Annotated in this window: 55 protein-coding genes and 1 pseudogene (1 of these 56 running past the window's edge); 22 read left to right on the top strand and 34 right to left on the bottom strand. The window is 59.2% G+C overall.

What is annotated here, in order from left to right:
* Positions 1–1,957, bottom strand: partial view of a hypothetical protein gene (locus HQL98_00280; GenBank protein MBF0270496.1) — the 5' portion only. 701 nt of this gene lie to the left of the window's left edge; only the first 1,957 of its 2,658 coding nucleotides appear in the window; it begins with the start codon at positions 1,955–1,957; its stop codon lies off the left edge, out of view.
* 58 nt (positions 1,958–2,015) lie between these two features.
* Positions 2,016–2,993 (bottom strand): SUMF1/EgtB/PvdO family nonheme iron enzyme, encoded by a 978-nt coding sequence (locus tag HQL98_00275; GenBank protein ID MBF0270495.1) that lies wholly within the window; start codon positions 2,991–2,993, stop codon positions 2,016–2,018.
* A 220-nt stretch (positions 2,994–3,213) separates the two neighbouring features.
* On the opposite strand from HQL98_00275, the gene HQL98_00270 reads away from it, so the two are divergent.
* Positions 3,214–3,963: an RNA methyltransferase gene (locus tag HQL98_00270; protein MBF0270494.1), complete on the top strand. Its 750-nt coding sequence runs from the start codon at positions 3,214–3,216 to the stop codon at positions 3,961–3,963.
* Between the two features lie 27 nt (positions 3,964–3,990).
* Here HQL98_00270 and HQL98_00265 read toward each other — a convergent pair whose 3' ends face one another.
* The 21 genes from HQL98_00265 to HQL98_00165 form a co-directional block, all read right to left on the bottom strand.
* Positions 3,991–6,621, bottom strand: a complete 2,631-nt coding sequence (locus HQL98_00265; GenBank protein ID MBF0270493.1) for an AsmA family protein — start codon at positions 6,619–6,621, stop codon at positions 3,991–3,993.
* 90 nt (positions 6,622–6,711) lie between these two features.
* On the bottom strand, positions 6,712–7,425 hold the full coding sequence (secG, locus tag HQL98_00260) for a preprotein translocase subunit SecG (protein ID MBF0270492.1): 714 nt from the start codon (positions 7,423–7,425) through the stop codon (positions 6,712–6,714).
* Between the two features lie 31 nt (positions 7,426–7,456).
* Positions 7,457–8,239, bottom strand: a complete 783-nt coding sequence (locus HQL98_00255) for a triose-phosphate isomerase (protein ID MBF0270491.1) — start codon at positions 8,237–8,239, stop codon at positions 7,457–7,459.
* A 127-nt stretch (positions 8,240–8,366) separates the two neighbouring features.
* The gene (gene trxA / locus HQL98_00250; GenBank protein ID MBF0270490.1) at positions 8,367–8,747 is read right to left on the bottom strand and encodes a thioredoxin; all 381 of its coding nucleotides are present in this window, start codon (positions 8,745–8,747) and stop codon (positions 8,367–8,369) included.
* 93 nt (positions 8,748–8,840) lie between these two features.
* Complete coding sequence (gene lpxB / locus HQL98_00245) at positions 8,841–10,025, bottom strand: lipid-A-disaccharide synthase (protein MBF0270489.1); 1,185 nt, start codon at positions 10,023–10,025, stop codon at positions 8,841–8,843.
* Positions 10,026–11,006 carry a Gfo/Idh/MocA family oxidoreductase gene (locus HQL98_00240; GenBank protein ID MBF0270488.1) on the bottom strand — a complete coding sequence of 327 codons (981 nt, stop codon included), beginning with the start codon at positions 11,004–11,006 and terminating at the stop codon, positions 10,026–10,028.
* A 74-nt stretch (positions 11,007–11,080) separates the two neighbouring features.
* Positions 11,081–11,887 (bottom strand): UDP-2,3-diacylglucosamine diphosphatase LpxI, encoded by an 807-nt coding sequence (gene lpxI / locus HQL98_00235; protein ID MBF0270487.1) that lies wholly within the window; start codon positions 11,885–11,887, stop codon positions 11,081–11,083.
* Between the two features lie 108 nt (positions 11,888–11,995).
* Positions 11,996–12,787 carry an acyl-ACP--UDP-N-acetylglucosamine O-acyltransferase gene (gene lpxA / locus HQL98_00230; protein ID MBF0270486.1) on the bottom strand — a complete coding sequence of 264 codons (792 nt, stop codon included), beginning with the start codon at positions 12,785–12,787 and terminating at the stop codon, positions 11,996–11,998.
* Positions 12,774–13,241, bottom strand: a complete 468-nt coding sequence (gene fabZ / locus HQL98_00225; GenBank protein MBF0270485.1) for a 3-hydroxyacyl-ACP dehydratase FabZ — start codon at positions 13,239–13,241, stop codon at positions 12,774–12,776. Before fabZ ends, lpxA begins: the two co-directional genes overlap by 14 nt.
* 16 nt (positions 13,242–13,257) lie before the next feature.
* Complete coding sequence (locus HQL98_00220) at positions 13,258–13,704, bottom strand: OmpH family outer membrane protein (protein MBF0270484.1); 447 nt, start codon at positions 13,702–13,704, stop codon at positions 13,258–13,260.
* A 143-nt stretch (positions 13,705–13,847) separates the two neighbouring features.
* The gene (gene bamA, locus HQL98_00215; GenBank protein ID MBF0270483.1) at positions 13,848–16,127 is read right to left on the bottom strand and encodes an outer membrane protein assembly factor BamA; all 2,280 of its coding nucleotides are present in this window, start codon (positions 16,125–16,127) and stop codon (positions 13,848–13,850) included.
* Positions 16,128–16,239: 112 nt separating this feature from the next.
* The gene (rseP, locus tag HQL98_00210) at positions 16,240–17,322 is read right to left on the bottom strand and encodes an RIP metalloprotease RseP (protein MBF0270482.1); all 1,083 of its coding nucleotides are present in this window, start codon (positions 17,320–17,322) and stop codon (positions 16,240–16,242) included.
* The gene (locus tag HQL98_00205) at positions 17,319–18,590 is read right to left on the bottom strand and encodes a 1-deoxy-D-xylulose-5-phosphate reductoisomerase (protein MBF0270481.1); all 1,272 of its coding nucleotides are present in this window, start codon (positions 18,588–18,590) and stop codon (positions 17,319–17,321) included. Before HQL98_00205 ends, rseP begins: the two co-directional genes overlap by 4 nt.
* Positions 18,529–19,356, bottom strand: a complete 828-nt coding sequence (locus tag HQL98_00200; GenBank protein MBF0270480.1) for a phosphatidate cytidylyltransferase — start codon at positions 19,354–19,356, stop codon at positions 18,529–18,531. The genes HQL98_00205 and HQL98_00200 overlap by 62 nt, the downstream gene beginning before the upstream one ends.
* Positions 19,357–19,396: 40 nt before the next feature.
* Complete coding sequence (gene uppS / locus HQL98_00195) at positions 19,397–20,116, bottom strand: di-trans,poly-cis-decaprenylcistransferase (protein ID MBF0270479.1); 720 nt, start codon at positions 20,114–20,116, stop codon at positions 19,397–19,399.
* Between the two features lie 33 nt (positions 20,117–20,149).
* Complete coding sequence (gene frr / locus HQL98_00190; GenBank protein ID MBF0270478.1) at positions 20,150–20,713, bottom strand: ribosome recycling factor; 564 nt, start codon at positions 20,711–20,713, stop codon at positions 20,150–20,152.
* 49 nt (positions 20,714–20,762) lie between these two features.
* Entirely contained in the window at positions 20,763–21,518 is a 756-nt protein-coding gene (locus HQL98_00185; GenBank protein ID MBF0270477.1) for a UMP kinase, read from the bottom strand.
* A complete protein-coding gene (locus HQL98_00180) occupies positions 21,475–22,392 on the bottom strand; it encodes an elongation factor Ts (protein MBF0270476.1) in 918 nt (305 codons plus the stop codon). The genes HQL98_00185 and HQL98_00180 overlap by 44 nt, the downstream gene beginning before the upstream one ends.
* A gap of 28 nt (positions 22,393–22,420) precedes the next feature.
* A complete protein-coding gene (gene rpsB, locus HQL98_00175; protein MBF0270475.1) occupies positions 22,421–23,188 on the bottom strand; it encodes a 30S ribosomal protein S2 in 768 nt (255 codons plus the stop codon).
* 239 nt (positions 23,189–23,427) lie between these two features.
* Complete coding sequence (locus HQL98_00170) at positions 23,428–24,084, bottom strand: response regulator (protein MBF0270474.1); 657 nt, start codon at positions 24,082–24,084, stop codon at positions 23,428–23,430.
* Positions 24,059–25,651: a HAMP domain-containing protein gene (locus HQL98_00165; GenBank protein ID MBF0270473.1), complete on the bottom strand. Its 1,593-nt coding sequence runs from the start codon at positions 25,649–25,651 to the stop codon at positions 24,059–24,061. The genes HQL98_00170 and HQL98_00165 overlap by 26 nt, the downstream gene beginning before the upstream one ends.
* 421 nt (positions 25,652–26,072) lie before the next feature.
* Here HQL98_00165 and HQL98_00160 point away from each other — a divergent pair, with 421 nt between their 5' ends.
* The 6 genes from HQL98_00160 (at position 26,073) to HQL98_00135 (ending at position 32,488) form a co-directional block, all read left to right on the top strand.
* On the top strand, positions 26,073–26,276 hold the full coding sequence (locus HQL98_00160) for a hypothetical protein (protein ID MBF0270472.1): 204 nt from the start codon (positions 26,073–26,075) through the stop codon (positions 26,274–26,276).
* 132 nt (positions 26,277–26,408) lie between these two features.
* Complete coding sequence (mgtE, locus tag HQL98_00155) at positions 26,409–27,797, top strand: magnesium transporter (protein ID MBF0270471.1); 1,389 nt, start codon at positions 26,409–26,411, stop codon at positions 27,795–27,797.
* 69 nt (positions 27,798–27,866) lie between these two features.
* The gene (mgtE, locus tag HQL98_00150; protein ID MBF0270470.1) at positions 27,867–29,255 is read left to right on the top strand and encodes a magnesium transporter; all 1,389 of its coding nucleotides are present in this window, start codon (positions 27,867–27,869) and stop codon (positions 29,253–29,255) included.
* A gap of 52 nt (positions 29,256–29,307) precedes the next feature.
* The gene (locus HQL98_00145) at positions 29,308–30,108 is read left to right on the top strand and encodes a formylglycine-generating enzyme family protein (GenBank protein ID MBF0270469.1); all 801 of its coding nucleotides are present in this window, start codon (positions 29,308–29,310) and stop codon (positions 30,106–30,108) included.
* A 350-nt stretch (positions 30,109–30,458) separates the two neighbouring features.
* Positions 30,459–31,133, top strand: a complete 675-nt coding sequence (locus tag HQL98_00140) for a response regulator transcription factor (GenBank protein ID MBF0270468.1) — start codon at positions 30,459–30,461, stop codon at positions 31,131–31,133.
* A complete protein-coding gene (locus tag HQL98_00135; protein ID MBF0270467.1) occupies positions 31,130–32,488 on the top strand; it encodes a sensor histidine kinase in 1,359 nt (452 codons plus the stop codon). The genes HQL98_00140 and HQL98_00135 overlap by 4 nt, the downstream gene beginning before the upstream one ends.
* Positions 32,489–32,510: 22 nt before the next feature.
* On the opposite strand, the gene crcB is transcribed toward HQL98_00135, so the two are convergent.
* Entirely contained in the window at positions 32,511–32,894 is a 384-nt protein-coding gene (gene crcB, locus HQL98_00130; GenBank protein MBF0270466.1) for a fluoride efflux transporter CrcB, read from the bottom strand.
* Between the two features lie 202 nt (positions 32,895–33,096).
* Here crcB and miaA point away from each other — a divergent pair, with 202 nt between their 5' ends.
* The 3 genes from miaA (at position 33,097) to kdsA (ending at position 37,368) form a co-directional block, all read left to right on the top strand.
* Entirely contained in the window at positions 33,097–34,113 is a 1,017-nt protein-coding gene (miaA, locus tag HQL98_00125) for a tRNA (adenosine(37)-N6)-dimethylallyltransferase MiaA (protein MBF0270465.1), read from the top strand.
* Positions 34,114–34,884: 771 nt separating this feature from the next.
* Positions 34,885–36,510 (top strand): CTP synthase, encoded by a 1,626-nt coding sequence (locus HQL98_00120; GenBank protein ID MBF0270464.1) that lies wholly within the window; start codon positions 34,885–34,887, stop codon positions 36,508–36,510.
* 3 nt (positions 36,511–36,513) lie between these two features.
* Positions 36,514–37,368, top strand: a complete 855-nt coding sequence (gene kdsA, locus HQL98_00115; protein MBF0270463.1) for a 3-deoxy-8-phosphooctulonate synthase — start codon at positions 36,514–36,516, stop codon at positions 37,366–37,368.
* 76 nt (positions 37,369–37,444) lie between these two features.
* Here the strand turns inward: kdsA and HQL98_00110 are convergent, their stop codons facing one another.
* Entirely contained in the window at positions 37,445–37,891 is a 447-nt protein-coding gene (locus HQL98_00110) for a hypothetical protein (GenBank protein MBF0270462.1), read from the bottom strand.
* 334 nt (positions 37,892–38,225) lie between these two features.
* Between HQL98_00110 and gcvT the strand changes: the two genes are divergently transcribed.
* The 6 genes from gcvT to sppA all read left to right on the top strand — a co-directional run bounded on the left by gcvT (position 38,226) and on the right by sppA (position 45,313).
* Entirely contained in the window at positions 38,226–39,317 is a 1,092-nt protein-coding gene (gene gcvT / locus HQL98_00105; GenBank protein ID MBF0270461.1) for a glycine cleavage system aminomethyltransferase GcvT, read from the top strand.
* A gap of 270 nt (positions 39,318–39,587) precedes the next feature.
* The gene (gene gcvPA, locus HQL98_00100; GenBank protein ID MBF0270460.1) at positions 39,588–40,952 is read left to right on the top strand and encodes an aminomethyl-transferring glycine dehydrogenase subunit GcvPA; all 1,365 of its coding nucleotides are present in this window, start codon (positions 39,588–39,590) and stop codon (positions 40,950–40,952) included.
* Positions 40,953–40,956: 4 nt separating this feature from the next.
* A complete protein-coding gene (gcvPB, locus tag HQL98_00095) occupies positions 40,957–42,450 on the top strand; it encodes an aminomethyl-transferring glycine dehydrogenase subunit GcvPB (GenBank protein MBF0270459.1) in 1,494 nt (497 codons plus the stop codon).
* A complete protein-coding gene (gene eno / locus HQL98_00090; GenBank protein MBF0270458.1) occupies positions 42,447–43,754 on the top strand; it encodes a phosphopyruvate hydratase in 1,308 nt (435 codons plus the stop codon). The genes gcvPB and eno overlap by 4 nt, the downstream gene beginning before the upstream one ends.
* A 28-nt stretch (positions 43,755–43,782) precedes the next feature.
* Complete coding sequence (locus tag HQL98_00085; protein ID MBF0270457.1) at positions 43,783–44,256, top strand: MerR family transcriptional regulator; 474 nt, start codon at positions 43,783–43,785, stop codon at positions 44,254–44,256.
* A 97-nt stretch (positions 44,257–44,353) separates the two neighbouring features.
* Positions 44,354–45,313, top strand: coding sequence for a signal peptide peptidase SppA (gene sppA, locus HQL98_00080; GenBank protein ID MBF0270456.1), 960 nt, complete (start codon positions 44,354–44,356; stop codon positions 45,311–45,313).
* Between the two features lie 149 nt (positions 45,314–45,462).
* On the opposite strand, the gene HQL98_00075 is transcribed toward sppA, so the two are convergent.
* Positions 45,463–45,921, bottom strand: a complete 459-nt coding sequence (locus HQL98_00075; GenBank protein MBF0270455.1) for a thermonuclease family protein — start codon at positions 45,919–45,921, stop codon at positions 45,463–45,465.
* Between the two features lie 137 nt (positions 45,922–46,058).
* On the opposite strand from HQL98_00075, the gene HQL98_00070 reads away from it, so the two are divergent.
* On the top strand, positions 46,059–46,988 hold the full coding sequence (locus tag HQL98_00070) for a chemotaxis protein CheV (protein ID MBF0270454.1): 930 nt from the start codon (positions 46,059–46,061) through the stop codon (positions 46,986–46,988).
* A 21-nt stretch (positions 46,989–47,009) separates the two neighbouring features.
* Here HQL98_00070 and HQL98_00065 read toward each other — a convergent pair whose 3' ends face one another.
* Genes HQL98_00065 through HQL98_00055 form a run of 3 tightly spaced genes read right to left on the bottom strand, consistent with a single transcriptional unit; the run spans position 47,010 to position 48,983 of the window.
* Positions 47,010–47,933 carry a tyrosine-type recombinase/integrase gene (locus HQL98_00065; protein MBF0270453.1) on the bottom strand — a complete coding sequence of 308 codons (924 nt, stop codon included), beginning with the start codon at positions 47,931–47,933 and terminating at the stop codon, positions 47,010–47,012.
* On the bottom strand, positions 47,930–48,541 hold the full coding sequence (locus tag HQL98_00060) for a TetR/AcrR family transcriptional regulator (GenBank protein ID MBF0270452.1): 612 nt from the start codon (positions 48,539–48,541) through the stop codon (positions 47,930–47,932). Before HQL98_00060 ends, HQL98_00065 begins: the two co-directional genes overlap by 4 nt.
* A 37-nt stretch (positions 48,542–48,578) precedes the next feature.
* Entirely contained in the window at positions 48,579–48,983 is a 405-nt protein-coding gene (locus tag HQL98_00055) for a response regulator (protein ID MBF0270451.1), read from the bottom strand.
* A gap of 130 nt (positions 48,984–49,113) precedes the next feature.
* Here HQL98_00055 and HQL98_00050 point away from each other — a divergent pair, with 130 nt between their 5' ends.
* Positions 49,114–50,235 (top strand): M23 family metallopeptidase, encoded by a 1,122-nt coding sequence (locus HQL98_00050; protein ID MBF0270450.1) that lies wholly within the window; start codon positions 49,114–49,116, stop codon positions 50,233–50,235.
* Here HQL98_00050 and HQL98_00045 read toward each other — a convergent pair.
* From HQL98_00045 to uvrB, 5 genes are all read right to left on the bottom strand, one after another.
* A complete protein-coding gene (locus tag HQL98_00045; GenBank protein ID MBF0270449.1) occupies positions 50,195–50,656 on the bottom strand; it encodes a D-tyrosyl-tRNA(Tyr) deacylase in 462 nt (153 codons plus the stop codon). The two genes, HQL98_00050 and HQL98_00045, sit on opposite strands and share 41 nt — an antisense overlap.
* Before the next feature lie 21 nt (positions 50,657–50,677).
* The gene (locus tag HQL98_00040) at positions 50,678–51,097 is read right to left on the bottom strand and encodes a response regulator (GenBank protein ID MBF0270448.1); all 420 of its coding nucleotides are present in this window, start codon (positions 51,095–51,097) and stop codon (positions 50,678–50,680) included.
* Positions 51,066–51,827 (bottom strand): response regulator, encoded by a 762-nt coding sequence (locus HQL98_00035; protein MBF0270447.1) that lies wholly within the window; start codon positions 51,825–51,827, stop codon positions 51,066–51,068. Before HQL98_00035 ends, HQL98_00040 begins: the two co-directional genes overlap by 32 nt.
* 47 nt (positions 51,828–51,874) lie before the next feature.
* Positions 51,875–52,186, bottom strand: a complete 312-nt coding sequence (locus tag HQL98_00030; protein ID MBF0270446.1) for an Hpt domain-containing protein — start codon at positions 52,184–52,186, stop codon at positions 51,875–51,877.
* A gap of 103 nt (positions 52,187–52,289) precedes the next feature.
* Positions 52,290–54,413, bottom strand: coding sequence for an excinuclease ABC subunit UvrB (gene uvrB, locus HQL98_00025; GenBank protein MBF0270445.1), 2,124 nt, complete (start codon positions 54,411–54,413; stop codon positions 52,290–52,292).
* Here uvrB and HQL98_00020 point away from each other — a divergent pair.
* The 4 genes and pseudogenes from HQL98_00020 (at position 54,399) to HQL98_00005 (ending at position 57,671) form a co-directional block, all read left to right on the top strand.
* A complete protein-coding gene (locus tag HQL98_00020) occupies positions 54,399–55,013 on the top strand; it encodes a hypothetical protein (protein ID MBF0270444.1) in 615 nt (204 codons plus the stop codon). The genes uvrB and HQL98_00020 overlap by 15 nt on opposite strands.
* A gap of 207 nt (positions 55,014–55,220) precedes the next feature.
* Positions 55,221–56,183, top strand: coding sequence for a nucleotidyltransferase (locus tag HQL98_00015; GenBank protein MBF0270443.1), 963 nt, complete (start codon positions 55,221–55,223; stop codon positions 56,181–56,183).
* A 3-nt stretch (positions 56,184–56,186) separates the two neighbouring features.
* A complete protein-coding gene (locus HQL98_00010; protein MBF0270442.1) occupies positions 56,187–56,777 on the top strand; it encodes a hypothetical protein in 591 nt (196 codons plus the stop codon).
* Positions 56,778–56,829: 52 nt separating this feature from the next.
* Positions 56,830–57,671: pseudogene (locus HQL98_00005) on the top strand (transcriptional regulator).

Below are 57,671 nucleotides of genomic sequence, written 5' to 3'. Positions count from 1 at the left end.
ACTCCCCGCAGCTTCCCCGTTGCAGAATGTGCCAATAAACGCCGGGGATGTCAATTCTTTCCCTTCTCAACCGCTCGATGACGGCGTTCAAGGCGGCGCCACCCCGCACATCCAGGATGATCTCATCGATCAAGGCGCTGCTGCTCAAGGTTTCCACCTTGGCCACCAGACGGCTGATCAGCTTTTCTTCTTCCAGACGGAACGCATGGTCTTTCACCGCTCCGGCGCTCACGTCGGTAGCCGGCAGGCTTTGTTCCAACAGATATTTGGTCTGCTGCTCGAACTGCTCATACGCGATGCGATAGGACTGGGCATGCTTGACATGCTGTCCCTTGAACGGGGTCTGAATGAAAAACGGAATCACGTTGTTGGTTTTGCTGCCCGCCTCGGCCCCGCCCCGCATCAGCTTGGCCAACACCTCGCGGGTGACCGGATGGGCATATTTGGGCACCGAACGGATGTTGCCCCGCCGGTCCATGTCGCCCCGGTTGGGGGTGTAACCGTTGTCGCCGATCACGAACAGCAATTTCAGATTGTCCGGGCAGGCCACCATGTCCTTTTTGAGGGCCTGTTCCAGACCGCCATACAGGTTCTCCTGATAGTCATCCTCCACATCCCCCTGGGTCACCTTGACCTGAGAGATGGCCTGGGCGAACTTGTCAAACTCCTGCTGTTGCGTGGCGGCATCCATGTCGCACACATCGGACAACGGATACCCCTCGCCCACCCCGTCGCCGGGGGTGTTGGGAAAGAGTTTGTCGGCGTAAGGATCCCGATAGACCCGGAAACCGAAACGGAACTGGGTCTCTTTGAACCCCTGGGTATTCTTGAGGGTGTGAATGATCTCCTGAATCACCCCCCGTTGCTCCGGGGTACCCCGCACCGCGTCGATCACCGGATCCATGCTGGCGGTGGCGTCGAGCAAAAAGAAGATGTCCACCCGTTTCTTGGCGGAAAGATTCTTGTATTCCGGCAGGATCCGACTGGCCAAAGTCGGGGAGATGGCCACTTTCTCCTCGTTCACCCGACGGCCCACCAGACCCGGACGGGCCAAAGCCACCTTGTAGAACAGCCGCTGTCCGGATTCCCCATCCAGGCTTTCCGGGGAGACGTGCTGATTCTTGGCGTTGACCATCTCCAGAACCGGAATGCGCAACGAAGAGCGGAACCACTCCTTGCCCCCCACCACCGGCTGACAGGTCTGCGGATTGCGACTGACCGCATCCTCCAGGTTTTCATAGGTACACAAGGTGCCGGGGCCTTGTTGATCCGGGGAGGTCAAAGTCTCCTTGGGACGCAGGCTGAAGGCGTTGTTCCACAAGAATCCGTTGGCCTTGTCCACCCAACCGAGCAGAATCCCGTCTTCTTCCAGCCGGAAACGGTCTGCCAGCAAAACCGCCTTGTCGGTTTCGTCGAAGACAAAATACATATGAAACCGGGAGGCCCCCTCCCGACAGTGACCCGTTCCCCCCACGCACTCCTTGAGGTCCGGATCCTGGAAGGGTTGCACCTTGGGTTCCTGGCCGGACTCATCCCGGGCCACGGTGGAGGTCTTGATGAAAAACTTCATCTCCAGGCCCGAATCGCTCTTGATGGGCAGATTGCGACACAACAGGTCGTTCTTGGCCACCCAGCCGGTGGTTTCCGGGCGATCCTTGTAGCGAAAGGCCCGAACCTTAACCCGATCCTTTTTCTCTTCTTGGATTTCCGCCTGCTGATTGAACGGCAGGGAGCCGGTTTTCTTGTCTCCGGTGGCGCCGTCGAACAAAGGCGTATCGTTGCGCATCACCCGGGCCACGCCCGCCCACTGCAACTTGTCGTTTTGATAAAACCCGGAAAAATCATAGGTGGCACAACTGCCCGGCTGACTCTCCTTGGCCTGGGCCGGGAGCGGGGAGGCCATCACCAACCAACAAAAGGTCCATGGCAGCAATCGGAAGATGGATCGTATGTTCACGGATTGAAGATCCCCATCAAGTGTCAAAGAGTTGTCACGAGTCGCGCCCTGCCACGAATCAGGGTTTGGCCGCCCCAGGGGCGGTTTTACCTGTTTTCGGGTCTTGCGAAGCCGCAGCCTTGAGCACCACGCGAAATCCGGCCACAGACAACATGGCCGGCATGCACGTTGCGGACCGAACTTCAGGCAAAGGCACGAAATCGTCCTCTCCGACCAGATAGTATCCTCCGGCACACGGGGTGACCGTCCACTCCCGCACCCCCCAGAGCAGGCGTTTCAAGGATTCGCCGCTCAAGATGCCCGCCTTGGAGGCGGTCTCCTTGGCGCCATCCAGCAACAACACCGCCGCGCCCCACTGCTCGCGGCTTGGCAATCCGTAGGCGCACCCGGTCTCCCGACCCAGCCAATCGGTGTAATCCCAGGCCGCTTCCCAGGAGATGCCCTTCACGGGAGTGGTTTCGGACTCGTCTTTGTTCCAGTGCAAACCGATGTGGGCCTTGAGTCGCTCCTTGTCGGCACCGGCGCTCATCTTGTCCACCACCGCCACATAACGACGGAACGCCTTGAGGGTCACTTCGTTTTTCTCGATCAGGAATGGCTCCTTGATCTGGATCTTGTTCAACCCATGGGGCGCGAGAAACGGCTTGATCTCCTGGGAGTTGGCGTGCAAACGGTACTCCCCCGCCGGAACCGGCAACAAATCCGGATACAAGGTGCCATCCGGCCATTTGCTCAGGCAGGGCTGCCACGACAGCGCCTGACTGGTGGGCTTGGCGGGGGCGGCGGACTCTTTTCCAGGAGAGCGTACCATCATCACCACGCCACCGATCACCCCCACCGCCAGCAATCCACCACCGCCCAGCAGCAACGGTTTCTTGAAGCGGGTCCACACAGACATCAGGGCCGACATCAGGGCCGGCAGCAAAGCCGGCAGACGGGAAGACGCCCTGGGCGCGCCGGCAACCGGCTTGCGCACAGCCCCGGAAATGCGGTTGGAACGTTTGCGGGGGGGCAAAAGGGGACGTTTGATATTCAAGGTGGCTCCAGGGTTTCAAGTGTCGGGATCGGGTGCGACGAAACTTGAAAGTTGAACGGTTTCGTGACACTTTGCCGGACGATCATGCCGTGCCTTCAATCGGGCCAGGCATTCAATCCGGCTTTCCAGGCATTCAACTGGAATTTAGCATTAGTCACGATGATTATCGAATGTCAAGATGGAATCCTCAAGCAGACAAGGCGATCACACGATGCGGGAAATGGAACGTCAACGGGCCTCGGATCAACTGGTGGTGATTCTCGACCGTCCCGCCCATGGGGGCAACGTGGGAGCCGTGGCCCGGGCCATGGGCAACACCGGATTTTCCCGTCTGCGACTGGTGGCCCCGCGCCAGTTCCCCCATCCCGACGCCGACGCCTACGCGGTCGGCTGCACCACGATTCTGGAACAGGCGCAAATCTTCGACGATATCCCCTCGGCCCTGGCGGATCTGCATCTGGTGGTGGCCACCACCAACCGCCATCGGGGTCAACGACAGACGGTACTCACCCCGGAGACCCTGGGGGAACGGTTGCGCCACTCCCTGGCCCAGCCCGGACTCCAGGTGGGAATCCTGTTCGGTACCGAGCGCACCGGACTGCTCAGCGAAGACGTGGAACGGGCCGGGGTGGTGTGTCATATCCCCACGAGCGGTGAACAAGGTTCCCTCAATCTTTCCCAGGCGGTGTTGATCGTGCTGTACACCCTCATGCAGGCCCTGGGCAAGGAAGAAGGCATGGCCCATGACCCCTTCCGGGATGATCCCCCCGCCACCGCCGACACCATGGAACGCCTCTTTGAACACCTGGAACAGACCCTGACCACCATCGGTTTTCTCAAGCCGGGTCAAAAACGACACATGATGGGCAGCATCCGAGCCATGCTCCAGCGGGCCGGACTCGACCACCGGGAGGCATCCATCCTGAGAGGCATTCTCCACGAGGTGACCGCCTTCCGTGATCGTCCCTGATCCCGACTCTTCAACGCGCCGACACGCTCACCGGCCAAAGGGCAATATTTTTTTCAATCCCTCTTCCAGGGGAGAACCGCTCCCCCCCAATTTCTCCTGAAGCTTGCCACCCAGTTTTTCCTGGAGCTTGCCACCCAGTTTCTCCTGCACCTTTTCCATGGCCTTGGTCTTGAGGGCCTCTTCCACCAATCCGGCCACATCCACCGTGGTCTGGGGTCGGGACAGGTCGCCATGAATCCGCACCGGAATGGCCATCCCCTTCAGATCATTGAGGGATTTGCTGTCCACATCATCCAGGGCGGAAAGCAGGTTGACCCGGGTGGTCAAATCGAGCTGATTCTGCGGTAGATCCACCTTGCCGCCACCGGTCATCTGGAAGGCCGCCGAGGTGGCTTGCAGATTTTTGCTCTCCAGAACGCCGTTGCGGATCTCCGCCGCCCCTTCCAGAGTCTTGAAGGGGGTACGGCCCGTATCTTGCCCCACGTTCAGACTCCGCCCCTTGGCCGCGGCATAACCGGCGTAGGCATGGCGAATGGTATAGGTCAGATCCTTTTTCAGATAGGCTCCGTCCTGAACCACAAAAGAAAGCTGACCATTCAAAGCCTGCTTGATCGACTGACTCTGTTTGCCCGCAGAGGTCAGATCCACCGTCAGATTGGCCGTTCCCGCCAGACTCTCCTCCCCGGCCCACTCCTTGAGCAACGGTTCCAGTTGCACGCCCTGGAGATTTTGTTTCCAGGCCAGTTTGGGGGTTTCGCCCCGCACATCCAAGGTGGCATCCACCCGGGAGGAACCGGAATACAGTTTCCATGTGAACGGCTCCAGACGCACCATCCCATCCTTGCCCCGGATCACCGCCTGCATCTCCTGGAAACGCACGCCCCGCAGCTTGAGGGTTGCCAGTTTCACCTTGCCATCCAGATCCAGCCGTTTCAACAGAGCCACCGGGATCTCTCCCCCTGTGCCGCTGGACGAAGCGACCGTCTTGCCGCCGTCACCGCCACTCCCCGCCGCATCCCCGGTCTGAGGAGCCGCCGGAGCCGTTGCCGAAGCCGCCGGAGCCGCCTCCCCGCCACTCCCTTTGGCGGGCAGATAACGATCCAGATCCAACCCATCCCCATCCAGATCGAACCGGACCGTGGAAACGGCGTCATAAGGCCAGGAAAAACCACCCCGCAAGGTGGTACTGTCCAGTTTGGCCTCCATGCGGCTCACCTCCAGCCGCTGACGATCCGCACTGAAGGCCCCCTTGAGTTGCAGCGCGCTCAGAGCCTTTTCATCCGCGATGGTCGGAGCCTTCTGCCCCAATTGGGTCAACAGGGTCCGGGGATTGAAGGGTTGAATGGTCCACTCGCCCGACACCACCGGATTGCCCCCCCGTTTGGTCAGATTCATCGACCCTTCGGCCTTGAGTTGCTCCAATCCCTCCAGCTTGCACCCGGCCAAACGCAACGTCTGACCCGGAAGATCCATTTCGCCATTGGCGGTCAGGTGCAGATTGGCCCCGGCAGCGGGCAACGTGCCGCCCACCGCCTTGACCACCAGATCCAATCCCGGCAGCTTGAACAGGCCATGATCCCGTTGTCCGTCGATGTCCCCCTTGTAAACGGCCTCCAGTTGCCCAAAGGCGCCACCGGGTTTGCCTTCGCCCTTCAGGTTCCAGGTCAAATCGGTGATCGCCACCCGGGACGGAGAAAATTCCACATTCCCATGGAGTTTGCTTTCACTTTTGGACAGGGGCGACTCCCCGCCTTCAGCCTTGAGGGTGGCCTCCATGCCGGTCAGTTTGATTCCGGAGCCATCCAGCCCGGCTTCGATCTCCGCGGCCAACTGCACATCCACCGTGCTGGCGGGCATACCTTCCGCCGCTTTCACCTGGAGACCCAGCCGACTCTTTTGCAAGGTCACCCGTTTGCCCTCCGCCCCGGGGACCACCGTGGCGGCAAACAGCAGATGGGCATGGGTCGCGGGATTGATCCGCTCCACATCGGTTTCCAACTCCACGGTCACCGGTTGACCCGGTGTCACCACCCCCGTGGTCAACTTCAACCCCTTGAACGTGTATTGAGCGCCACTGACGGCATTGCTCCAGGTCACCTGGGCGTCGAGGATCTCCACCCCTCCCAGGGTGATGGAGGCCAATCCGCTCCCGCCCCCCGACACCGGAGTGGCGGCAGGTTTGGCTGCCGTCGGGGTCTTGGGGGCACCCTTGGCATCCGCCGGAGAGTCACCCCTGGAGGCTGAAAAATCGACCGGAGCCTTCTCCCCACCCCGCAAACTCTCCCAGTTGCCCTGCCCCTTGGCATCCCGCACCAGTTTGAGCTGCAACCCTTTCACCGCGATCTTGTCCGCCTCCAGCCGCTTGGAAAGCAACGGCATCAACTGGGCCCGCACCTCCAGTTTCGCCATTTTGGCCAAAGGCTCGCTGCCGAAACCCGGCACATCCCCCAGCGTCACATCCCCCAGCGACACCCCGGCCCAGGGGAACACCGACACCGTGATGGGACCGTTCACCGTCACCTCCCGGCCCGTCTTCTCCTTCACCAGCGCCGCGATCTCCTGCTTGTATTGATTCGGATCCACAAACAGAGGAATGGCCACCGCCACCACGATCAACACGATGAAAAAAGCAATCACACCGATCAGAATTTTCTTCATGGCGACTCCTTGGCAACCGGACCGATCAAACAATCAGGCCTGGGGGAAATCCCCAGGCCTGTTTTTTTTGTATCCTCTGCTCCACTCCACTCAGGGAGACGGCTTGGAACCGGCAGCTTCCGGCTCCTTTTTGGCCGCCGGGGCCGGATCCTTCACAGGCTCAGGCTTCTTGGCGGCTTCCCCTTCGGGCTTCTTGGCGGCTTCCCCTTCGGGCTTTTTGGCCGCCGGGGCTGGATCCTTCACAGGCTCGGGTTTCTTGGCGGCTTCCCCTTCGGGCTTTTTGACCGCCGGGGCTGGATCCTTCACAGGCTCGGGCTTCTTGGCGGCAGCCGTATCCTGGCTGGACGCGGGCGGTGGCGGAACCGGTTTGGCCGGGGCAGCCGCTTCCCCCGCAGCCGGGGCGGCCTCGCCCGCGGGTTTCTTGGGAGCGCTCTTGGCGGGGACGGGAGGACCGGATTCAGGCTCGGCCTTCTCCTTGCCCGACTCCTTGGCCTTGGCCGCCGCGCCATCCTTGCCGGCAACCGGTTTGGCCGTCGAAGAGACCGGAGCACCATCCATCACCGAACGCTCGACTCCCGGACGGGTCGAAAAAAAGGCCAAGGTCAGACTGGTGATCATGAACACCGTGGCCAGACCCGCCGTCATCTTGCTTAAGAAATCTCCCGAACCCCGGGCACCGAACAGGCTTTGAGAACTGCCACCGAACGCGGCTCCCATATCCGCACCACTGCCTTTTTGCAACAGCACCACAAAAACCAATGCCATGCAGACCAGTACATGCACCACCGTCAAAATCAGAGTCATTGCGCAACCCTTCTCAATAAAAAACCAACGATCAAAACTTCTCCGGAACCGCATCGATGATGGCGAGAAAATCAACACTCTTGAGCGAAGCCCCGCCGATCAACCCGCCATCCACATCCTCCAACGCGAACACGGATCCCGCGTTGCCCGCCTTGACGGATCCACCATACAAGATACGAATTTTGCGACCATCTCCCCCCAACCGTTCCAGCAGGATGCCACGGATGAAACCATGCACCTCCTGAATCTGTTCGGGCAGGGCATTGCGACCACTCCCGATCGCCCAGACCGGCTCATAAGCCACCACCAGCAACTGCCGCTTGCTGGACTGGACGGGCAAACAGGGAAACAACGCCTCCAACTGCGCCTGCACCACGTCCAAGGTGCGTCCCTGTTCCCGCTCTTCCAGGGTTTCCCCCACACAGACGATGGGCTGAAGACCATCCCGGAACGCCGCCGCCATTTTCCGGGCCACCCGTTGGTTGTCCTCTCCCCAGCCGGAGCGACGCTCCGAATGCCCCACGATCACATACCAGCACCCCACGTTGCGCAGCATCAGCCCGCAGATTTCGCCGGTGCAAGGACCGCTTTCAAACTCGGAAAGATCCTGCCCCCCGAGTTTGATCATGGAGCCTCCCAGGCGTTGATTCACCGCATGCAAAGCCGTTGCCGGAGGACACAACACCACTTCGCAACGCACGGACCGTCCCGCCCGCACGGAAAGCCCGGTCACAATGCCTTCTGCCAGATCCTGGGCGGTTTCGATCAGCCCATTCATCTTCCAGTTGCCGACGATCAGCATCCTGCGCGCCATGTTTTATCAACCGCCATCATGATTTGAAGCCACACAAAAAAAACGGTCTCCCAAGGGATTCCATTCCCGTTTGTCCATCAACTTTTGGATTGTATTCAACCCATTTTCCAAAATCAACTCCAATTGCTCACGCCTGCTCCAACCGGGCCTGATCCGCCGGAACCCGCTGCTTGCGCACCTCTTCCATATCCACCTGTTTGACCCGCTCCACCAGGTCCGTCAAGGCCGTCTCGGGGACCATGCCCGGCTGGACAAACAGAATGGTACTTTCACGAAAAATCATCAACGTCGGAATCGAACGAATCTGAAACGCACCGGCCAGTTCCTGTTCCCGGTCCGTATCCACCTTGGCGAACACCACATCGGCGAACTTCTCCGAGACCCGCTCGAAAATCGGCGCGAAAGCCTTGCACGGGCCACACCAGTCGGCCCAGAAATCGATCACCACGATATCGTTTCCGGTCACGGTCGCTTCAAAGTTGTCCTGGGTCAACGCAATCGTCGCCATCCATCGTCTCCAAAAGGAATTGATCCGTCACACCCGCCAACCGGTCACTCGCACCCCTTCGCGGGGAAAGGGACACCCGTGTTGTTCACGACATCAAAAGCCCAGGGAACGCAACCGATCCCCCACCACATCCGCCGCACGTTGCGTCGGCATGGCCAAGCTCTCCCGCAACGCCTGAAAACCACGCCGCTGACTGGCTCCGCTCTCCCCGTCGAACAGCAAGGCCCGCACATCGTTGGCCAGGATTTCGGCGGTGGCCTGATCCTGAATCCGTTCCGGAACCAAGGAACGACCCGCCACCAAATTGGGCAGGGCGATATGTCCCACCCGGATCACCCGACGTCCGATCTCATAAGTAAACCGGTTGACCCGATACAAGACCGTCATGGGGGTTCCGATCAAAGCCGCTTCCAAGGTGACCGTACCCGAAGCCGCCATGGTCACGTCCGCCACCGCCAACAGCCCTCCGGTCATACCATGCCACAGATCGATCCGGTCGAAAAAAGCGCGGGTCTTGGGATCCGGTTCCAAATCGATCACCCGGTGGAAGTCATCCAGGGTCAGGGTATCGGCCACCGCCAGGACACATCGCACCGCCCTCCCCTCTTCCACCACCCGTCGGGCCGCTTCCACCATCACCCCCAGATGACGCCGGATCTCCCCCAACCGACTCCCCGGCAACAGCAGCAGCACCGATTCCTCCGGCCCGAGACCCAGCTTTTCGCGGATCATGAGCCGTTCGTTCTCATCCGGCAGGGGCCGGGCGGCCAACGGATGGCCCACAAACGTCACCGGCAACCCGGAACCCGCATAGACCGCAGGCTCGAACGGAAACAGCACCAACAGATGATCCAGCAGTCGGGCCAGTTTCCCCACCCGCCCGGAACGCCACGCCCACACCTGGGGGCCCACATAATGAATCCTGGGAATACCCAATCCCATGGCCCGACGGGCCAGCAAAAAATTGAAATCCGGCAGATCGATGGTGATCAGCAGGTCGGGTCGTCGCGCCGCCATCATCGCCACCAGTTGCCGGAAGCGGGTCACCAGTCGGGGCAGACGCCGCAACACCTCCACCAACCCGATCACCGACAATTCGTTCATGTCGCACAAGCTGACCAGACCCTGTCCGCTCATGCGCGTCCCACCCACACCAAAACTTTCCAGATCGGGAAAATCCGCTTTCAGATCCGCCAGCAGTCCACCCCCCAGATTGTCCCCGGACGCCTCGCCGGCCACCAGCATGATGCGGGGCGGTCTTCCTGGCCCCCTGGTCACCTATCGCCCTCCGCTGGACCACTCGGCAATGGAGCGACGAATGGCCATCACCACCTCCAAGGCGCGCCGCCCATCCCGACCACTCACCGATGGAGCCGAACCCGTGGCCACCGCCGTGCAAAAAGCCCGCACCTCGGCCTCCAGGGCATCGGTGGAGGTCAGCGGGAATTCATGCTCCTCGATCACCGGCAGGGTGACCCCATCCAGCAACCACGTTCCTGCGCCCCGCCGCCGCACCGCCAAACCCGGACGCATGAAATCCAGATCGAACAAGGCGTCGTCCTGGAAAATCCGCATACGCCGCGTGGCATCCCGGGCCACCCGGGAGGCGCTGACATTGGCGACACAGCCATTGGCAAAACGGATCCGGGCGTTGGCGATATCCGCCTTCCCGGAAAAAATCCCACTGCCCACCGCATCGACGGACTCCACTTCGGAGTGCACACAATGCAGGATCAGATCCACATCATGAATCATCAGGTCCAGCACCACATCCACATCCAGCGCCCGGTTCTTGAACGGAGCGAAACGTTGCGCCTCGATGAAGCGGGGATTGACGAGCAGACCCGATCCAAACAACGCGCTCACTGCCGGATGAAAGCGTTTGATATGTCCCACCTGCAACACCCGCTGGTGCTGATCCGCCAGGGCGATCAACCGGTCCGCCTCCTCCACGGTGGTGGTGATGGGCTTTTCCACCAACACATGCACACCGGCTTGCAGACAAGCTTCCACCACCCGGAAATGGCTATCGGTGGAAGTCACCACCGAAACCAGATCCACCCGGGACAAAAGCGCGGTGAAATCCTCCACCGCCTCCACGCCCAGTTCTCCGGCCACCTTGGCGGCCCGTTCCGCATGCAAGTCGGATACGGCCACCAGCTTCACCCCATCGATCCGGGCATATTTCTGAGCATGAAACCGTCCCAGATACCCCACCCCGATCACCGCAGCCCGCAGGGGGCGATGCACCCCGGTCATGACTCCCTCGTTCATGAAGCGGCTCCTTTCACGCCATCCGTCTTAAAATCCCCGTCACCCAGCCCCATCAATCTTTAAAGATCCCCGTCACCCAGCCCCATCAATACCAAGTCATGCCGGTCCGCCGCCCGACGGGTGGCCTCCGGATCCAGAATCATCGCCCCTCCGGACTCCACCGCCGCCACGCGAATGCCACAGCGGGCCATGGTTTCCATGGTGGCGGGTCCGATGGTGGGCAGATCCAGGCGTTGATCCTGCATGGGCTTGACCACCTTCACGAAGACCGCGCTGTGCTCTCCGGCCCAACCCCCGCGCCCCTGACCCGCGATCAGACCACCGGCCCGGGCCAGCATGGCGTCGGTCCCCTCCATGGCCTCGGCGGCCACCACCATATGGCGACGCACCACCACTCCTTGACCGATATCCAGCGCACCCAGCCCCTTGGCGGCGCGCCAGCCATAACGGATATCCTCCCACTCCGCGTCCGTGGGATGGCGACGGCTCAAACATCCTCTGGGGGCCAGCAGTTCCGGCAGATATTCGGTCACGGAGCGCAGCCGGAATCCCCGACTCTCCAGTTCGGCGGCCACGGCGCGCAACAACTGGTCATCGTCCATGCCCCGCAATTTCAGGACCATTTTCAAAGCCAGGGCATCCGGGCGCACCCGCCAGATGTTGGGCTTGCGGATGCCCCCCACCAGTACCAAATCCACCGCCCCCTGATCGCGCAGATAGCGCAACGGACGGGTGAACTGTCCCAGCCTGATCCACAGGATGGAGTCGGAATATGCGGCCAGGGAGGGATCGGATTCGCCCTCAAGGGCCACGATCGCGGCCAGACCCGGCCCCCCGGGGCGACGCATGGCGCGTGCGAATATCAAGGGGAGCTGTCCAGAACCCGCGATCAATCCGACACGCGCATTCAAGAAAGGAGTCTCAAGCAAGAAGAGGCAAAAGGTGGCGCATGAACGAAGCCAGGATCCGGGGAATCAGCGGCAGATCCCCCTTTGACCGGTCTGGAGAAATTCCAGAATATACTGCACCTCCACACACTGGGAGAGGTGGCGTTCCAGCTCCTCCACCGCCTGCTCCATGCGCAGATTGGAACGGAACACGATCCGATAGGCCTGACGGATGGCCTTGATGGTCTCTTCGGAAAAGCCGTGACGCCGCAGGCCCACCACGTTGACTCCGGTGATCTTGGCCCGGTTGCCCGCCGCCGAGACAAAGGGAACCACGTCCATGGAGACCGCCGACGCGCCGCCGATGAAGGCGTTGCGACCGATGCGGGCGAATTGATGGATGGCGGTCAGACCGCCGATCACCGCGTAATCCTGGATCTCCACATGACCGGCCAGGGTGGTGCCGTTGGCCATGATCACATGATCCCCCACCCGACAGTCGTGGGCCACGTGGGCATAGGCCATGATCATGCAATCGTTGCCCACCCGGGTCAGACCGCCCCCACCCTCGGTGCCCCGATGGATACTGACATACTCGCGGATGGCGCAACGCATGCCGATCTCCACCCGGGTGGGTTCGCCGGCGTAATGGGTATCCTGGGGAGGCTGACCGATGGAGGCGAAACTGAAGATGCGGCTCCCCTGTCCGATCACCGAATGGCCATCGATCACCGCATGGGCGCCGATTTCCGCCTGATCGTTGACGATCACATGGGGACCGATCACCGCGTAGGGACCGACTTTCACCCCGGAACCCAGTTGGGCCTTGGGATCCACGACCGCGCTGGGATGAATCACACGGGGCTCATCCATGGGCATTCTCCTCGACTGCTTCCTCCTGGGAATCCCGGGTCATGGCCATGAGTTCCGCCTCGGCCACCACGGCCCCGTTGACCCTGGCAATCCCCTGGAAACGCCAGATCTCCCGGCGTCTTTTCAGCAGGGTCAACTCCAGCATCAGTTGATCACCCGGAATCACCGGCTTGCGGAATCGGGCTTTGTCGATGGCCATGAAATAGACCAGCCGCCCCTGCACCGCGCCGGGATCGGTACGCCCCGCCAACAGGGCGCCGGCCTGGGCCATGGCCTCCAGGATCAACACACCCGGCATCACCGGATGCCCCGGAAAATGGCCGTTGAAGAACGGTTCGTTGAAGGTGACATTTTTCAAAGCCACCAACCGCTCTCCGGGTTGCACCTCCTCCACCCGGTCCACCAGCAGAAACGGATAGCGATGCGGAAGGGTCTTGAGAATGTCACGCCACGGTTCCACCTGAACGCTCCTTGAATTAAAACCACTTCTTGGTGTGTTCGTTGAGCCGGCTCAGCACCTGATCGGAGATGTCGATCGAGGCGTTGGCAAACAACACCTGTCCTTTGCCAAACACCGCCGTGAATCCCTTCTCGCGGCCAATCTCCTCGATCACCACCCGCAAAGCCTCGGTGATTTTCTTGGTCCAGACTCCGTTTTCCCGGTCGATGGCGGCCTGATTGTCCTCCACCAGCCGTTGGTACTCCCGGAACTTGCGACGGGTGGTATTTTCCATATCCGCCCGGGCTTCCCGGTTCATCATGTTGCCGCCCTGCTCGACCTTGGCCTTGAGGGATTTGATCTCCGACTCCATGGCATCGACTTCTTTCTGCTTGACGGCCAATTTCTTCTTGAGCATGTCCCGGGCATACTGGGCCGCCGCCGAAGAGGCCATGACACGGGGCACGTCCACATAGGCAAACACCGGCGCTCCTCCACCGGCCGCCTCAACGGGTGCGGATGTCATCAAACCACACGTTGCCAGCAGCAGTGCCGTCAACCATGATACCATTTTCCGGGAGGTCTGCCGGGATTGGGTTGCGACCCGGTTCACGAAAGATAGCGCTTTCACAAGGATGTCCCCATGCTGAAGTCAAAAATCCGAAGTTTATCGTAATCTTCCTTGATCAAAGGCGTGCTCAGGGAGAAACGCAACGGACCAAAGGGTGAATTCCAATGTACACCAAGGCCTGTGGCCACGCGGATCGATCCGGATTCGCGCACATCCGCCGGCAGATTCCCGTCACCCAGGTATCCGGCATCCACGAAGGTCAAGCCCTTCACGCCCTTGTCGCTCAGACCGAACAGGGGGAAGAACAGCTCGGCGTTGATTTGTTCAAAATGCACACCGCCATAGGCGTCCCCATCCACCAGGGTCCGGGGACCGATACCACCCGGCTTGAATCCCCGCAGGGAGGCGCCACCACCCAGATAGAACCGCTCGAAGATGGGCACATCCTTGTCAAGACCGTTGATATAGCCAAAGCGGCCACGGATATGCCCCACCCACTCCTCGTCGTCGGTGAAGGGGTGGTACAACTGGTTGTCCAACACCAGACGGGCGAACGTCAAATCCCCTCCCAAACCCGCCAGATCCGTGGTCAGACGGTGAATGCGGCCCTGGGTGGGGGCCAGGGTATTGTTGACATCGTTCCAGATCAAGGAATTGCTGATCATGGAGCGCCAATAGGGACTGGCGTTCGCCTGAGCCACGATGGAACGGGAGGTGACCAGACCGGTATCTTCGATATCCACCTGGGCGAGGTTGTAGCTGACGTTGTCCCGCATATTTTTGGAGATCGGGAAGCCCAACCGCAACGCGCCGCCGTAGGAACGCTCGGTATAGGCGGAGACATCCCGCCGATCCGACTCCCGGGCGAACAGGTCAACGCCGGCGGACAGATTCTTGTCCATGAAATACGGTTCGGTGAAGGAGAAGTCAAACTGGGTACTCTTGCCAGTCAGGGCGGTGGAGAGTACCAGACGCTGTCCACGACCCAGGAAGTTGTTCTGACTGACACTCGCCGATCCGATAAAGGAGTCGGTACTGGAGTAACCCGCCCCGACGGTAAAGGTACCGGTGGGTTTCTCTTCCACCTTGATGCGCACATCCACCTGATCGGGATTGCCCGACGAAGGGGTGGTGATCTCGATGTTTTCAAAGAAATTCAAATCTCCGATGCTCTTCTTGGAGCGCCGCATCTGGGTGGAGGAGAAACGATCCCCTTCGTTCAGGGACATTTCCCGCCGTACCACATTGTCCCGGGTGCGGGAGTTGCCCACCACCTCGATGCGATTGACATAGACCCGACGACCCTTGGCGATCTCAAAGGTGATGGCCACGGTTTTGGCCTCGTCGTCGTAGACGGTCTGGGGACGGATATCCAGGAAGGCATAACCGAAATCCCCGATCAAATCGGTCAGACGTTCGATGGATTTGCGCAACTGGTCACGGGAGTACCACTCTCCCTGTTTGACCCGCAACTCCTCCATCAGACGCGACTTGGGAAGTTCGTCGAAGTCGCCTTTGACATCGATGGCGCCAAAACGGTAACGAGCCCCCTCGTTGACCGAGTGGGTCACGACAAAAGCCTTGCGATCCGGAGTCAACTCCGCCACCGACGAATCCACATGGACCCGGGCATACCCTTCGTCCAGATAGACATTGCGCAACTGGGACTGATCGAACATCAGTTTGTCACGATCGTAGGCGTCGTCTTCGGTGAACCAGGAGAACATGCCCGAGGCATGGATCATCATTTTGCGGGTCAACTGCTTTTCGGAAAGTTCCTTGTTGCCGATGATCCGCACTTTCTGGACTCTGGATTTTTCGCCTTCCTCGATGTGATAGGTCACCTCCACCAGATTCTGGTCGAGATTTTTGACCGTCATGTCGATCTTGGCCAGGAAAAAGCCCTTGATGCGAAAGGCCTGACGCAACGCCGACAAGTCCCGTTCGGTGGTGCTGCGGTTCAGGAGAGTCTGGGGTTTGATGTGGATGAGTTTTTGCAACTCCTCAGTGGTGAGGGCGTCGTTCCCTTCAAAGGTGACCTTGCTCACGGTGGGGTTTTCCACCACCTGGACCACCAGAACCGAGCCTTGTTGTTCGATGACCACATCTTTGAACAAGCCGGTATCGTGGAGAGCCTTGATGCTCCGTCGCACGGCATCGGGTTCGATGGGCTGGCCGGGTGTGACGGCAACATGACTTTTCACCGTTTCGGCCTCGATCCTTTTTGCTCCTTCCACACGGATGGAGTCGATCGTTTCGATCGACCACGCGTTGGAAGCGAACGCCAAGGTCGCCACACACAAAGGGATCTTCAATAAATGCTGGATGGAGACCATGCTTGAATGTTCTTCCTCATGGCAAGTCTGTGGGCAATGACCGGGAAAACATACTCCACATGCATCAACGGGGCAAGAGACGACATAGCATGGGTAATCATTTATGCCCGAATCATTGACCCAAGGGAAACATTCGGGTCAAGTCATTCTTCATGGCCCAGGCCATGAGCAACACAAGGCTGAACATCCCGATACGATTGGCATGCATGCGCACGGTTTCCGAGACCGGCGAGCCCTTGATCGCCTCGATAAAAAAGAAAAACAGATGCCCCCCGTCAAGAACCGGAATGGGCAACAGATTCAAGATGCCCAGATTGATGGAGATCAGCGCCATGAAAAACAGCATGCTGCTCATGCCTTGTTCGGCGGTCTTGCCGGCCATTTCGGCGATCATCAGGGGACCACCGATCTGGTCCGCGGGGATGGCCCGGATCAGGAGTTTCCACACCCCGGTGACGATCATTTCGCTCATGCGCCAAGTATGCTCCGCCCCCCGGGCCAGAGCCTGCCCCAGGCTGTAGGTGACAAACTCGGTGGTGGAACCGGGACCGATACCGATCAGGGGGGTACGCACCGTTTCGCCGAAGATGTTGTTCATCTCCTGGATCTTGGGCTGAATGGTAAGCATCAACGGCCCTTCGGGGCGCTCGATGGTGAAGCGCAGGGGCAGGCCATCGGATTGCTTGATGGTCTGGCTCAACACCTCCCAGCGGGGCACGGGTTGATCGTTGATGGCCACCACCCGATCCCCGACCCGCATTCCGGCCTGTTCCGCCGGCATGCCCTTGCTCACGGAACCCACCACCGGCAGCACTTCCCCCACTCCCAGCATGAAGGCCAGCACCAGCACCGCGAAAGCAAAAATGAAATTGAAGCCCGGACCCGCGAACACGATGGCGATGCGCGACCACACCGTCTGGGTGGCGAAGGAGTGGCGGGCCTCTTCTGCGGACAAAGGCGCCTCCTCCTCGTCGTCGGACTCCCCCAGCATCTTCACATAACCGCCCAGCGGCACGGCGGAAAGCCGATATTCGGTCTCCCCCTCCCCCCGGCTCCAGCCGGCGATGCGGGGACCGAATCCCAGGGAAAACACCAGCACCCGCACTCCCACCAGACGGGCCACCAGAAAGTGACCCAGTTCATGGACAAAAATCAACACACCCAGCACCACCAGGGCCCACATCACGGTATTCATGCGGTTTGACTCCCACTGCCATGACGGCCAATCCAATCACGCGCACGGACGCGCGCCCACCGATCCGCCTCCAAAAGCTCCTCGACCGTGTTCATGCCTCCCGGCGCGGTCTGTTCCAGGGTCCATTGAATCAGTCGGGGTATATCCAGAAATCCGATCCGATGGTCCAGGAACGCCTCCACGGCCACCTCATTGGCCCCGTTGAGCACGGTCGGGGCCGTGCCCCCCTGTTTCAAGGCCTGATAGGCCAACGGCAGACAGGGAAAAGCCTCCGGATCCGGCGGCCCCGCAAAGGTCAGAACGCCCAAAGCGGGCAGATCCAACGCCGCCACCGGGGCGGTGATCCGTTCCGGCCACGCCAGGGCCACCGCGATGGGGGTGCGCATGTCGGGCAGGCCCATCTGAGCCAACATCGATCCGTCGGGATAGGCCACCAGGGAGTGGACAATGCTTTCCGGGTGGACCACCACGGCGATGCGCTCCGCGGGAACCCCGAACAGGTGATGCGCCTCGATCACTTCCAACCCTTTGTTCATGCAGGTGGCGGAGTCGATGGTGATCTTGCGCCCCATGTTCCAGTTGGGATGGGCCAGGGCCTGTTCCGGCGTGACCCCTGCCAGCCGCTCCCGCCCCCACCCCCGGAACGGTCCCCCCGATGCGGTCAGGATCAGGCGGGTTTCCGGATGGAGATTGCCTTCGTCGGGCCGCAGGGTCAATGGTGCCCGTTGGCCATTGTACAACGCCTGAAAAATGGCGCTGTGTTCCGAGTCCACCGGAATGACCCGGGATCCGGAACGGCGCGCCGCATCCATGAACAGAGCGCCGGAGATCACCAGACACTCCTTGTTGGCCAGGGCCACATCCTTGCCGGCCCGCAGCGCGGCCAGGGTGGGTCGCAACCCCACGGCGCCGACCATGGCCGAAAGCACCATGTCCGCACTCTCCCAGCCCCCGACCCGCTCCACTCCCGTCTCCCCGGAGAGAACCTCCACCGGTTCTCCCGCCAGTGCATGGCGGACCTCCCGGGCGGACGCCTCATCCCCCATGGCCACCACCTCGGGTCGGAAGCGACGGACCTGCTCGATCACGCGCCGCACCTGGGTGCCGGCAGCCAGGGCCACCACCCGGAACCGATCCGGATGGGCGGCCACCACATCCAGAGCGTTGACACCAATGGATCCGGTGGATCCCAGAATTCCGATCCGTTTAACCCCCAAAGAACCACGCTCCCAAGGGGACGCCGCTCCAGCGCAAACGCAGATAGGCATAAAAAACCGGAGTGACGAACAACAGGCTGTCGAGCCGATCCAACAGCCCCCCATGACCCGGAATCAGTTGACCGGTATCCTTGATGCCCGCTTCCCGTTTCAAGACCGACTCCACCAGATCCCCCGCCTGTCCCACCAACGAAAGCACCAGACCCAACACCAGACCCTGGATCCCGGTAAAGGGCAGTCCGAATCCCAAGACGCCCACCCAGCCCACCAGGGTACCCAGGGAAGTTCCCCCCCAGAATCCGGCCCAGGTCTTGTTGGGACTGATGTTCGGAGCGATTCGGCTCCGGCCCCATTTCCGTCCCACCAGATACGCCCCGGTATCCGTGGCCCAGACCACGAACAATAGCAGACAGATCAAGGCGCCCCCGTGCTGCATGGCGCGGATACCATCCAGGAGCATCAACGGCACCCCGCAATAGACCACCCCCATGAAACGGAATCCCGCCCGGGGTGAAACCGCCTCTCCGGGCCGGTACTCCACCAGGGACCAGGCGAACAGGGCCAGCAGGACCAGCATCAATTCCAGCCCGATCCAGCCCGGATAACCCCGATAGCCGGTATACAGCACCATGGATTGGGCCAGCAGCAACGGAACATGGATCACCGGGGAGAAGGGTTCCTTCATGCGAAGCCACTCCCACAGCAACACCCCGCCGGCTACCAGCAACAGCACGAACAAGGCGAAGCGGGATCCCGCCAGAAGCAACAAGATCAGCAACGGCGCCAAGGCAATGGCGGAGAGCGAGCGAGCGATCATCCGGTATCAATCCAGAGAGGTTGACAGGCGAACCAAAACGTTAACGGGCGGCCCCAAAACGACGATCCCGGCTCGCATATTCCTGAATGGCCTGTTCCAGGTGAGCGGCATCGAATTCGGGCCAATAGATCGGAAGAAACACCATTTCGGTATAGGCCATCTGCCACAGCAGAAAATTGCTGATGCGCTGCTCTCCCCCGGTGCGGATCAACAGATCGGGATCCACCTGCCCGGCGGTGGTCAAGCGGGAGGCCAACAACGCCTCGGTGATCGCCTCGGGATCCAGATTTCCGGCAACCGCATCCCTGGCCAGGGACCGGGCCGCGTCCACCAACTCCAGACGCCCCCCGTAGTTGATGGCGATGTTGAAATCCAACGCGGTATTGAAGCGGGTCTTCTCTTCCAGCTCCCGCACCAGGATCTGGATGGTCTCAGGCAGTTCGCCGATGCGTCCCAGCGCACGGAAGCGCACGCCCTCCTTGACCAACTCGTCCATCTCCTTGCGCAGATGGATGGCCAGCAGATTCATCAATGAGGAGACCTCATCCTGAGGACGGTTCCAGTTTTCGGAAGAGAAGGTGTAAAGGGTCAACGTCGGAATCTTAAGATCCAGACAGGCCTCCACGGTACGACGCACGGCTTTGACCCCCCGTCGATGTCCCTCGATCTTGGGAAGGAACCGGGACTTGGCCCAGCGTCGATTGCCATCCATGACGATGGCAACATGCCGGGGCATTTTGTCGGGGGGAATGGTGGTCATTGGGATTCCGGGCCGAAGAAAATGGACATTCGGCTAGACCCGCATGACATCGGCCTCTTTGTGGGCCACGACTTCATCGACTTCCTTGACACGCTGATCGGTGCGCTCCTGCACCACTTTTTCCATCTGACGGAGATCGTCTTGGGAAATTTCCTTGTTCTTTTCCATTTTCTTGAACTGGTCCATGATCTCGCGACGCACGTTGCGCAGGGCGACCTTGGCATGTTCACCGGTCTTTTGGACCATTTTGACCAATTCCTTGCGCCGCTCTTCGTTGAGTTCGGGCAAAGGCACGCGGATCAACACGCCATCGTTGGCCGGATTCAGGCCCAGTTCCGACTCCAGGATGCCCTTTTCGATGGCCTTGATGAGTTTCTTGTCCCAAGGCTGCACGGTGATCAGGCGGGGTTCCGGGACATTCAGGGTGGCCACTTGGTTCAAGGGGGTCTCGGTGCCGTAGGCATTGACCATCACCCGATCCAGAATCGACGTGGAGGCCCGTCCCGTGCGCACGCCGGCCAACTCCTCCTTGAGCGACTGAATGGCTTTGGCCATCCGTTGATCCAGGGATTGAAGAACAGCGGGGTCAGTCATCATGCCACTCCCGTCCGATAAGATGGAAAGTTGCCAAAGAAGCACCGTTTTTTCAAGTCAGGCCGATGGTGGTGCCCCGTGCTTCTCCCTTGAGGATCGCCTCCAGACAGCCCCGCTCCAGGATGGAAAAGACGCACAAGGGGATCCGGTTGTCCCGGCACAAGGTGATGGCGGTCAGGTCCATCACGCCGAGTCCCCGACGCAACACCTCGTCATAGGTCAACGCGGTGAATTTCCTGGCATCGGGATTTTTCACGGGATCGGCGTCGTAGACCCCATCCACCTTGGTGGCCTTGAGCAGCAGATCCGCATGGATTTCGGCGGCCCGGAGGCTTGCCGCCGTATCGGTGGTAAAGTAGGGATTGCCGGTTCCCGCCGCGAAAATCACCACCCGTCCCTCTTCCAGGTGACGCACCGCCTCACGCTGGACAAAGGGTTCGGCCACCTGGGTCATGGGGATGGCGGACTGGACCCGGGTGGGCACGTCACACCCTTCCAGGGCGGCCTGCAAAGCCAGAGAGTTGATCACCGTGGCCAGCATGCCCATCTGGTCAGCGCTGGTGCGCTCCATGCCCAGGGCAGCACCGGTGGCGCCACGAAAAATGTTGCCACCGCCCACCACCACGGCCACCTGCGCCCCCAAAGCCCGGGCGGCGCGTATATCCAGGGCCAGATCCTTCAAAAAAGAGGGGTCGAGGCTTTCGCCTCGTCCCCCCATCAGGGCCTCGCCCGACAATTTCAACAAGATGCGTCGCATGGCGGGTCTATTGACCGATCTGCTTGGCCACCTCGGCGGCAAAGTCGTCATCCCGTTTCTGCAACCCTTCGCCCATCATGAAACGGGCGAAACCGGCCACACGAATCGGAGATCCCAGGCTCTTGGCCGCCGCATCCACCACAGCCTGCACCGACTGCTCCGGATCCATGACAAAGGGCTGTTCCACCAGACAGGTGTCGGCGTAGAACTTGGAAAGACGGCCCTGCACCATCTTTTCGATGATGCTCTCCGGCTTACCGGAAGCCCGGGCCTGATCCGCCAGGACACTTCTTTCCCGCTCCAGGTCGGATTCTGGCACCTGATCCCGGTTGAGATAAAACGGGGTGGAGGCCGCCACGTGCATGGCGATCTTTTTGCCGAGTTCCCGCAGACCATCCTGATCGGAGGCGGCGGAGTCCAACGCGACCAGGGTACCGATCTTGCCACCCATGTGCAGATAACCCACCACCGCGCCCTGGGGCACGTCCACCCGGGCCACGCGACGCAGGTTCATGTTTTCACCCACGCCGGCGATCAGGGCGGTCAACTCCTCGGCCACACTGCGCCCGGTGCCCGGATAGGGCAGACCGGCCAGCAGTTCCACGGTCTGGATTCTGGCATCCAGTCCCACCTGAACCGCCGTGGTGGCGAAGGCCATGAACCGCTCGTTCTTGGCGGCGAAATCGGTTTCGGAGTTGACTTCCAGCAGCAGACCGTGATTGCCGGCGGCAGCCACCACCACCTTGCCCTCCGCAGCCACCCGGCCCGATTTCTTGGAAGCCGAGGCGATGCCTTTCTTGCGCAGCCAATCCACAGCCGCCTCCAGGTCGCCATCGGTTTCGGTGAGGGCCTTTTTGCAATCCATCATTCCGGCTCCGGTCTTTTCCCGAAGCTCTTTCACGAGATTCGCAGTTACAGCAGACATGTCACGTATTCCTTTATATGACTGTATTTCAAGAATGGGTCTGAACCATTTCGTCAGCGCCGTCGGACGAGGAGGCGGCATCGTTGCGGCCTTCGAACATGGCCTCGCTCACCTCGGGACGTTTGCCTTCCATGATGGCTTCGCCCATTTTGTTCATGAACAATTTCAAAGAACGGATGGCGTCGTCGTTGCCCGGCACGACCCAATCGATATGATCCGGATCGCAGTTGGAGTCCACCAGGGCCACCACCGGGATCCCCAGTTTGTTGGCTTCGGCCACGGCGATGGACTCTTTGTTGACATCCACCACGATGATCAGATCCGGAAGACGACTCATGTCCTTGATGCCGCCCAGGGAACGTTCCATTTTTTCTTTCTGGCGTTCCAGACGCAACACTTCTTTTTTGGGGAGAAGCTGCCAGGAGCCGTCATCCCGCATTTTTTCGATATCTTTCAGGCGACGGATGGAGTCTTGAATGGTTTTCCAGTTGGTCAGGGTGCCGCCGAGCCAGCGATGGTTGACATAGTATTGTCCACAGCGGGCCGCCTCTTCGGCGACCAGATCCACCACCTGACGCTTGGTGCCCACGAACAGGACCACGCCTCCGTCGGTGACCCGCTCGGTGACGAAACGGCAGGCATCACGGAGCATATAGATGGTCTTTTGCAGATTGATGATATGGACGCCATTGCGGGCCGAATGGATGTAGCGGCCCATTTTGGGATTCCAGCGTTTGGTCTGGTGACCAAAATGGAAACCCGCGTCCAGGAGTTCACGAATCGAAAACGTTGCCATGATCACAATCCTTAGATGTTTGAGTTCGGCTTTGGCCTCCGCGGATGCCGGTTGGCAAGACGATCCTCACCCCGCAAGGGGAGCCGGGACCGACGGTCATCCGCGTGTGAAATAGGAAATGATGAAAACCCGTGCAGTGTAACCGCACGCGGTTCCCGATTGCAAGGAAATCGCTCAATGTTGCCGATTTCCTGTTTTGTTTTGTCCAAGTGCAGAAGAAGATCGAAGCCCGCGTCAATCTAGCTGTTGACACCCAGGCTCATGGAGAGACGACGCAAACCCGACAACAGCATCCGTCCCCGCTGGGTGAGCAGATAGGAACGGTTGCGGGTTTTGTCGATGATGCCATGCTCGATGAGGTTCTTGAGATGGAAAGTCAGCTTGGTGTGATCGCTGATATCCAGTTGCTGCATCAGATCGGTCAGGCGCAGCACCTGTTGACCGCTCAAGGCTTCCGCGATGCCCCGCCGGATCGGATGGGCCAGACAGACGAGAATCGGATCAAAATTGAGTTCCAACGCCTTCTGCTCGAAACGGATCTCCTCCACGGTACGATGGATCAGAATGATGAAGTCGGTGATCCGGAACGGCTTGGTCAAAAACTCCGTGGCCCCCATCTTGATGCTGCTGACCGCGTTTTCGATGGTGGCGAAGGCGGTGATCAGGATCACCCGGATGTGTTCATCCTGCTGCTGGATGCGTCTGAGCACCTCCAGACCATCCATGCCGGGCAGCACCAGATCCAGCAGCACGATGTCACACTTTTGCTGGGCGAGTACCGCCAAGGCTTCCTGACCATTGTTGGCCCGGCAGGTGACGAAACCGGCCTTGGTGAGAACATCCTCGATCACCTGACAGAAATCGTTGTCATCATCGACGATCAGAATCGGATTCATGCTTCAGGCTCCATTCGGCCCCGACCGGGTCAGAGGCGGCGATACTCTCGGTTTTCGGAAAACGGACGATGGCCCGCAACCCCCCTTCCGGGGCCGGATGGGGATCGAGTTCCAGACGACCGCCATGCTGATCCATGATGCTCTGACACACAGTCAAACCCAGTCCCACGCCTCCCATCTCCATACGGGTGGTAAAAAAGGGTTCCCGCACCTTGCTGCACAAGGCCGGAGGGATGCCGGGTCCGCTGTCGCGCAGTTCGACAAAGACCCATTCCGCCTCTTGTCCCGTGGTGATGACCAGTTCCCCCCCATGGGGCATGGCTTCGATGGTATTTTGGATCAGGTTCATGAACACCTGCTGAATCTTGCCACTCAACCCCAGGATTTCCGGCAGGTCAGGATCATAGTTCAAACGCACCGCAAACGGACGCAAACGCTGTCCCAGCAACATCAACACCCCATCGAGGGCATCATGCAACACCACCGGCGCGAACTCGGGCCGGTCCGGACGGGAAAAACTCAACAACTCCTGGGTGATGGACATGGCCTTCTCGATATTGCGCCGCACCACGGCCAACCGGGCCACCAGTTCCGTCGGATGACAGGTGGGATCCATTTCCAGCACTTCCAGATTGATCGAGGCATTGGCCAAAGGATTGTTGACCTCGTGGGCCAGACCGATGGCCAGACGCCCCAGAGAAGACATCTTCTCCGACTGACGCAGATGATCCTCCACCTTCTGGCGTTCCCGCAAGGCCTGGGCCATGGCGCGCATGGCGTCGAGCAGACGCCCGAGTTCGTCGTGGGAGTTGGATTCAAACTGAATTTCCATCTCTCCAGCGGCAATTTTGCCCACGGCCTTCCGGACCAGATGCAGCGGACGCAAAATACTCACAGCCAGCACCAGAATCAACAGCGAACACAACACCAGACTCACGATCCAGGCGGCGATGAGCAAAAATACCGTATGATCGCTGACCTGCAAGGTGCTGTTCACGGACCGGTCGAGCACCTCCTCGGTCAACTCCAGTACCCGGTCCGACCAGGCCTCCTGATGTTCGGAATCATCCACCAGTTGACGGTTGGCCCCCGGCGTCAGGTGAATCATGCCATCCTCGGCATCCACCGGCGTCTCTTGCAAGGATTTGTTCAATTGGGATTGCATGGCGCTCAAAGCCTCAAGACGCTGCCGAATCTTGAGCAACGACGGATTGTTCTCCTGGATCTGTCCGCTCTTGGCGGCATTCTCGATGGTTTCCAATCCGAACTGGATCTCTTGTTGAATGCGGGTGGTCTGATCGTGAATGATGCGCGGATTGACCATCAGGCGTTCCGGGACGTGTTCGTCGCGGGGCGCCTTTTCAAATTGATGATTCAACTGCACATGCAGGCTCTCCACCCGGGACAGAGCACGGGTCAGGGGCATCAGGAAGTGATCCAGGTATTCAATCCGCTCCCGGACCATGCCGATACCACGCACCCCCACCATCCCTTCGGCGGCGATGACCAGCATGATGATAATGCCCATCCCGACAAAACGACCTTTCAAATCCCATAGATATCCCATTGAAAACGCACTCCTTGCCGGAAACTTGAATCACACTTCCCATCACTGGGGACCACGCGCAGACCGCACATCTTCCCGACCCGGAAAATCAATTTCCCGATTCAAAGACTCCGGCGCAATGAGAAATTTGATTCACATTTATTTGAAAGATGTGAATCAATAATCACAAAGAAACCACAAAAAAAGCATCGATATTCACATTGATCGGCGTTTTGAATCATAAATCTTACAAATAGACAAAAACCGGGATTAAAAATTCTACTATTTTTTTCCAAAAATCGTTTGTACCATAAATAAAAAAGATATTGCCAACCAATCACAAAGAAAATGGCAAAAAGATGATCTTCTTCAGTCGTTGGGGCCGTTTATTTCCCTGTATCACCCCAAACAGCAACCATCCCGACAAAAAGGAACCACGATCATGAATACCCTCAGAGCCGTCATCCGCACTTTGACTCCCCCTGCCATTCCCATGATTCAACCGATTGATTTCACGGCACCCCTCCAAACGCAACATCCGAAAACCCTGGAAGCCTTCACCGATCTGATCACCCGGTCCCCTTTTTTGATCGGTCGCCGGGCACTGGGTATGAACCTGTTTTCCGGCCGGACCGCCAACCGGTAACACAAAAAACAAAAAAGCTTATTTAATAATTATTTACACCGAATCCGGTGTCGGGATGATCCTGCTGTCCAAATCAGCGCACCGCCCAGGCGGCAGGATCATACAAACCATGACCTATCATTCGAGGAGAGCATGAGCGCAATCGTAATTGATGAACCCCACCCATCAACCTCATCCAAGCAGGCCAAATATTCAGAAACGATCCATCGATTATACCGCAAAGGGGCTATTCCCCATCTGGCCAGCATCATCGAAAAACTGCCCGCCATCGACATTGCCCAGGTCATCAACTCTTCCCTAGACCCCAAAGAGGCCATGGATATCTTTGAACTGATCGAGTGTCCCATGCTCGCCAGTGCCACCATCAAAGATCTCAGCGAAGAGTTCCAGAATTACATCTTCTCCCACTGCGATCAGGAACGGGCCATTCAGATTCTGGAACGACTCTCCTGCGAAGTCCGCAACAAAGTCATCAACAATCTGAGTACCACGGTGGGCACCCGCCTGACGGAAGCGCTTCAGCAAGCCACTCAGATCGAAATCAACAACATCAAACGATATCCGTCCAATTCCGCCGGGGCGCTCATGACCGCGCGATTTTTCGCCCTGCCCGACAATACCACCGCAGGCAGCGCCGTTCGCACGGTCCGGGAACTCTCCAAGCAGTCACCCGTTTTCTACGCTTACATGGTGGACAAGGACAACCGTCTCATCGGGGTCAGTTCGTTAAGACAACTTCTCCTTTCCACCCCGGAACGGCCCATCTCGGAAATCGTCAGCACCGATGTCCATTCCGTGCATGTCAACACCCCGCAACGGGAGGTAGCCAAAAAGGTCACCCGCAACCGACTGCTCGCGATCCCGGTGGTCAACGACCAGGGGGTGATGTGCGGCATCATCACCGTCAAGGATCTGATTCATGTCATCCGGGCAGCCGACATGCAATCCTTGCAAAAATTGGCGGATGTCACCGCCAAACTGGACATCATGTCCCAATCTTTTTTGCATGTCGCCAAATCCCGGCTTCCGTGGCTCGTCGCCCCCTTCATGGGTGGCTTGATGGCCGCATGGATCCTCAGCCACTACGAACACACCCTGGCCACCGTGATCCAGTTGAGCTTCTTCATGCCCATGATCTTCGGCATGGCTGGCAATGTCAGCAATCAAACAACCACCGTGGCCATCCGTGGTCTGGCCACCGGCAACATCCGGGTCAGCAACTATTTCAAACTGCTGTTCAAAGAAACCAGTGTCGGCCTGCTGGTGGGAAGCTTTTATGGAATCTGCCTGTCCACCTACGCCCTGGTGGTCTTCAAGAGCAGCATCCTGGCCTTCGTGGTCGGCATTAGCATCCTGAGCAACATCGTCTATGCCGGAGTGATCGCAGCCTCGCTGCCGATCCTGCTTCAGAAAATGGGTCATGACCCGGCGGTTGGGGGCGGTCCTTACGTCCTGACCACCGTGGATGTCCTGGGAGTGATCAACTATCTGCTGATCGCCACCCTCACCTACGGACTATAAGCCCGATTTCCGCTGCCATATCGCCATCGGAACTCCCCTATCCAGTCTACAAAGGACATTGATTCCACCATGAGCATGGTCAATTTCGACGACTCCGAAGCGCAATCTTCGCAGGCCTACGATCCCCAGATTCCGGAGGCCATCGAGCGACTGTATCGCAAGGGCGCCAAATTCCATTTGTCGCAAATGTTGTTCAAACTCAAGCCCGACGACGCCGCCCATGTCTTTTGCGACTTCGCGGAAGAAAAAGCCTGCGAGCTCTTTGAATTCATCACGCCGCCCCAGCACGCCGCGCTGGTCTTCGAAGAGATGCGCGAGACCCACAAGAAATACATCCTCACCCATTGTGAACTCGAACACATCGTGGCCATGTTGGAATGCCTCCCGGACGAGGTGTGTCAACGCAATCTCGACATGCTGCACGAAGAGGCCGCCGAACGCATCAAGAAGGCGTTGAACGAGGATCTCACCCTGGGAGACGATGTTTCCAATTACAAGCACAATACCGCCGGCAGCCTCATGTCTTCCAAGGTTCTCGCCCTGCCGGAGAACACCACCGCGGCTGAAGCCATCCACATCATTCAGAGGCTTTCATCCCACGATTCGGTCTTTTATCTGTACACCACCAACGCCCAGAAACGGCTTGCCGGAGTCTGTTCCCTGCGCCGTCTCATGCTGGCCGAATCCGAAACCCCCCTGGAAGAACTGGAAAATTCCCGATTGGTCCGGGTCCACGTCAACACCCCCCTCGACGAGGTGGCCCGACAGATCTCCCATTACCGCCTGCTGGCCATTCCGGTGGTGGACGATCGGGGATCGCTGGTGGGACAGATCACCATCGACAACCTCGTGGACGTGATCCAGGACGAAAACAACCGCGCCATGCTCAAACGCGCCGGAATCGGCTCTCAGAACAACGATATCCTGGCTCAATCCCCGTTTCACATCTTCCGGGTCCGGGTTCCCTGGCTGATCAGCGCCTTCATCGGCTATCTGGTGATCTCCGCCATTCTCGATGGCTTTGAAGAGACGCTTTCTTCCATCGTGCAGTTGGCCTTTTTCTTTCCCGTGGTCATCGGCATGTCGGGCAACGCCGGCAGTCAGACCGGCTCGGTGGCGGTCCGGGGACTGGCGCTGGGATTGCTCAACAACTCCCATTTTTTCCGTCTGATGCTCAAGGAACTGGCCGCCAACCTGATCCAGGGAGCGGTCTACGGGCTTTTCCTGGCCCTGGCCGCCTATCTTTTGTTCCAGAATCCGCTGCTCTCCCTCACCGTGGGACTGGCGATGATGCTCAACATTCCCGCGGCCTCCACCATCGCCATGTCGTTGCCGTTTTTCTTCAAGAAAATCGGTACCGACCCGGCCATCGCCTCCGGTCCGCTGGCGCTGACGTTCATCGATCTGGTTGGTTCCACCAACTATCTGATCATTGCATTCTTGACCTTTCGCCCCTAAATGGAGTGCAATAGTGCCATACCATCCCATTCGACCATGGAGCGCAACCGCTATGATTCGACTCCTCGCCATTGTGACGATTCCCTGGCTCGTTGCCTGGAACAGCGCCCAGGCCGACACCGTGCCCAACTCGCTGCAAGAGATCACCAATTCCATCCACATGGTCTTGGTCCGCATTCCCCCGGGACACTTCAAAATGGGCTCGGACAAACATTTCGACACCGAAGCCAGTGATTCGGAAATGCCTGTGCATCCGGTTACCATTACCAAACCCTTCTGCCTGGGCAAATACGAGGTCACCCAGGATCAATGGATCGCGGTCATGAAGGACAATCCCAGCGAATTCAAAGGCCGTACCCTGCCGGTGCAAGAGGTCTCCTGGAACATGGTCCAAGACTTCATCAAAAAGCTCAACGAAAAGGAAAAGACCTCGGACTATCGCCTGCCCACGGAGGCCGAGTGGGAATACGCCGCCCGAGCCGGCAGCACCACCATCCGCCCCTGGGGGGACGGTGACAGCGAAATGCTCCAGTACGCTTGGCACGGCGACGAAACCGGCACCACCGGCGGCAAACCCCATCCCGTGGGACAACTCAAGCCCAACGCCTGGGGATTGCACGACATGTTGGGCAATGTCTGGGAGTGGGTCTCGGACCGCTACTCGGACGGCTACTATGCCCTATCTCCCCCCAGCGATCCCACGGGTCCCGCCTCCGGCCCCGCCTTGCGCATGCATCGCGGCGGCGGCTGGCACGATGATCCCGAACACATCCGTTCGGCAATCCGCTTTTATTTTGGCCAATCGGGCCGCAACAACAGTCTGGGATTCCGTCTGGCCAAAAATTGCCAGTGATCGGACGCAACCCCATCCCCACCTGAATTAAAAAAAACGGCCATGAGCGCAGACGATCCAAAAGTCTGCCCTCATGGCCGTTTCCCATTCCGTCCTCCTCCTCGATTGATCCATTTCTGAAAAAAAATCATGCCTCTTCAGGATAAATTCAGTTCACCCTGTTAAGATCATGCGGAATGGATAACGACTGCGCCATACAAAAATCCCGGCCGCAGGCCCGCGCCAACCGACCCTGGCACAGATTGTCAATTGAAATCAATACACTCTACCAGGCAGACGGTTGCATCTGCACGCGGTTTTGATCACGCCGGGATTCGACGCACCCCAAAAACGAAAAAAGAGAGCCAAGCATGCGCATTCTGATCATTGAAGATGACCGTGTACTGTCGGATCATTTAAAGAAAAAACTGGACGAAGCCGGATTCGCGGTGGATGTGGTGCATGACGGCGAAAACGGCGAGGCCATGGCCAATGAAACCGTCTATCACGCGGCCATTCTGGATCTCGGGCTGCCGGACCGCTCCGGGTTGGCGGTGCTGGGCAACTGGAGACGGGCACGCAACCAGATTCCGGTGATCGTGCTCACCGCCCGCAACATGTGGTGGGAACGGGTGGAAGGCATCGATGCGGGCGCCGACGACTATCTGGGCAAACCGTTTCACGTCGAAGAACTGTTGGCCCGTCTGCGTGCCCTGATCCACCGCTGTCACGCCCGCCTGCAAGGAACCTTGACCGTGGGAGGCTACTCCCTGGACGAAGGACGACAAAGCGTGCGCATGCCGGACGGCAACGAGGCGCGTTTGACCTCTATGGAATTTCGTCTGCTGCGGATTTTCATGCTCTCTCCGGGCCGCATCCACTCCAAGGAGAGCCTGATGGAGGCGATCTACGATTTCGACAAGGTGACGGATCACAACGTCATCGAGGTCTATGTGAACCATTTGCGCAAGAAAATGGGCCGCGAAGTAATCAGCACCTTGCGTTGGCAAGGTTATCTGTTCACCCCCGGCGAAAAGCGGGCATGAAACACATCGGGACCATCAAGAATCAACTGCTCGCCACGCTGGTCACTGGTCTGACGGTGATGATTCTGTTGTCCTGGTGGGTGGTGGGCATGGCGCTGCGGGAGTTGACCGCCAACTACCTGGAAGACCGCATGGACGGGGAGATCGCCAGCATTCTGGCGGAACTCTCCCTGGACGAAACCGACGCGGTCAAGCTCAACGAAAAACATGTCGATGCCTTGTTTCATCATGCTTTTTCCGGATACTACTATCAAATCACCCTCCAGGGGGACGGCCCGGTTCAAACCCTGCGCTCCCAGTCCCTGGGTGAATTCTCCTTGCAACCACCCGCCATCCGCCCCGGTGAAAAACTGCGCCATTGGGGGGTGGGTCCCAAAAAAGAACCGCTGCTGGTCTTGGTCAAATCCATCACCCTGCGGGAACGTCAACTGATCATCACCGTAGCCGAAAACCTGACCCCCATCGAGGGGGATCTGGACCAGTTCCTGTGGATGCACGGCATCGTCTCCCTGCTGTTTCTGGGATTGCTCACCATGATCCAGATCGTCGCGGTGCGACGGGCGATGCGCCCCATCGAAGAGATTCGCGAAGGGGTGGTCCAGTTGATGACCGGACAGATCAGCCGGTTGCGGGAGGATGTGCCCGCGGAGATCAAACCCGTGGTGGAACAGATCAACCATCTGTTGTTGCGACTGGAACAGCGGCTGGTGCGATCCCGTTCCACCATCTCCAATCTGGCCCACGCCATGAAATCCCCCCTGACCACCCTGTCGCAAATCCTAAGACGGGGGGATCCGGGATTGAGCGACGATCATCATCAGGAGATGATGAGCCGTCTGGATGCGCTCCAGACCCTCATCGATCGGGAACTCAGACGGGCACGCATGGCCGACCAGCCTGTACCGGGTCGTTTTTTCATTCCGGAACAGGCCCTGGGCATGCTGGCCCGCACCCTGAAAAACATTCATTTCCAAAAGAAAATCGAAATCGACCTGAATCTGCCTCCCGGACTCTCCCTGCCCTTCGACGAAGAGGACATGATGGAGTTGCTGGGCAATTTGCTCGACAACGCCTGCAAATGGTGCCGGGGTCAGATCCGGGTTTCGCTGGTGGAGGAAAAAACGCGCTGCATCCTGCGGGTGGAAGACGATGGACCCGGAGTCGACCCCGGCGAAACCGCCCATCTCACCCGTCGGGGGGTACGCCTCGACGAACAACGCTCCGGCCACGGGCTGGGATTGACCATCGTGCGCGAAACCGTGGACCACTACGCCGGCACGATCCGGTTCGATCGTTCGGAATCCCTGGGAGGATTTCTGGCGGAGGTGATCCTGCCCATCCGGCGGGTCATCTGATCGCACCCTGTCGGTTCAGGAGTCACCGGTTCATCAGCCACTGACCGCTCAACGCCCCCAGCAGGGTCATCAGCAGCGATCCGATCACATGCACCCCGATGGCCGTCACGCCCCAGACGATCCGGCCCTGTTGCAACAGGGTCAGCACCTCGGCGGAAAAGGTGGAAAAGGTGGTCAGCCCGCCGCAAAAACCGGTGACCACCAACAGACGCCACTCGCTGGAAAGCCCGGGAAGCTGAGAAAAAAAGGCCAAAGCCAATCCCACGATGTAACCACCAATGAGGTTGGCCATCAGGGTACCGGGAGGCAGGGTGGAAAACAGTGCATTGAAACGCACCCCCAGGCCCCAGCGCAGCAATGCCCCCAGACCGGCCCCCACCGCCACCGCCACAAACGACCATCCCATGTTTGTTGTCTCCTTTTTGTTCAAGATCCAGTCACGGATGGTCATTGGCCTGCCGAGGGCGGATGCCACGCAAAAAATGGCGAAGAGCGCCTGACCGCTCCTTGCTGTCCGTGGTGCAATCCATTTGGCGAAAACCCGCAGACCCGTTTACAATCCCCCCACCCCATCCACGCCCAAAACCGGATCATCCCGACGAGTCGCCATGAAAATTCTTGTCATTCTCGGACCCACCGCTTCCGGCAAGACCCGTCTGGCGGTGCAACTGGCCCAGGGTATCGCCGGGGAGATCCTGTCGGCGGACTCGCGCCAGGTCTATCGCGGTCTGGACATCGGCACCGGCAAGGATCTGGAGGAGTACGGCCCCATTCCCTATCATCTGATCGACGTGGTGGATCCGGGAGAAGCGTTCGACCTGTTCCAGTTTCAGCAACGCTGCCTGGCGCTGTTGCCGGAGATCCAGGGGCGAGGCGGTCTGCCCATCCTGGTCGGAGGCACGGGACTGTATCTGGAAGCCCTCATTCGGGGATACCGGCTGGCCCCGGCCAGAGCGGATCCGGCACTGCGGGCGCATCTGCACACCCTGTCCGATGACGCCTTGACCGCCCGTCTGCTGACCCTCAAACCGACCCAACACAACACCACGGATCTGGAAACCCGGGAAAGGGCCATCCGCGCCATCGAAATCGCCCAGGCCACCTTGGATCAAAACACCCCCGATTCCCCTCCCGTGTCACACTCCGATCCGGACCATGATTTCCTGATCCTGGGCATGCGCTGGGAACGGGCCATTCTGCGGCAACGGATCGCCGATCGGTTGCAACAGCGACTGGAAACCGGATTGATCGAGGAGGTGGCCGACCTGCTGAACCGGGGGGTCTCCCCCGCCAGTCTGGAGGCGTTGGGACTGGAATACCGTTTCGTCACCCGGTTCGTGCAAGGCGCGTTGGACCGGGCTGAACTGTTCGATCAACTGGTGCAAGCCATCCGCCAGTTCGCCAAACGGCAGGAGACCTGGTTTCGCCGCATGGAGCGACACGGCATCCGCATCCACTGGCTGGAGGCGGCCAAGGATCCCCTTCACGAGGCCAGGACGATCATGGGGCGGATCTGGCCGGAGTTTTCCCATTTTTCTTCACCGCCACCGCCGACGCCACCACGGGAGGGGACATGGGGGTCTGCTCATCCAGACCGAACTGCTCCCGATACGCCTCCACGCTGATCTTGTGGGTACGGTTGATATGGGCCTTCAATCCCTTGAAGGTCTGACCGCAAATCAAACAGACAATCCCCTGATCGGTGACGATCCGATCCACCGGCACCGCCGGTACGGTCGGCAAAACCGGGACGGAATCGACCGGGACGGGTTCCGGCTCCAGGGGGACGGGTTCCGGCTCAGGCGCCATGGCCACAGCCGGAGCGGCTTCCGGTTCGATGGCGACAGGGACGGGTTCCGGCTCAGGCGCCATGGCCACAGCCGGAGCGGCTTCCGGTTCGATGGCGACAGGGACGGGTTCCGGCTCAGGCGCCATGGCCACAGCCGGAGCGGCTTCCGGTTCGATGGCGACAGGGACGGGTTCCGGCTTGGGGGAGACGACCGGGGGGGACGAAACCACCGGTTGGGGAGCCGGAGCATGGACGCCGGAAGTGGCCAATGGCGCGGATTGCCCCGGATCCGAGGGAGGGGCGCTTTGTTTGTCCAGCACCATCCGGGTGACAATATAACCAAGGACCGACACCAGACCCAAAAAACCCAATCCTTGCATGACCCCCTCCTTGTCGGCGATATAAGTACAATCACATCATTATCACAAACCTGGACACCAGGGTCAACCGCGCCAGCGAATCGATCCCCGATCCGACGCTAAGGAATCGTATACCCGCCACGAGAAGTGGTGTATGCTGTTCCCACTCGGGCGGATCATCCGTTTTGCAGCAACACGGATGATCTCCTTGTCGCGGACTCACACCCTCGGAGCATTGAGAATCCAACATGGCCAAATTCATCTTCGTGACGGGCGGCGTCGTGTCGTCTCTTGGCAAGGGACTGGCCGCCGCATCCCTGGGCAGCCTGCTCCAGGCGCGCGGACACTCCGTCACCATGCAAAAACTGGATCCTTACATCAACGTCGATCCCGGCACCATGAGCCCGTTCCAGCACGGGGAGGTGTTCGTCACCGATGACGGCGCCGAAACCGATCTGGATCTGGGCCATTACGAACGATTTCTCGACATTCCGATGGGGCAGGCCAACAATTTCACCACAGGCCGCATCTATCAACAGGTGATCCGCAAGGAACGACGGGGGGATTATCTGGGTTCCACGGTGCAAGTCATTCCCCACATCACCGACGCCATCAAGGAAGCGATTCTCAACGTCGCGGGGGATGCCTCCATCGCCATCATCGAAATCGGTGGCACGGTGGGCGACATCGAATCCCTGCCCTTCCTGGAGGCGATCCGCCAATTGCGCATCGATCTGGGTCGGGACAACACCCTGTTCATCCATCTGACCCTGCTCCCCTATATTCCCACCTCCGGCGAACTGAAAACCAAACCCACCCAGCACTCGGTCAAAGAACTGCGGGCCATCGGCATTCAACCCGACATTCTGGTCTGCCGTACCGACCGGGAGATCCATGCCTCGGTGCGCAAAAAAATCGCCCTGTTTTGCAATGTGGATCCGGACGCGGTGATCTGCTGTCAGGATCAGGAGTCCATCTATCGGGTGCCCTTTGCCCTCCACCTGGAAGGCTTCGCCCGCAAGGCCCTGCAATTCCTCAATCTGCGCGGCGCGGAACACCGCATGGACGACTGGGAATCGGTGTTGGAAACCATCGTCAATCCCAGCCACAAAACCACCATCGGCATTGTCGGCAAATATGTGGAACTCAAGGACGCCTACAAGTCCTTAGTGGAAGCCCTCACCCATGGGGGCATCGCCAACGACAGCCGGGTCTCGTTGCGCTGGGTCAACGCCGACGATCTCTCCCAGGAAGATCCCGCCGCCCTGCTCGGTGGGGTGGATGGCATTCTGGTTCCCGGCGGTTTTGGCGAACGGGGAGCCGAGGGGAAAATTCGTGCGGTCCAGTACGCCCGGGAAAACAAGGTGCCCTATTTCGGCATCTGCCTGGGCATGCAAATGGCGGTGGTGGAATACGCCCGTCACGTGGCCGGATTGGAGGGGGCCTACTCCTCGGAGTTTTCGGACCACACCCCCCACCCGGTGATCGCCCTGATGACCGAATGGAAAACCGAACAGGAAATCCAGCGCCGGGATACGGAAGCCGACAAGGGGGGCACCATGCGACTCGGGGCCTATCCGTGCCATCTGATTCCGGACAGTCACGCCGCCCGGGCCTACGGCACCCCGACCATCTCCGAACGCCACCGCCACCGCTACGAATTCAACAACAACTATCGGGAACAGTTGACCCAGGCCGGTCTGATCATCTCGGGCACCAGCCCGGACGGAGAACTGGTGGAAGTAATCGAAGTGCCGAATCATCCCTTTTTCGTGGCCTGCCAGTATCATCCGGAGTTCAAATCCCGACCCCGCGCCCCCCATCCGCTGTTCGCCGCCTTCATCAAGGCGTCGCTGGCCAACCGGAGGGGATGACCCATGGAACCACCGGTGCAACACATCGTCACCGTGGGGGATCTGGCCATCGGCAACCGCTTGCCTTTGGTCCTGATCGCCGGTCCCTGTGTGCTGGAAGGCGATACCCTCCCCACCCGTCGGGAGTTCGCCCTGTCCACGGCCACACGCATCGGCGCCATCATGAACCGGGTCGGACTGCCCTGGATCTACAAGGCCTCCTTCGACAAGGCCAACCGCACCTCCTCCCAGGGGTTTCGCGGACCCGGACTCGATGACGGCCTGAACCTCCTGGCCATGGTCAAACAGGAACTGGGCCTGCCGGTGGTCACCGACATCCACACCCCGGAGCAGGCCGCCCCCGTGGCCGAGGTGGTGGACATGTTGCAGACTCCGGCCTTTTTATGCCGTCAAACCGATCTGATCCAGGCAGCGGCCCGCACCCAACGACCGGTCAACATCAAAAAAGGACAGTTCCTGGCTCCCCAGGACATGGCCCGGGTGGTGGCAAAGGCCAGAGACACGGGCAATGAACGCATTCTGGTTTGCGAACGGGGATTTGCGTTTGGTTACGGGGATCTGGTGGTGGACATGCGGGCTTTGACCATCCTGGCCGACAGCGGCGCCCCGGTGGTCTTCGACGCCACCCATTCGGTGCAAAAGCCCGGCGGACTGGGCAACGCCTCCGGAGGCGAACGCCGCTTCGTGGCCCCTTTGGCCCGGGCCGCCGTGGCCACCGGAGTGGCGGCGGTGTTTCTGGAAACCCATCCCGACCCGGACCTCGCCCCCTGCGACGGCCCCAACATGGTGCCCTTCGATCAACTCGAAGCCCTGCTGCGCCAATTGAAACGATTGGACGAAGGCTTGAAGAACGGTTGAGCCTCGCCAGATTTCCAGATCTTTCCAGGCCCGCTCTCTTGGCCAATCCCGATCACCGGGCATTGGCTAGTCCCGATCACCGGGCAGCGGGAGCGGTGAAGGCCGGAACGGCTGCAGGCGGCGGAACGTATTGAACCGGCAATGGCCACACCCGCATCAAGCCAAACAGCAACCCGATCCCGGCCAGAATCATCGTGCCAGTCTTGATCACCATCCGCAGTTCCAACTCCTTGATGTCGCGCTTGAGAGAGACTTCCAGCTCCTTGATCTTGAAATCCAGCTCCTGTTTGGTGGCCAAGCCATCCAGACGCCCCTTGACCTGCTGTTCGTTCCGGTCCGCCAGCGTATCGAACTTGACTTCCACCTGCCGGTCACGTTTGCTCGCTAGATCCTCCACACGCCCATCCACCTGCCGCATCAACGTAGCCAGCACCTTAGTGATCCCTTGCGCCTGATCTTCAGGAATGCCGGCGGCCTTCAACTGCTCCACACATTCCAACGTATCAAAAGTGGTGGTGGTCATGCTTGCCTCCAAAAGCAGGATGGGGAATGATGGAAGATTACACCACAACCATTCCGGAATCAATTTCGTCCTTGCCAGACTGCCAAAACAAAAAAGCCCTAGCCAAAAACAACTTAAGAAATTTTTCCTGCTGTTTGACCTTGACCCAAAAATGGATGAACCCCGAAAAAATCCGGGGACATCCCGTGGACCCACCCCCCCTTGACCTGATATACTGAAGAGACAGCATGGCACCAAGTCACCGCTCTCATCATCACCGTGCCGGTTGACCCACCCCGGTCAGCCGACGTGGCCATGCCTATCCATCACCCGAGGCTGGACGAGGTTTTTTTCGATGCACAAAACAATTCTGCACAACCGTCACGTCGGACTCGGAGCGCGGATGGCGCCATTTGCGGGCTGGGACATGCCCTTGCATTATGGATCGCAAATCCAGGAGCATCACGCGGTGCGCCGCCACTGCGGGGTGTTCGATGTCTCCCACATGGGGGTGGTGGATCTGCATGGCGGGGACGTAATCGGGCTGTTGCGCTGGATTCTGGCCTGCGACGCGGGACGACTGGCGGACGGTGGCGGGCAATACGGGCTGATGCTCAACGAGCGCGGCGGAGTGGCGGACGATCTCATCACCTATCGTTTGAACGCCACCTTTTTCACCCTGGTGGTCAACGCGGGCAACCGGGAAAAGGATCTCGCATGGATCCGCATCCACGCCCCGGCCTACGAAGTCACGGTGACCGAACGCACGGATCTGGCCATCCTGGCGTTGCAGGGGCCGGAGGCGGCAAGCCATCTGGGGACGATCCTGCCCGCCTCCCTGGCGGAAAAAGCGATGGCCATGCCCGCGTTTCACATGCTCGCCCAGGACGAATGGCGCGTGGCCCGCACCGGCTACACCGGCGAAGACGGCTTTGAACTGATGATCCCCACCACCATGGCCGGACACGTCTGGGATCGGCTGCTCAAGGCCGGAGTGGCGCCCGCCGGCCTGGGCGCGCGGGATACCCTCCGACTCGAAGCGGGCATGAACCTCCATGGCCGCGACATGCACGACAAAAGCAATCCTTTGGAACGGGGACTGGGTTGGACCATCGTCTGGGAACCGGATACCCGCCATTTTGTGGGACGACAATCCCTGGAACCCACCCGTCACGATCCGGAACTCAAAAAACGCATCGGCCTGATCCTCACCGACAAAGGGGTATTGCGGGATCATCAGGTGGTCTACCTCAACGACGAACCGGTGGGAGAGATCACCAGCGGCGGCTACTCCCCCACGCTCGAAACCGGCATCGCCCTGGCGGTGGTGGAATCCAGACTGCAACCCGGGGAGATGTGTCAGGTGAATGTGCGGGGTCGCCTGTTGGCCGCCCGCGCGGTGCGTCCGCCTTTTGTCCGGATGGGAAAACCGGCGTTCAAGGATTGATCGCCCATGCCCGTTTTTTCCCCTCAGTTCCCGTTTTGTCCGGGTTGCTGGTGGCTCCACGGACCAGCCATGCTCCAGCATGGCCCACCCCCTTTCTGGCTGGCTCCCACCTTTCCCCCCCCTTCCAGGTGGCCATGACTGCCACCGCGTGAAGGGTCTCGGTGAAAAAACATTTACAATAGCGTTTTCTCATTGCGGATTATCTGCCATACTGGGGCGGTGGTGATCGTTCAATATGTCACTTTAACGCTTTGAAGCGGAAACCGAGGCATGCCATTCATCCCCCATACGCCCACCGATATCGACGAAATGCTTCAGTCGATCGGCGTCCCGGACCTGGAGACCCTGTTCGAGGAGATCCCCGATTCCTTGCGCTGTCCCACGCTGGACCTGCCCCCGGCCCTGGGGGAGATGGCCGTGGGACGGATGATGCGGGAACGGGCCGAAACCGATGCCAATGGCTTGTGTTTCATCGGGGCCGGCGCCTACGAGCACCACATTCCGGCCGCCGTGTGGGAGATCGCCGCCCGGGGAGAGTTCCTCACCGCCTACACCCCCTATCAGGCCGAGGCGAGCCAGGGCACCTTGCGGCTGCTGTACGAATTCCAAACCATGATGGCGGGCCTTACCGCCATGGATGCGGGCAACGCCTCCCTGTATGACGGAGCCAGCGGATTGGGGGAAGCGGTCCTCATGGCCGCCCGCGCCAGCGGCAACGCGGGAGGCAAGATTCTCATGCCCGCCAGCGTCCATCCCCACTACCGGGCCGTGGTGCAAACCATGACCGCGGATCAGGATCTGGAGGTGGTGGAAATCCCCTTCGACCCGCTGGAAGGCCGCATTCTGCCCAAGGCCCTGAACCGTTTCCATGGCCAGAAAATCGCCGTCCTGGTGATTCCCCAACCCAACTTCTTCGGCATCCTGGAAGAGGTGGACACCCTCACCGATTGGGCCAAGGCCGAAGGGGCCACCGTGGTCGCCTCGGTCAATCCCCTCTCTCTGGGCCTGCTCAAGCCTCCGGGCCACTGGGGCCGACAGGGGGCGGATATCGCCTGTGGTGACGGACAACCCCTGGGGATTCCCTTGTCATCCGGGGGGCCGTATTTCGGATTTTTGTGTTGCAAGCAGGCGTTGCTGCGCCAGATGCCCGGTCGCATCGTGGGTCGCACCCAGGACGCCCAGGGCCGAACCGGCTTCATTCTCACCTTGCAGGCCCGCGAACAGCACATCCGTCGCGCCAAGGCCACCTCCAACATCTGCACCAATCAAGGGCTGATGACCGTAGCCGCTTCGATCCATCTCTCCTTGCTGGGACCGGAAGGCTTGGCCAAAACCGCCGCCCTCTGTCACGCCCGTACCCGCACCCTGGTGGAAAAACTGACCGAAATCCCCGGCGTGACCCGTCTATTCACCGGTCCGTACTTCCACGAAACGGCCCTGCGCCTGCCCAAACCCGCGGCTCCGATCCTGGCCCGGCTGGCGCGACTGGGCATTCAGGGGGGATACGCCCTCGGGGACGACCACCCCTTCCACGACAAGGGAGTGCTGGTGTGCGCCACGGAAACCAAAACCGAGGCGGATCTGCAGTTCTACGCCGACACCCTGGCCTGGGTGCTGAACGCGAAGGAAGGATGAAGCCATGACCCAAACCATCTTCGACGCCTCCCGCCCCGGTCGCCGCAACCCCCATCACATCCCGGAGGCTCCGGCCACGCCAGAAGGGATCCCGGAACGGTTTCTGCGCCCCACGCCACCGCCTCTGCCACAGGTTTCCGAGTTGCAGGTGGTACGCCACTTCACCCGGCTCTCCCAGTTGAATTTTTCCGTGGATACCCAGTTCTATCCCCTGGGATCCTGCACCATGAAATACAATCCCCGGGCCTGTCAGGTCTTGGCCTCGCTGCCGGGATTTCTCAACCGTCATCCGTTGGCCTCGGAGGAGTCGGGTCAGGGGGTGTTGCGCTGCCTGCACGAACTGCAAGAAATGCTTGGCGAAATCGCCGGCATGCCCGGGGTTTCCCTGGTGCCCATGGCCGGGGCGCAAGGGGAGTTCGCGGGAGTGGCGATGATCCGGGCCTATCACCGCTCCCGGGGAGACGAGGCGCGCCGGGTCATGCTGGTGCCCGACGCCTCCCACGGCACCAATCCCGCCACCGCCGCCATGTGCGGTTGCACGGTGCAAGAGATCCCCACCAATGACCAGGGTGACGTGAACCTGGATGCCCTGCGTCAGGCCGTGGGACCCCAGACCGCCGGATTGATGCTCACCAACCCCTCCACCCTGGGGGTGTTCGAGCGTCAAGTCGCCCAGATCGCGCAGATCATCCACGCCGCCGGAGGACTGCTCTACTACGACGGCGCCAATCTCAACGCCGTGGCGGGCCGGGTACGTCCGGGAGACATGGGATTCGACGCGGTTCATTTCAATGTCCACAAGACCTTCGCCACGCCCCACGGCGGCGGCGGACCCGGCGCCGGACCGGTGGCGGTCTCCGAGCGACTGGTTCCGTTCCTGCCCCTGCCGGTGGTCAAAAAGGAACTCGACGACAAAGGCCGGGAGTGGTTCTCCTGGATGGACGAGACCCAATGCCCGGAGAGCATCGGTCGTCTTGCCACCTTCGCGGGCAATGTCGGGGTACTGTTGCGCGCCCATATCTATCTGCGCATGACCGGCGCCGAAGGCATGAAACGGGTCTCCGGCTTCGCCACCCTCAACGCCAACTATCTCATGGCCCGCCTGAGCGCCGCCGGCTTCACCGTAGCCTTTCCCGGTCGCCGCGCCACCCATGAGTTCATCCTCACCTTAAAACCCGAAGCCGACGCCTTTGGCGTATCGGCTCTGGATTTTTCCAAACGCCTTTTGGAATTCGGCATTCACGCCCCGACCATGTATTTTCCATCCCTGGTCCCGGAATGCCTGTTGATCGAACCCACGGAAACGGAAACCAAAGAGACTCTGGACCAATTCGTGGAGGCGATGATCGCCATCCGCCGCGAGGCGGAAACCAATCCCCAACGTTTGCTCACCGCACCTCACGCCGTTCCGGTTCCGGGCGGTGGCGTCGGTCGTCTCGACGCTACCCGCGCGGCCAGAAAACCGGACTTGATCTGGAAGGAGACGATTACCCAATGACCACCATCGCCCATGTCCATGCCCGCGAAATCCTTGATTCCCGGGGCAATCCCACCGTCGAGGTGGAAGTCACCACCGCCACCGGTCGCATCGGTCGCGCCGCGGTTCCTTCGGGAGCCTCCACCGGCGCCCGGGAAGCCCTGGAACTGCGCGACGGTGACGCCAAACGTTATCTCGGCAAAGGGGTGCAAAAAGCGGTCGCCGCTGTCAACCAGACCATCGCACCGGAAATTCGCGGCATGGAAATCTTTGCCCAACGCGCCCTGGATGCCCGCATGATCGCGCTGGATGGCACGCCGGACAAATCGGCCCTGGGGGCCAATGCCATTCTCGGGGTCTCCCTGGCGGCGGCCAAGGCAGGAGCCAGAGTCACCGGACAGCCTTTGTTCCGTTATCTGGGTGGGGTCAACGCCCATCGCCTGCCCACACCGATGATGAACATCCTCAACGGCGGCGCCCACGCCGACAACAACGTGGACATCCAGGAGTTCATGATCCTGCCGGTCTCCGCCACCACCATGGCCGAAGCGGTGCGCATGGGCGCCGAGGTGTTTCATCACTTGAAGAAAGTCCTGTCGAAAAAAGGACTCAACACCGCTGTCGGCGACGAAGGCGGCTTCGCTCCCAATCTCGCCTCCAACGAAGAGGCGTTGAAAGTGATTCTGATGGCCATCGAAAACGCCGGCTACATTCCGGGAGAAGACATCTTCCTGGGCCTGGACTGCGCCTCTTCCGAATTTTTCGACGCCAAAAGCGGTCAATATGATCTCAAGGGGGAAAACCGCATCCTGACCCGTCAGGAACTGGTGGGCTACTACAAGGATCTGTGCGCCCGCTATCCGATTCTCTCCATCGAAGACGGCTGCGCCGAAGGAGACTGGGAAGGCTGGCGTCTGCTCACCGATACCCTGGGAGAAAAGGTCCAACTGGTGGGAGACGATCTGTTCGTCACCAATCCCGCCATCCTGGCGGAAGGGGTGCGCCAGGGAATCGCCAATGCCATTTTAGTCAAGGTCAACCAGATCGGCACCTTGACCGAAACCCTGGAGGCGGTGGAACTGGCCCGTCAATCCGGTTATCCGTCGGTGATCTCCCACCGTTCCGGAGAGACCGAAGACGTGACCATCGCCGATCTGGCGGTGGCCGTGAACGCCGGTCAAATCAAGACCGGATCCCTCAACCGTTCGGACCGCATCGCCAAATACAACCAACTGTTGCGCATCGAAGAGTCCCTGGGCACAGCCGCGCGTTACGCCGGAAAACAGGCCTTCTTCAACCTTTTTCCGGGCGTCATTCAATCTTGAACACAAAGAAAGGAGCACACCGACCCCCATGAACACGACCAGCGCTCCAACTGAAAGCGAAGAAACCGCCACCATGGTCAAGATCGGCGTGGTGGCCAAACGTCTTGGCATTTCCATTCGCACGATCCACATGTACGAACGGGAAAGGCTGTTCATCTCCCACAAGAACCGGGCCGGCACCCGCCTGTTCAACGAAGACGATGTGCAATGGCTCATCGAAATCCGACGCCTGATCAAGTCCAGCATCAGCATTGCGGGCATCCGCTCGCTGCTGGCCCTGATCCCTTGTTGGGACGTGATCAAATGCCAGTACGGCTCCCGGCAGAACTGTCCCTCCTTGCAGGACAACCAGTTTCCCTGCTGGAGCAACAAAGAGAGCCATTGTTATCAATCCGTGGAGGTGTGCCGGGCCTGCAAGGTCTATGCGATGCGTTTTCGCATCAGCGACCTCAAGGGGTTGACCGACATTCGCATGAAACCCGAACCCCTGCCTCTGTCCTGAAGGCTCCTGACAAACCACCATGGAAAAAAACGAACCCTTATTCTCCGAGGACGCTCACCTTCCTCCGTCTCCCCACGCCGAGGAAAACCGGGAGTGGATGAGACAACTGGAAGCCAATCGCGCCCAGGAACGCGAAGTGCTGGAACGGCTGTTGCTGGCCAACCTCAACGAGCAGAAAAAAACCCGCAGAGGCCGCAACTGGTTTCGGCTGTTCATCGCGGGATATCTGATGCTGCTGTTGTGGTTGGCCCATCTCGGCGGGGATCTACCCCATCTGGATCAGCTTTCGGCCAAACGCAAACATGTAGCCGTGGTGCATCTGCACGGGGTGATCATGGATGAAATGCCCGCCTCGGCGGAAACGGTCATCAAAGGATTGCGGGAGGCCTTCGACCACCCGGATACCGAAGGGGTGATTCTGCGCATCAACAGTCCGGGAGGCAGTCCGGTGCAGGCGGGCCAGATCTACGACGAGTTGACCCGGTTGCAAAAACAGCACGCCGAAATGCCGGTCTACGCCGCTGTCGAGGATCTGTGCGCCTCGGGTGGCTATTACGTGGCCGCCGCCGCCCCCAAGATCTACGCGGACAAGGCCTCGCTGGTGGGCTCCATCGGCGTGATGATGCAAGGATTCGGCCTGCAACAGACCCTGGAAAAACTCGGCGTGGAGAGCCGCATGCTCACGGCGGGCAAACACAAAGGATTCCTCGACCCCTTCAGCCCGGTGAATCCGGCGGAAAAACAGCACGCCCAGGGACTGCTCAACCGCATTCACGAGCAGTTCATCAAGGCGGTGGAGACCGGACGGGGTGACCGACTCAAAGCCGGACGGGAAGAGTTGTTCCAGGGGCTGGTCTGGACCGGCGAAGAGGCGGTGAAACTGGGACTGGTGGATGGATTGGGTTCGGCCTCCTGGATCGCCCGTCAGTTGATCAAAAACGAGCGCATGGTGGATTTCACCAACAAGGAAGACCTGTTGACCCGCGTATCCAAAGGCATGGCCGGTGCGGCCTTGCAGGCTCTGCCCATCGGCGAGAGCGGCTGGCGCTGGCGGTAGAACCCACCCCCAAAACAAAAGGTCGGACGGTCCACAATCCCCTCGGCGGATGACGGGGGCGCGCAAGGCCGCGCTCCACCCGCCAGGGGACCGGACCCGACCGGGCCGACGAAAGGATCCGGCCTCTCGTTTCGGTCACTCCGGTCCTCTTATTTCCGTTCCCGGTTTTCCCGTCGGTGGTGACGCTTCCACACCCAGGGAGGGGTGGGGTCGGGATCGGCCCACAGTCCGAGGCCCCGACTCCTGGCCTCTTGTTCCAATCTTTTCAGCTCCGGATCCTGGGAATAATAGGGATGCTGCCACGCCAATCCGGCCCGCACCAAGGCCGCGCCCAACTCCTCGCCATCCGGAGGGGTCACCCAGGCCACCTGACGTCCATACCGATCCCGTTCCTTGCCGCGAATCCGGACCGTGCGCTGATCCACCAGACGGGTGGTCAAGGCTTTGGCCTCCTCGGCGTAAGGTTGCCCCTTTTCCGGAGTATCGATCCCGGCAAGACGAATTTTCTCATATCCCCCGGACCGGGTTACCACCAGACTGTCCCCGTCTTGAACCCGCACCACCCGTCCACGCCACTCCTGGGCCCACAGCCAAGCAGGAGCGCACAACCATCCAATCAGAAAAATCTTGAATAAACCATACGAAAAAACTCGGCATTTCACCCCGATTGGGTGTATGCTGGCGCTCTGGCCTATCATCATGACCCCCAACAAACCGGATAAAGGACTGCTGCAAGGAGAACACCATGTCAGAAGCAAACTTCCTGGCCGATGTCAACAAACGCGCCAATCTCGCCTTCAGCAACGAAATGGAGATGCTCACCTTTGTCCTGACGGATGGCCAACTCTACGGTCTGAATGTCTTCAAGATCATCGAAATCCTTGAATGCCCCAAACACATCACCCGCATTCCCCAATCCCACCCGGCCATCAAGGGTACCATCGATTTCCGGGGACATGCCATCAATCTGCTCGACCTCTCCGAGGCCTTGGGCCTGGAGTCCATCCCCTATCAGGATCGCTTGAGCTATGTCCTGGTCTGTGAATACAGCACCTCGATCCAAGGTTTTCTGGTCAGCGAACCCGACCGACTGATCCAGAAAAGCTGGAACGATGTCATCCGGCCCGACGGCTCCCTCTACGGGGCCAGCTACCTGACCGCCATCACCTATGACGGGGAACGGACGGTCCAGATCCTCGACGTGGAAAAAATTCTCGGCGACATCATCGGCATCGAAGACGCCATCTCCAGCGACATGACCCAACGGGCCAAACAGTTGCAAATCGACAAGTTTCATGTTCTGGCGGTGGACGACTCCAACGCGGCCCGTCAACTCATGTCTTCGGCCTTCACCCAACTGGGTTTGCGCCATACCCTCTTCGACAGCGCCGACAAGGCCTTGGAAGAACTGGAACGGTGTCTGGACTCCGGAAACATGCCCTACAACATCATCTTTTCCGACATCGAAATGCCGGTCATGGACGGCTTCACCTTTACCCGCAAAATCAAACAGAATCCCAAACTGGCCCACATTCATCTGGCCCTGCACAGCTCCCTGAGCAACAAATCCAACCAGGACAAAGCCGCGCAAATGGGAGCCGATGCCTTCATTCCCAAGTTCCAGCCCAACAAAATCGCCGCCGCGATCCTTGATCAGGTGGAACGGGTCTCCTGAAGACCGCATCCCGATTGTTCTTTATTGTCCCACCAGACCAAAACCCACCTCGTCCAGACGCGCCACCAACTCGGCCACCGTCGGACGGGGTGGACGCTTCACTCCCCGGGGAAAAGTCAAGCCCGCCAGGGTGAACCGTTCCACCTCGGTCAACCCCGCCTGTTCCAGACGCGATAACGCCTCGTTGCGCAAATCACTGAAACGCAGCCCCTTCACCCGGGCCTGAAACGCCACGGCGCGAAACGCCTTGTCAATGGTCAGGGGGTGGCGCACCCCCAATGCCCCATAAGAGCCATAAAATAAAAGCTCTTCGCGGTCCGGACGATCCGAATAATTCAAAACGTCCTCGAACACCCGCACCGCCCCACGACTCAAAGGAACCAGACGCTCCGGGCGCCCCAGCGTTCTGGGAATGGTCGCGACCCGCGCCTTCAGGTCCAAATCGTCGGTACGCATTTTCAGGATTTCGTCCTTGTTCATGGCGGTCTGCAAGGCGATGCGCACGATCCACCCCAGCATGGGGGTGGGACGCCGGTCACACGCGGCCAACAGCCGCACCACCTCTCCCGGTCCCAGGGAACGGGCCCGCTCCGGCACCGCCCGGGGGGGGGAAACGCCATTCACCGGATTGCCGTCCAGTTCCAATCCCCACGACCCCACCGCCACCTCGAACAGATCCCGCAACAGATCCAGATCCCCCTGCACGATGGCCGCCGACGCCTCCCGCAAACGCAGATCCCGATAACGGGACAGATCCAGGGCCGTCACCTCCGACAGGGGCAGCTTTCCCAGACGCGCCGTGATCTGGCGCGCCTTGCGCTGCTCACGGGCATGGGTGGGGGGGGATTTGTGCGCAGAAACCCGTTCCAGATAGCGAAGCAAAGCCGCCTCCACCGTGGTCTCCGGGGAGAACACCTCCTCCTCTCCGGCGGTGGGGATCATCATCGGCAATTTCCGTCCGGACCCAGGCCATCGAACAGCAAACGCGCCAAATGGTCGGCGATGCCCTCCACATCCTCATGTTCGGGAAGGGCGCCCGGCAGTCGCTTGCGAATCGGGGCCAACTGAAAATGGGACAACACCAATCCCAGGATGGCAAAAAACAGCAAATGCTCATCCGTGCGCTCATGGGCCAAATCCGCCAGAATCCCTCGGCTCTCTTCGTAAACCGGCAGGAAAACCCGATCCAGCAGCAGGCGCAAACGTTGTTCGTCCGCATCGCTCATTTCACGCTGCAACAAGGAGCGCAAAATCACATCCCCGCCAAAAATTTCGATCCAGAAAGCGATCAGACACCGCAATCGGCTCCTGGCATCCCGGGCCATCTCCAACTCCTCGGCCAGGGTATTCACCTTGTCGGCGAAGGCATACTCCAACGCTTTGAAATATAATGTCTCTTTCCCGGAAAAATGATTGTACAAAGCGGCAGCGGTAATACCCACAGTCTGGGCAATGTCCCGCATGGCCACCCCGTTGTAACCGCGTGCGGCAAACAACGGCAGGGAGGCTTCAAGAATCTTGACGGCGGTCTTTGAATAACCTGGACTGTTCATAACCCTTACCCGGACGTGCAGGAGGCTCGCAAGGACATCAACCCATTCCAATCAAACCATAATTGCGCACTTTCTCCAGCAGCGCGGCCCGTCGGATGGGTTTGCCCAGATAGGCGTTGCACCCCCCCTGATCAAAGGAGCGGATGATCGAGTCCAGGGTATCCAACGCCGAGGTCATGATCACCACAGTCTCGTCATTGGCCGCCACCTGGTGATCCTTCTCCGCGGCCCGAATGGCCAAAACCGCCTCCTGTCCATCCATCTCCGGCATCATGATGTCCATGCAGACCAATTGATACGGATCGTTTTTTTCCAGGGCGGTCTTGAAGGCCGCCACGGCTTCGACGCCGTTCATCACCTCGTGACACTCCCCGTGGGGAGCGAGAATCGAGGTCAAAATCACCCGGCTGTTCACATCGTCATCGGCAATCAGAATTTTCACGGCAGTGATGATTTCCATTAACAGAAGATTGAACAAGACTTTTTCCACCGAGACACGAAAATCTCTCACGCCCTGCGTCCATCACCCGATAAAAAACGGGTACGGACTTCCAAATCCAGGAGATTTTCACATGCAATCCTTATATCTCATGTTGGCATCCACGCGCAACCGTCCACTCCAACCGGTATCCACCGGCGAAACCCAGTGGATGCATTTTTTCCGGAGTGAATTTCTTCCACGTTTTTTCGCCATGACCGTGCCCGCTTTGATGGGGAGTCTGATGACCGGTTACTGGCTGATCAGTCGGGAAGCTCCACCCTTGCCCCGATCCGGACCCACTCCCCTGGCCACGCATCAACCGGAGACCACTCCCAGGGAATCGGCTCCGACCGTCGTGACGCTTCCAGAGAATTCCACCCTGATTCCCACTCTGGAGTCTCTGGAAGGGCTGTTCAACCCCGCTGTCGATCATGCCGAAACCGCAGAACCGGAACCCGATACCCTGCCCATCCCCCACGCCACCCACACGGGCCTTTCCTCCTTGGAGGTGCATGTCAACGAAACCCTGCTGGAAGCCCTTGATCCTTATCTGCTGGGTCGGGAACAAAAACAGATCTTCGCCCGCAGCATTCCCACCGGTCATCCGATTCCCTTCATGGGGGTGACCAGTCCGTTCGGATTTCGGATCCATCCCACCCTGCAAAGCAACCGGTTTCATCCAGGTGTGGATCTGCAAGCAGCCATGAATACCCAAGTCATGGCGACAGCCGATGGTGTGGTGGAATTCGCCGGTGTGGACACCGGCAAACTCGGCCTGAACGGTCTGGGACAGGTGATCAGCCTGCATCACCATTTCGGCTTCACCACCACCTACAGCCACCTCAACCAGATTCTGGTCAAGCCCGGCGATTTCGTCAAAAAGGGGGATCTGATCGGTCTGACTGGCAAAAGCGGCATCGTCACCGCGCCGCATCTGCACTATGAAATCCGCTTCATCCACCAATACCTCAACCCCGCCCCGTTCATGGACTGGACCCCGGACCATCCCGACCGGCTGTTCCGGGAGAAAAACGTTCAGTGGCTCTCCCTGCTCGCCATGATCGATACGCACCCCCCCTCCTCCTCCAGCGGCCCCCACCATCCGCCTCCCCCCCGCGCGGCTCAACGGACGCAAGCGGCCACGGACAGGGCCAGACCTCCCCTCCCCATCGTCACGGCGAGTCATCCCCTTCGGCCCCAAACGCCACGATGAAGGTCACAGGCCCATCGTTGACCAGACTCACCCGCATGTCGGCGCCAAAACGTCCGGTGGCCACCATCAACCCCTCGGCGGTCAGGCGCTGACAAAACGCATCGAAAATCCGACGGGCCTGCTCCGGCAGTTCCGCCCCGTCGAAGGAGGGACGGAATCCCTTGTCGAGATTGGCCGCCAGGGTGAACTGGGAAATCACCAGCACCTCTCCGCCCACATCCCGCACCGAATGATGCATCCGGCCCCGTTCATCCGGAAAGAGTCGCAACCCCGCGATCTTGCGGGCCATGCGGTCGATCTCCCGGGGTCCGTCTCCCCGTTCCACCGCCAGTAGCACCAGCAGCCCCTTGCCGACCGCACCCACCATCTCGTCGGCAACGGTCACCGCCGCCTCGCTCACCCGTTGCAGAACCGCTTTCACGCCCCACGCTCCCCAGGGGATCTAAAGTCCATGCCGCTCCCAGTTGCTTGCGTCGGGTTGCCAGTCGGGAAACAGTTCCTGAATCGCCGTCAACAACTCTTGACGAAAAACCGGCTTCTCCAGAGTGCGCATCACCCCACGAAAGGCTTCCCCCTCCCATGGCGACGGTCTGGAACGAACCCCGCTTCCCCTGGTGAGGGCAATGATCCGGGTCTCCGGAAACTCCCGCAACAACGTTGCCAGCACGGTCTCGCCATCCGGATCCATGAGCAACAAATCCGTGATCACCAGATCACACGGAGCGGCGCGCAGAACCTGCCATCCCAAACGCGCACCTGGCGCATCCAGCACCTGCAACCCTTCGTTTTCCAAGATGTTGCGCAACAGCATACAATTCAAACGGTCCCCATCAATCACCAGAACCTGGATCGTCCGTGCCATGGTTTTCCCCTCCCCGCTCCACGCGCACCGCCAGGACATAACCTGAACTGCGCACAGTCTTGATCAGCGATGGTTTCTTGGGATCATCCCCCAGACGCCTTCGCAATCGGCTGATTTGCATGTCGATGGTACGATCAAAAGGCTCAATCTCCCGACCGTGTGAAAAATCCAACAACTGGTCCCGACTCAATACCCGGTTGGGATGATTCAAAAAGACCCGCAACAGGGCAAACTCCCCTCCGCTCAGAAAAATTTTCTTGGACTTCGGCGAGTACAACTGGCGGGTGGGGACATCCAGCATCCATCCGGCGAACCGATAGGTGGCATTGGTATCTGGCTCCTGCACATCGTCGGGAAGGGTGCGGGCACGCCGCAGGACACTCTTGACCCGCGCCAGCAACTCCCGGGGATGAAACGGTTTTCCCAGATAGTCATCGGCCCCCATCTCCAGTCCGATGATCCGATCCATATCCTCGCCCCGGGCGCTCAGAATGATCACCGGAATGTTGGAACGGGAGCGCAAATTGCGACACAATACCAAACCATCCTCGTCGGGAAGCATCAGATCCAAAACGATCAGATCCGGCTGACTCTTTTCAAGCAGCAAACGCAACCCCTTGCCATCCGGTACCTTGCTGACCCGGAAACCGTTCTTTTCCAACAGCCTGCCCACCAGGGTGCGTATATCGGGATCGTCATCAACCACCAGGACATGATCCGGAATCGCCATATCACCGTCCCTCCCAAGGTTGATCGTCCATGAAGCGGGTCCAGGAACTACTCATAAACCACTTCCAGACGATCCATATAGGAGGCCAAATCGGCGATCCCCTGTTCGACTCCCTCCCGGTCCTCCCGTTTGGCCGCCTCCTCGATGGCGCGTCCAATCTCGGAGATGCCATCAAACCCGTATCCCGCCCCGGAACCCTTCATGCGATGACCCAACGTGCGCAAGGTCTGGAAATTCCCCTCCACCAACGCCAAGGGCAACTGCTCCAGATCCTTGCCACGATTCACCAGATATCCGGGAACAATTTCGGCAAGATCCTCATCGATGCGCACGGTTATTTTATCCGGCGAAACACCCATCCGTCACCTCCTGTCACGTCCGATGCGGACCGTCTCATGCTGGTCAGGTCCGTCAGTCCCCTCTGTTGTTTTTCAAGCCACTATCCATCATTCTAGCAAAGATTCAAGCCTTCGGAAACCTTTTCCCCTCCACCCCCCCTTTTCGCGGCAGACTCGGATCGTCCGCCAGGGCAAGACCCGGCAGAAACAGTTCCTGCTCCAAGGCGGCCAGACGATCCCGATACAGGGCCGCCAGCTCGAAATCCAGATTGGCGGCGGCCTCTTTCATCTTTCTTTCCAACTGCTTCAGCTCGGCGGCGGGACTCTTGACAGCCGAACCCGTCGCATAGCCTCCCGCCGCCTCCGCCACCTTGAGCCGCGCCGGCAACACCGGAGAACGGGCCGCGAAGGTATCCCCCGGCGTCTCCATCACCCCTTTTTTCACCGACGCCGGCACAATGCCATGGGCATGATTATAGGCCTCTTGCAAGACGCGACGGCGCCGGGTCTCTTTCAGGGCCGCCTCCATGGATCCGGTGATACGGTCCCCGTACAGGATCACCCGACCATCCAGATTACGGGCGGCCCGGCCAATGGTCTGAATCAAAGAGGTCTCCGAACGCAAGAATCCCTCCTTGTCCGCGTCGAGAATGGCCACCAGTCCGGTTTCCGGAATGTCCAACCCCTCCCGCAACAGGTTGATCCCCACCAGCACGTCGAACACGCCCAGACGCAAATCCCGGATGATCTCCAGCCGTTCCAGGGTGTCGATGTCGGAATGCAGATAACGGACCCGAATGGACAACCCTTCCAGATATTCGGTCAAATCCTCGGCCATGCGCTTGGTCAGCGTGGTGGCCAACACCCTGAACCCCCTGGCCACCACCCCTTGAATCTCCGCCAACAGATGATCCACCTGCCCCATGGCCGGAATCACCCGGCATTCCGGCTCCAGCAGTCCGGTGGGACGGTTGATCTGCTCCACCACCTCGCCGCCGCATTGATGCAACTCATACTCCCCCGGGGTCGCGGAGACGTAAACCGTCCCGGGACGCATCCGGTCGAACTCGTCGAAGGTCAAAGGCCGGTTGTCGAGGGCCGACGGCAACCGGAATCCGAACTCCACCAGGGTCTCCTTGCGGCTCCGATCCCCCCTGGACATGCCCCGCACCTGAGGAATGGTGACATGACTCTCATCCACGAACAACACCGCGTCTGCGGGCAGATATTCCAGCAAGGTGGGGGGCGGCTCGCCGGGGGCACGTCCGGTGAGATAACGGCTGTAATTCTCGATGCCCGTGCAGTATCCCACCTCCCGCATCATCTCCAGATCGTGATAGGTGCGGGTTTCCAGACGTTGGGCCTCCAGGAGTTTTCCCTGTTCGCGAAAAAGTTTCAATTGAATCGCCAGATCCCGCTTAATCTCCTCCATGGCGCGCAACACCACCGCCCGCTGGGTGACGTAGTGGCTGGCGGGAAAAATGGCGAACCGTTCCAACTCCCGGGTCGGATTGCCCGTGAGGGCATCCACGTAACGCAACCGTTCCACCATATCCCCGAAAAATTCCAACCGTACCGCCCGGTTCTCCTCGTGGGGCGGAAAAATCTCCACCGTATCCCCCCGCACCCGAAAGGTGCCTCGGGAGAAATCGATGTCGTTGCGTTGATACTGCATCTCCACCAGTCGGCGCAGAAGAGTGCGTTGATCGATCTCCTGCTCCACAGCCACCTCCAGGGCCATCTCCTGATAGGAGTCCGGGGAGCCGATGCCGTAAATGCACGACACGGAAGCGACGATGATCACATCCCGCCGGGAGAGCATCGCCCGTGTGGCCCCGTGGCGCAGACGGTCCAGACGGTCATTGATGGCCGAGTCCTTCTCGATGAAGGTATCGGTGCGGGGGACATAGGCTTCAGGCTGGAAATAGTCGTAATACGAGACAAAAAACTCCACGGCGTTGTTCGGGAAAAACGCCTTCATCTCGCCGTAGAGCTGACCGGCCAAGGTCTTGTTGTGGGCCAGAACCAACGCAGGCCGCCCCAACTCCCGGATCACCTGGGCCATGGTGAAGGTCTTGCCGGACCCCGTCACCCCCAACAGGGTCTGATCCCGTTTTCCGGCCCGCCACCCGGCCACCAGCGCCCGAATGGCCTCCGGCTGATCCCCCCGAGGAGAAAAATCGGAAACCAGTTCAAATGGAGAATCCTCCCGACCCGATGGGACCCGGGGTGAATGGGTGCGCGACATGCTTTCCTCCTTGACAAAAACGCTCGTACACACAGATTAAACCGTTATGCGCGTGATGGAAACGGTCAGGAACAGACCACGGGATCCTGTGCCGATGGTCAAACCGTTTTCCGCGCCATCGCATCCCAACGTCTCACATCGGATCTGAAACTCCCGTTTCAACTGGATACCACCCTCTTTCGCACAGGAGAAACGGAGGTCCATGAAGCCATCCGCGAGGCTTTGGTCAATACCCTGATCCACGCCGACCACCTGGGACAAGGGGGCATCGTGGTGGAAAAACATCGGGATCGCCTGGAATTTTCCAATCCGGGGGGACTGCTGGTCTCCCTGGACCAACTGCTGCGTGGCAACGTGAGCGAATGTCGCAACAAGGCGTTACAAACCATGTTCATGCTGATCGGAACCGCCGAGAAAGCCGGGTCAGGGGTGGATAAAATCTTTCGCGGCTGGCACGCCCAGGCCTGGACATTGCCCACTGTCAACGAACAGACCCAACCCGACCGGGTTACTTGGCTGCTCCCCCTGGTCACACGACAAGACCATCTTCTGGAAACAGACTCCTCACACAGCGATGACCTAGTGGAGCAACCGGGCTGATTTGGCTGTCTGCAAACGGCTCATATGCCAATTACCCAAGGATTGCCGCCCCATCAATTCAGCACGGATAAGCCATTAGGTGGCATCGCCATCGTGCCCAGGACGACATAAAAATTATTTTTATGTTACCACTTGCGGCACAAGCATATCATCATTATATGGTGCAAGTTACCAATTAGTCACTTCAATATGGTTAGGAGTCTCAACATGCTTTCAACCTCAACAAAAGGTAATTACCCCAGTGTCTGGACTAGGCACTTTAATGCTTGGGATAACCCTCCCAGCGATACAGAGGAAGAGCGTATCCAAACCATAGCCAATAAACTCAAGGAAACCCTCCACGAGCACCCAAAGTTGACATGTTATCAGATAGACGTAATTGCCCAGGGCAGCTATCGCAATAACACCAACGTGCGCCTTCACAGTGACATGGATTTGGCTGTGGTGTGGGAGGAAGTATTATACTATAAAGCGGAAGGATGCTATTTGCCTCAATTGGGCGATACGGAAATTCCTCTCCACACACTTCAACAAAAATTTCTCAGTTTTAAATCCACACTGGTGGAGGTTCTTATATCCAATTTTGGACAAGAAGCTGTCAAACGCGGGAACAAAGCTATCAATATCAAATTTACTCTGGGTGGACACACCATGAGCGCGGATGTAGTGCCAGCCATTCCTTCTGTCGTATATCGTTCCGATAATTTTGGCTCGTACCACAAAGACCATGGCATCGCTATCTATCCTGATACTCAACCAAACTTCACCCTGCTTGGAAGACAGGCGGAGCCGATCCTTAACTTCCCGGAGCAGCATTACCGAAATGGTGTCGCCAAAAACGAAATCACCTCCCGTCGTTACAAAAAGGTGGTGCGTATTCTCAAGCAGCTGAAAGATAAAATGGAACGGGAAGGAATCCCTCCTATCCCATCCTTTCTCCTGGAATGCTTAGTGTACCAATGCTCTGATGAGCTTTTTATGATAGGTGAAAATTATCAATGGGTTGTTGAGGTACTCTGGTGCATCAAGATGATGACTGAAACACCTAATAACGCTGACCCGTTGATGGAAGTGAACGGCATCAAACAACTCTTTGGAGTCGGTCAGCCTTGGCAGTTGGCGCAGGCGAACCGGTTTGCAGCAGATGCGCTAACCCATATTAGAGGCTGAACAATGCTGAAATTTATTCCACTAAAACTAAAGATTTCCTTTATTGCTTTTCCAACTGTCCTGTTTATCTGGAGCATCGTCGAGGAGTATAAACAGGATTTCTTTGGCATGGTGCGTTGGACCTCATTGGTGATTACCATTCTGGAATTCGGAGGGTTATTTGTACTAAACCGCTATTGGCGGACTTTGTGGCAATATTACCCAACGCTTGGATATATAATTTTTCCAGATCTAAACGGTATTTGGCAAGGAACCCTTCGTTCAGAATGGATCAACCCTGAAACCAGAGAGAAACCTGGTCCTATTGATGCTGAATTCACCATTAAGCAGAACTGGATGTCAACTACCGTGCGAATGAGAACTAAAGAATCGGAATCAGGTTCCACCAATTGCACATTGGATAAGAAAAACGATGGTCGTTTCTCGATAATTTTTAACTATAGCAATACACCGCAGTATGAAGTATGGTACAGAAGCCCAAAACATGATGGTACTTGTACACTAGTGTATGATCCAACCAAACCGAACGAACTGACAGGATCCTACTATACAGAACGCAGCACCAAAGGTCAGATTAACCTAAAACGCGGTTGATCAGACAACCGACGGCTCCACACTCCACGACTTTTATCAAGAAGTCAGCCGCATGCTGACCGATCGGGGCGACGAACCCGCGGATGGACGGATTCTCGAAGGGTTCGGTCTGTCCGACATCGATCCTTCCACCCTGCGGCAATACCGGAACCGACTGGCCTCCCACAAGCCCACCCACCCCTGGTTGAACGAGTCCGACCAGGATCTGTTGGCCAAACTGGGTGGCTGGCGACGGGAGCGCGTCACCGGAATGGAGGGTCTGACCATCGCCGGAATCCTGATGTTTGGCCGTGAAGAGACCATCCGCGAGGCGGTCCCGAGTTATCATGTGGATTATCGTGAACGTCTCTCCCCGGACCCCGAAGTGCGCTGGACCGATCGCTTGACCCTGGATGGCACCTGGCACGCCAATCTGTTTTAATTTTACCAAAGAGTGGTCCAACGTCTCACATCGGATCTGAAACTTCCGTTTCAACTGGATACCACCCTCTTTCGCAAAGGAGAAACGGAGGTCCATGAAGCCATCCGCGAGGCTTTGGTCAATACCCTGATCCACGCCGACCACCTGGGACAAGGGGGCATCGTGGTGGAAAAACATCGGGATCGCCTGGAATTTTCCAATCCGGGGGGACTGCTGGTCTCCCTGGACCAACTGCTGCGTGGCAACGTGAGCGAATGTCGCAACAAGGCGTTACAAACCATGTTCATGCTGATCGGAACCGCCGAGAAAGCCGGGTCAGGGGTGGATAAAATCTTTCGCGGCTGGCACGCCCAGGCCTGGACATTGCCCACTGTCAACGAACAGACCCAACCCGACCGGGTTACCTGGCTGCTCCCCCTGGTCACACGACAAGACCATCTTCTGGAAACAGACTCCTCACACAGCGATGACCT

This window comes from Magnetococcales bacterium, assembly GCA_015231755.1.
Taxonomy (GTDB): domain Bacteria; phylum Pseudomonadota; class Magnetococcia; order Magnetococcales; family Magnetaquicoccaceae; genus Magnetaquiglobus.
The sequence above is the reverse complement of the archived record's forward strand: the minus strand, read 5'-3'. Positions and strand labels throughout refer to the sequence as shown.

Coding starts and splice junctions, on each gene's coding strand:
- HQL98_00270 (MBF0270494.1), top strand. CDS start 3,214: ATGGAACGTCAACGGGCCTCGGATCAACTGGTGGTGATTCTCGACCGT.
- HQL98_00265 (MBF0270493.1), bottom strand. CDS start 6,621: ATGAAGAAAATTCTGATCGGTGTGATTGCTTTTTTCATCGTGTTGATC.
- secG (MBF0270492.1), bottom strand. CDS start 7,425: ATGACTCTGATTTTGACGGTGGTGCATGTACTGGTCTGCATGGCATTG.
- HQL98_00255 (MBF0270491.1), bottom strand. CDS start 8,239: ATGGCGCGCAGGATGCTGATCGTCGGCAACTGGAAGATGAATGGGCTG.
- trxA (MBF0270490.1), bottom strand. CDS start 8,747: ATGGCGACGATTGCGTTGACCCAGGACAACTTTGAAGCGACCGTGACC.
- HQL98_00240 (MBF0270488.1), bottom strand. CDS start 11,006: ATGACCGGGGTGCATCGCCCCCTGCGGGCTGCGGTGATCGGGGTGGGG.
- lpxA (MBF0270486.1), bottom strand. CDS start 12,787: ATGCCCATGGATGAGCCCCGTGTGATTCATCCCAGCGCGGTCGTGGAT.
- bamA (MBF0270483.1), bottom strand. CDS start 16,127: ATGGTCTCCATCCAGCATTTATTGAAGATCCCTTTGTGTGTGGCGACC.
- rseP (MBF0270482.1), bottom strand. CDS start 17,322: ATGAATACCGTGATGTGGGCCCTGGTGGTGCTGGGTGTGTTGATTTTT.
- HQL98_00205 (MBF0270481.1), bottom strand. CDS start 18,590: ATGCCTATCTGCGTTTGCGCTGGAGCGGCGTCCCCTTGGGAGCGTGGT.
- HQL98_00200 (MBF0270480.1), bottom strand. CDS start 19,356: ATGATCGCTCGCTCGCTCTCCGCCATTGCCTTGGCGCCGTTGCTGATC.
- uppS (MBF0270479.1), bottom strand. CDS start 20,116: ATGACCACCATTCCCCCCGACAAAATGCCCCGGCATGTTGCCATCGTC.
- frr (MBF0270478.1), bottom strand. CDS start 20,713: ATGATGACTGACCCCGCTGTTCTTCAATCCCTGGATCAACGGATGGCC.
- HQL98_00185 (MBF0270477.1), bottom strand. CDS start 21,518: ATGACGACTTTGCCGCCGAGGTGGCCAAGCAGATCGGTCAATAGACCC.
- HQL98_00180 (MBF0270476.1), bottom strand. CDS start 22,392: ATGTCTGCTGTAACTGCGAATCTCGTGAAAGAGCTTCGGGAAAAGACC.
- rpsB (MBF0270475.1), bottom strand. CDS start 23,188: ATGGCAACGTTTTCGATTCGTGAACTCCTGGACGCGGGTTTCCATTTT.
- HQL98_00170 (MBF0270474.1), bottom strand. CDS start 24,084: ATGAATCCGATTCTGATCGTCGATGATGACAACGATTTCTGTCAGGTG.
- HQL98_00165 (MBF0270473.1), bottom strand. CDS start 25,651: ATGGGATATCTATGGGATTTGAAAGGTCGTTTTGTCGGGATGGGCATT.
- HQL98_00160 (MBF0270472.1), top strand. CDS start 26,073: ATGAATACCCTCAGAGCCGTCATCCGCACTTTGACTCCCCCTGCCATT.
- mgtE (MBF0270471.1), top strand. CDS start 26,409: ATGAGCGCAATCGTAATTGATGAACCCCACCCATCAACCTCATCCAAG.
- mgtE (MBF0270470.1), top strand. CDS start 27,867: ATGAGCATGGTCAATTTCGACGACTCCGAAGCGCAATCTTCGCAGGCC.
- HQL98_00145 (MBF0270469.1), top strand. CDS start 29,308: ATGATTCGACTCCTCGCCATTGTGACGATTCCCTGGCTCGTTGCCTGG.
- HQL98_00140 (MBF0270468.1), top strand. CDS start 30,459: ATGCGCATTCTGATCATTGAAGATGACCGTGTACTGTCGGATCATTTA.
- HQL98_00135 (MBF0270467.1), top strand. CDS start 31,130: ATGAAACACATCGGGACCATCAAGAATCAACTGCTCGCCACGCTGGTC.
- crcB (MBF0270466.1), bottom strand. CDS start 32,894: ATGGGATGGTCGTTTGTGGCGGTGGCGGTGGGGGCCGGTCTGGGGGCA.
- miaA (MBF0270465.1), top strand. CDS start 33,097: ATGAAAATTCTTGTCATTCTCGGACCCACCGCTTCCGGCAAGACCCGT.
- HQL98_00120 (MBF0270464.1), top strand. CDS start 34,885: ATGGCCAAATTCATCTTCGTGACGGGCGGCGTCGTGTCGTCTCTTGGC.
- kdsA (MBF0270463.1), top strand. CDS start 36,514: ATGGAACCACCGGTGCAACACATCGTCACCGTGGGGGATCTGGCCATC.
- HQL98_00110 (MBF0270462.1), bottom strand. CDS start 37,891: ATGACCACCACCACTTTTGATACGTTGGAATGTGTGGAGCAGTTGAAG.
- gcvT (MBF0270461.1), top strand. CDS start 38,226: ATGCACAAAACAATTCTGCACAACCGTCACGTCGGACTCGGAGCGCGG.
- gcvPA (MBF0270460.1), top strand. CDS start 39,588: ATGCCATTCATCCCCCATACGCCCACCGATATCGACGAAATGCTTCAG.
- gcvPB (MBF0270459.1), top strand. CDS start 40,957: ATGACCCAAACCATCTTCGACGCCTCCCGCCCCGGTCGCCGCAACCCC.
- eno (MBF0270458.1), top strand. CDS start 42,447: ATGACCACCATCGCCCATGTCCATGCCCGCGAAATCCTTGATTCCCGG.
- HQL98_00085 (MBF0270457.1), top strand. CDS start 43,783: ATGAACACGACCAGCGCTCCAACTGAAAGCGAAGAAACCGCCACCATG.
- sppA (MBF0270456.1), top strand. CDS start 44,354: ATGAGACAACTGGAAGCCAATCGCGCCCAGGAACGCGAAGTGCTGGAA.
- HQL98_00070 (MBF0270454.1), top strand. CDS start 46,059: ATGTCAGAAGCAAACTTCCTGGCCGATGTCAACAAACGCGCCAATCTC.
- HQL98_00065 (MBF0270453.1), bottom strand. CDS start 47,933: ATGATGATCCCCACCGCCGGAGAGGAGGAGGTGTTCTCCCCGGAGACC.
- HQL98_00060 (MBF0270452.1), bottom strand. CDS start 48,541: ATGAACAGTCCAGGTTATTCAAAGACCGCCGTCAAGATTCTTGAAGCC.
- HQL98_00050 (MBF0270450.1), top strand. CDS start 49,114: ATGCAATCCTTATATCTCATGTTGGCATCCACGCGCAACCGTCCACTC.
- HQL98_00040 (MBF0270448.1), bottom strand. CDS start 51,097: ATGGCACGGACGATCCAGGTTCTGGTGATTGATGGGGACCGTTTGAAT.
- HQL98_00035 (MBF0270447.1), bottom strand. CDS start 51,827: ATGGCGATTCCGGATCATGTCCTGGTGGTTGATGACGATCCCGATATA.
- HQL98_00030 (MBF0270446.1), bottom strand. CDS start 52,186: ATGGGTGTTTCGCCGGATAAAATAACCGTGCGCATCGATGAGGATCTT.
- HQL98_00020 (MBF0270444.1), top strand. CDS start 54,399: ATGGGTGCGCGACATGCTTTCCTCCTTGACAAAAACGCTCGTACACAC.
- uvrB (MBF0270445.1), bottom strand. CDS start 54,413: ATGTCGCGCACCCATTCACCCCGGGTCCCATCGGGTCGGGAGGATTCT.
- HQL98_00015 (MBF0270443.1), top strand. CDS start 55,221: ATGCTTTCAACCTCAACAAAAGGTAATTACCCCAGTGTCTGGACTAGG.
- HQL98_00010 (MBF0270442.1), top strand. CDS start 56,187: ATGCTGAAATTTATTCCACTAAAACTAAAGATTTCCTTTATTGCTTTT.